This window comes from Pseudomonas sp. H9, from assembly GCF_004353925.1.
Lineage (GTDB): Bacteria > Pseudomonadota > Gammaproteobacteria > Pseudomonadales > Pseudomonadaceae > Aquipseudomonas.
The window spans coordinates 57,672-115,038 of sequence record NZ_SMOK01000016.1; the positions used below are offsets into that span (position 1 = coordinate 57,672).

General features: G+C 61.0%; 53 protein-coding genes (2 of these 53 only partly in view). 10 read left to right on the plus strand and 43 right to left on the minus strand.

Going from position 1 to position 57,367, the window contains the following annotated elements:
* From E1573_RS13650 to E1573_RS13695, 10 genes are all read right to left on the minus strand, one after another.
* A protein-coding gene (locus E1573_RS13650) for an acetaldehyde dehydrogenase (acetylating) (RefSeq protein WP_133214487.1) crosses the window boundary here: on the minus strand, positions 1 to 134 show its start. 805 nt of this gene lie to the left of the window's left edge; only the first 134 of its 939 coding nucleotides appear in the window; it begins with the start codon at positions 132 to 134; its stop codon lies off the left edge, out of view.
* An 11-nt stretch (positions 135 to 145) separates the two neighbouring features.
* Entirely contained in the window at positions 146 to 934 is a 789-nt protein-coding gene (gene dmpE / locus E1573_RS13655; RefSeq protein ID WP_177494580.1) for a 2-oxopent-4-enoate hydratase, read from the minus strand.
* A 26-nt stretch (positions 935 to 960) separates the two neighbouring features.
* Complete coding sequence (locus tag E1573_RS13660) at positions 961 to 1,416, minus strand: heme-binding protein (RefSeq protein ID WP_133214489.1); 456 nt, start codon at positions 1,414 to 1,416, stop codon at positions 961 to 963.
* Complete coding sequence (locus tag E1573_RS13665) at positions 1,413 to 3,827, minus strand: RND family transporter (protein ID WP_133214491.1); 2,415 nt, start codon at positions 3,825 to 3,827, stop codon at positions 1,413 to 1,415. Before E1573_RS13665 ends, E1573_RS13660 begins: the two co-directional genes overlap by 4 nt.
* 30 nt (positions 3,828 to 3,857) lie before the next feature.
* Positions 3,858 to 4,922: a YCF48-related protein gene (locus E1573_RS13670; RefSeq protein WP_133214493.1), complete on the minus strand. Its 1,065-nt coding sequence runs from the start codon at positions 4,920 to 4,922 to the stop codon at positions 3,858 to 3,860.
* Between the two features lie 57 nt (positions 4,923 to 4,979).
* The gene (locus tag E1573_RS13675; protein WP_133214495.1) at positions 4,980 to 6,347 is read right to left on the minus strand and encodes a DUF1329 domain-containing protein; all 1,368 of its coding nucleotides are present in this window, start codon (positions 6,345 to 6,347) and stop codon (positions 4,980 to 4,982) included.
* A 9-nt stretch (positions 6,348 to 6,356) separates the two neighbouring features.
* Entirely contained in the window at positions 6,357 to 8,033 is a 1,677-nt protein-coding gene (locus E1573_RS13680; protein ID WP_133214497.1) for a DUF1302 domain-containing protein, read from the minus strand.
* 111 nt (positions 8,034 to 8,144) lie between these two features.
* Positions 8,145 to 9,365, minus strand: a complete 1,221-nt coding sequence (locus E1573_RS13685; RefSeq protein ID WP_133214499.1) for an acyl-CoA dehydrogenase family protein — start codon at positions 9,363 to 9,365, stop codon at positions 8,145 to 8,147.
* A 57-nt stretch (positions 9,366 to 9,422) separates the two neighbouring features.
* Positions 9,423 to 9,941: a flavin reductase family protein gene (locus E1573_RS13690; protein ID WP_256659532.1), complete on the minus strand. Its 519-nt coding sequence runs from the start codon at positions 9,939 to 9,941 to the stop codon at positions 9,423 to 9,425.
* Between the two features lie 79 nt (positions 9,942 to 10,020).
* The gene (locus E1573_RS13695; RefSeq protein ID WP_133214503.1) at positions 10,021 to 10,911 is read right to left on the minus strand and encodes a VOC family protein; all 891 of its coding nucleotides are present in this window, start codon (positions 10,909 to 10,911) and stop codon (positions 10,021 to 10,023) included.
* Between the two features lie 416 nt (positions 10,912 to 11,327).
* Between E1573_RS13695 and E1573_RS13700 the strand changes: the two genes are divergently transcribed.
* Positions 11,328 to 13,172, plus strand: a complete 1,845-nt coding sequence (locus tag E1573_RS13700; RefSeq protein WP_133214505.1) for a sigma-54-dependent Fis family transcriptional regulator — start codon at positions 11,328 to 11,330, stop codon at positions 13,170 to 13,172.
* Between the two features lie 88 nt (positions 13,173 to 13,260).
* On the opposite strand, the gene E1573_RS13705 is transcribed toward E1573_RS13700, so the two are convergent.
* The 3 genes from E1573_RS13705 to E1573_RS13715 are packed head-to-tail and all read right to left on the minus strand — an operon-like array spanning position 13,261 to position 16,041.
* Positions 13,261 to 13,839, minus strand: a complete 579-nt coding sequence (locus E1573_RS13705) for a cysteine hydrolase family protein (RefSeq protein ID WP_256659533.1) — start codon at positions 13,837 to 13,839, stop codon at positions 13,261 to 13,263.
* Between the two features lie 19 nt (positions 13,840 to 13,858).
* Positions 13,859 to 14,590 (minus strand): SDR family NAD(P)-dependent oxidoreductase, encoded by a 732-nt coding sequence (locus tag E1573_RS13710; RefSeq protein ID WP_133214509.1) that lies wholly within the window; start codon positions 14,588 to 14,590, stop codon positions 13,859 to 13,861.
* Positions 14,587 to 16,041 carry an FAD-dependent oxidoreductase gene (locus E1573_RS13715; protein WP_133214511.1) on the minus strand — a complete coding sequence of 485 codons (1,455 nt, stop codon included), beginning with the start codon at positions 16,039 to 16,041 and terminating at the stop codon, positions 14,587 to 14,589. Before E1573_RS13715 ends, E1573_RS13710 begins: the two co-directional genes overlap by 4 nt.
* A 97-nt stretch (positions 16,042 to 16,138) precedes the next feature.
* Here E1573_RS13715 and E1573_RS13720 point away from each other — a divergent pair, with 97 nt between their 5' ends.
* Positions 16,139 to 17,080 carry a LysR family transcriptional regulator gene (locus tag E1573_RS13720; protein ID WP_133214513.1) on the plus strand — a complete coding sequence of 314 codons (942 nt, stop codon included), beginning with the start codon at positions 16,139 to 16,141 and terminating at the stop codon, positions 17,078 to 17,080.
* Between the two features lie 67 nt (positions 17,081 to 17,147).
* Here E1573_RS13720 and E1573_RS13725 read toward each other — a convergent pair whose 3' ends face one another.
* The 6 genes from E1573_RS13725 to E1573_RS13750 form a co-directional block, all read right to left on the minus strand.
* Positions 17,148 to 18,110 carry an electron transfer flavoprotein subunit alpha/FixB family protein gene (locus E1573_RS13725; RefSeq protein ID WP_133214515.1) on the minus strand — a complete coding sequence of 321 codons (963 nt, stop codon included), beginning with the start codon at positions 18,108 to 18,110 and terminating at the stop codon, positions 17,148 to 17,150.
* The gene (locus E1573_RS13730) at positions 18,107 to 18,895 is read right to left on the minus strand and encodes an electron transfer flavoprotein subunit beta (RefSeq protein ID WP_133214517.1); all 789 of its coding nucleotides are present in this window, start codon (positions 18,893 to 18,895) and stop codon (positions 18,107 to 18,109) included. Before E1573_RS13730 ends, E1573_RS13725 begins: the two co-directional genes overlap by 4 nt.
* Positions 18,892 to 20,277, minus strand: a complete 1,386-nt coding sequence (locus E1573_RS13735; protein WP_133214519.1) for an FAD-dependent oxidoreductase — start codon at positions 20,275 to 20,277, stop codon at positions 18,892 to 18,894. The genes E1573_RS13730 and E1573_RS13735 overlap by 4 nt, the downstream gene beginning before the upstream one ends.
* Positions 20,274 to 21,098, minus strand: coding sequence for an aspartate/glutamate racemase family protein (locus E1573_RS13740; RefSeq protein WP_133214521.1), 825 nt, complete (start codon positions 21,096 to 21,098; stop codon positions 20,274 to 20,276). Before E1573_RS13740 ends, E1573_RS13735 begins: the two co-directional genes overlap by 4 nt.
* Positions 21,099 to 21,294: 196 nt before the next feature.
* On the minus strand, positions 21,295 to 21,795 hold the full coding sequence (locus E1573_RS13745; protein ID WP_133214591.1) for a GNAT family N-acetyltransferase: 501 nt from the start codon (positions 21,793 to 21,795) through the stop codon (positions 21,295 to 21,297).
* 106 nt (positions 21,796 to 21,901) lie between these two features.
* Positions 21,902 to 22,975 carry an SDR family oxidoreductase gene (locus E1573_RS13750; RefSeq protein WP_133214523.1) on the minus strand — a complete coding sequence of 358 codons (1,074 nt, stop codon included), beginning with the start codon at positions 22,973 to 22,975 and terminating at the stop codon, positions 21,902 to 21,904.
* A gap of 100 nt (positions 22,976 to 23,075) precedes the next feature.
* On the opposite strand from E1573_RS13750, the gene E1573_RS13755 reads away from it, so the two are divergent.
* Complete coding sequence (locus E1573_RS13755) at positions 23,076 to 23,984, plus strand: LysR family transcriptional regulator (RefSeq protein ID WP_133214525.1); 909 nt, start codon at positions 23,076 to 23,078, stop codon at positions 23,982 to 23,984.
* A 76-nt stretch (positions 23,985 to 24,060) separates the two neighbouring features.
* On the opposite strand, the gene E1573_RS13760 is transcribed toward E1573_RS13755, so the two are convergent.
* From E1573_RS13760 to E1573_RS13805, 10 genes are all read right to left on the minus strand, one after another.
* Positions 24,061 to 25,422: an ATP-binding protein gene (locus E1573_RS13760; RefSeq protein WP_133214527.1), complete on the minus strand. Its 1,362-nt coding sequence runs from the start codon at positions 25,420 to 25,422 to the stop codon at positions 24,061 to 24,063.
* Positions 25,419 to 26,081, minus strand: coding sequence for a response regulator (locus E1573_RS13765; RefSeq protein WP_133214529.1), 663 nt, complete (start codon positions 26,079 to 26,081; stop codon positions 25,419 to 25,421). Before E1573_RS13765 ends, E1573_RS13760 begins: the two co-directional genes overlap by 4 nt.
* 11 nt (positions 26,082 to 26,092) lie before the next feature.
* Positions 26,093 to 26,737 (minus strand): tetratricopeptide repeat protein, encoded by a 645-nt coding sequence (locus E1573_RS13770; protein WP_133214531.1) that lies wholly within the window; start codon positions 26,735 to 26,737, stop codon positions 26,093 to 26,095.
* Positions 26,734 to 27,543, minus strand: a complete 810-nt coding sequence (locus tag E1573_RS13775; RefSeq protein ID WP_133214533.1) for an SDR family oxidoreductase — start codon at positions 27,541 to 27,543, stop codon at positions 26,734 to 26,736. Before E1573_RS13775 ends, E1573_RS13770 begins: the two co-directional genes overlap by 4 nt.
* Entirely contained in the window at positions 27,530 to 28,204 is a 675-nt protein-coding gene (locus E1573_RS13780) for a TenA family transcriptional regulator (protein ID WP_133214535.1), read from the minus strand. Before E1573_RS13780 ends, E1573_RS13775 begins: the two co-directional genes overlap by 14 nt.
* A complete protein-coding gene (locus E1573_RS13785) occupies positions 28,201 to 29,682 on the minus strand; it encodes an AMP-binding protein (RefSeq protein WP_133214537.1) in 1,482 nt (493 codons plus the stop codon). Before E1573_RS13785 ends, E1573_RS13780 begins: the two co-directional genes overlap by 4 nt.
* Positions 29,672 to 30,349: a thermostable hemolysin gene (locus tag E1573_RS13790; RefSeq protein ID WP_133214539.1), complete on the minus strand. Its 678-nt coding sequence runs from the start codon at positions 30,347 to 30,349 to the stop codon at positions 29,672 to 29,674. Before E1573_RS13790 ends, E1573_RS13785 begins: the two co-directional genes overlap by 11 nt.
* A 153-nt stretch (positions 30,350 to 30,502) precedes the next feature.
* A complete protein-coding gene (locus E1573_RS13795) occupies positions 30,503 to 33,307 on the minus strand; it encodes an FAD-binding and (Fe-S)-binding domain-containing protein (RefSeq protein ID WP_133214541.1) in 2,805 nt (934 codons plus the stop codon).
* A gap of 100 nt (positions 33,308 to 33,407) precedes the next feature.
* Entirely contained in the window at positions 33,408 to 34,724 is a 1,317-nt protein-coding gene (locus E1573_RS13800) for an MFS transporter (RefSeq protein WP_218568378.1), read from the minus strand.
* A gap of 437 nt (positions 34,725 to 35,161) precedes the next feature.
* Complete coding sequence (locus E1573_RS13805; RefSeq protein WP_165957327.1) at positions 35,162 to 35,935, minus strand: GntR family transcriptional regulator; 774 nt, start codon at positions 35,933 to 35,935, stop codon at positions 35,162 to 35,164.
* A 170-nt stretch (positions 35,936 to 36,105) separates the two neighbouring features.
* Here E1573_RS13805 and E1573_RS13810 point away from each other — a divergent pair, with 170 nt between their 5' ends.
* Both E1573_RS13810 and E1573_RS13815 read left to right on the plus strand, forming a co-directional pair.
* Positions 36,106 to 36,921, plus strand: coding sequence for a TSUP family transporter (locus E1573_RS13810; protein WP_133214545.1), 816 nt, complete (start codon positions 36,106 to 36,108; stop codon positions 36,919 to 36,921).
* Positions 36,922 to 36,953: 32 nt separating this feature from the next.
* On the plus strand, positions 36,954 to 38,198 hold the full coding sequence (locus E1573_RS13815) for an OprD family porin (protein WP_133214547.1): 1,245 nt from the start codon (positions 36,954 to 36,956) through the stop codon (positions 38,196 to 38,198).
* Between the two features lie 28 nt (positions 38,199 to 38,226).
* Here E1573_RS13815 and E1573_RS13820 read toward each other — a convergent pair whose 3' ends face one another.
* From E1573_RS13820 to E1573_RS13855, 8 genes are all read right to left on the minus strand, one after another.
* Positions 38,227 to 38,580 (minus strand): DUF202 domain-containing protein, encoded by a 354-nt coding sequence (locus E1573_RS13820; protein WP_133214549.1) that lies wholly within the window; start codon positions 38,578 to 38,580, stop codon positions 38,227 to 38,229.
* Positions 38,581 to 38,583: 3 nt separating this feature from the next.
* Complete coding sequence (locus E1573_RS13825; protein WP_133214551.1) at positions 38,584 to 38,997, minus strand: YidH family protein; 414 nt, start codon at positions 38,995 to 38,997, stop codon at positions 38,584 to 38,586.
* A gap of 87 nt (positions 38,998 to 39,084) precedes the next feature.
* Positions 39,085 to 40,743, minus strand: a complete 1,659-nt coding sequence (locus tag E1573_RS13830) for a GMC family oxidoreductase (RefSeq protein WP_133214553.1) — start codon at positions 40,741 to 40,743, stop codon at positions 39,085 to 39,087.
* Positions 40,744 to 40,764: 21 nt separating this feature from the next.
* Positions 40,765 to 42,225 carry a sulfatase-like hydrolase/transferase gene (locus E1573_RS13835; RefSeq protein WP_133214555.1) on the minus strand — a complete coding sequence of 487 codons (1,461 nt, stop codon included), beginning with the start codon at positions 42,223 to 42,225 and terminating at the stop codon, positions 40,765 to 40,767.
* Between the two features lie 47 nt (positions 42,226 to 42,272).
* On the minus strand, positions 42,273 to 43,223 hold the full coding sequence (locus tag E1573_RS13840; RefSeq protein ID WP_133214557.1) for a PDR/VanB family oxidoreductase: 951 nt from the start codon (positions 43,221 to 43,223) through the stop codon (positions 42,273 to 42,275).
* Positions 43,224 to 43,304: 81 nt separating this feature from the next.
* Entirely contained in the window at positions 43,305 to 44,708 is a 1,404-nt protein-coding gene (locus tag E1573_RS13845; RefSeq protein WP_133214559.1) for a Rieske 2Fe-2S domain-containing protein, read from the minus strand.
* 52 nt (positions 44,709 to 44,760) lie between these two features.
* Positions 44,761 to 46,200: an NAD-dependent succinate-semialdehyde dehydrogenase gene (locus E1573_RS13850; protein WP_133214561.1), complete on the minus strand. Its 1,440-nt coding sequence runs from the start codon at positions 46,198 to 46,200 to the stop codon at positions 44,761 to 44,763.
* A 374-nt stretch (positions 46,201 to 46,574) separates the two neighbouring features.
* Entirely contained in the window at positions 46,575 to 48,071 is a 1,497-nt protein-coding gene (locus E1573_RS13855; protein ID WP_133214563.1) for a PLP-dependent aminotransferase family protein, read from the minus strand.
* 94 nt (positions 48,072 to 48,165) lie between these two features.
* Between E1573_RS13855 and E1573_RS13860 the strand changes: the two genes are divergently transcribed.
* Positions 48,166 to 48,636 (plus strand): GNAT family N-acetyltransferase, encoded by a 471-nt coding sequence (locus E1573_RS13860; protein WP_133214565.1) that lies wholly within the window; start codon positions 48,166 to 48,168, stop codon positions 48,634 to 48,636.
* A 23-nt stretch (positions 48,637 to 48,659) separates the two neighbouring features.
* Here the strand turns inward: E1573_RS13860 and E1573_RS13865 are convergent, their stop codons facing one another.
* A complete protein-coding gene (locus E1573_RS13865; protein ID WP_133214567.1) occupies positions 48,660 to 49,118 on the minus strand; it encodes a helix-turn-helix domain-containing protein in 459 nt (152 codons plus the stop codon).
* Between the two features lie 99 nt (positions 49,119 to 49,217).
* Between E1573_RS13865 and E1573_RS13870 the strand changes: the two genes are divergently transcribed.
* From E1573_RS13870 to E1573_RS13880, 3 genes are read left to right on the plus strand one after another with little or no spacing between them, the layout of a single operon-like run.
* Positions 49,218 to 50,399, plus strand: a complete 1,182-nt coding sequence (locus E1573_RS13870) for an MFS transporter (protein ID WP_133214569.1) — start codon at positions 49,218 to 49,220, stop codon at positions 50,397 to 50,399.
* A 44-nt stretch (positions 50,400 to 50,443) separates the two neighbouring features.
* Positions 50,444 to 50,800, plus strand: coding sequence for a hypothetical protein (locus E1573_RS13875; protein ID WP_133214595.1), 357 nt, complete (start codon positions 50,444 to 50,446; stop codon positions 50,798 to 50,800).
* Complete coding sequence (locus E1573_RS13880; RefSeq protein WP_133214571.1) at positions 50,800 to 50,982, plus strand: DUF1289 domain-containing protein; 183 nt, start codon at positions 50,800 to 50,802, stop codon at positions 50,980 to 50,982. Before E1573_RS13875 ends, E1573_RS13880 begins: the two co-directional genes overlap by 1 nt.
* Before the next feature lie 85 nt (positions 50,983 to 51,067).
* Here E1573_RS13880 and E1573_RS13885 read toward each other — a convergent pair whose 3' ends face one another.
* Positions 51,068 to 52,105 carry an ABC transporter substrate-binding protein gene (locus E1573_RS13885; RefSeq protein WP_133214573.1) on the minus strand — a complete coding sequence of 346 codons (1,038 nt, stop codon included), beginning with the start codon at positions 52,103 to 52,105 and terminating at the stop codon, positions 51,068 to 51,070.
* A gap of 269 nt (positions 52,106 to 52,374) precedes the next feature.
* Between E1573_RS13885 and E1573_RS13890 the strand changes: the two genes are divergently transcribed.
* Positions 52,375 to 52,818 carry an NUDIX hydrolase gene (locus E1573_RS13890; RefSeq protein ID WP_133214575.1) on the plus strand — a complete coding sequence of 148 codons (444 nt, stop codon included), beginning with the start codon at positions 52,375 to 52,377 and terminating at the stop codon, positions 52,816 to 52,818.
* Between the two features lie 19 nt (positions 52,819 to 52,837).
* Here E1573_RS13890 and E1573_RS13895 read toward each other — a convergent pair whose 3' ends face one another.
* The 4 genes from E1573_RS13895 to E1573_RS13910 form a co-directional block, all read right to left on the minus strand.
* Positions 52,838 to 53,902, minus strand: a complete 1,065-nt coding sequence (locus E1573_RS13895; protein ID WP_133214577.1) for a lipocalin-like domain-containing protein — start codon at positions 53,900 to 53,902, stop codon at positions 52,838 to 52,840.
* Positions 53,892 to 56,354, minus strand: a complete 2,463-nt coding sequence (locus tag E1573_RS13900; protein WP_133214579.1) for an ABC transporter permease — start codon at positions 56,352 to 56,354, stop codon at positions 53,892 to 53,894. The genes E1573_RS13895 and E1573_RS13900 overlap by 11 nt, the downstream gene beginning before the upstream one ends.
* Positions 56,351 to 57,019, minus strand: a complete 669-nt coding sequence (locus tag E1573_RS13905) for an ABC transporter ATP-binding protein (RefSeq protein ID WP_133214581.1) — start codon at positions 57,017 to 57,019, stop codon at positions 56,351 to 56,353. Before E1573_RS13905 ends, E1573_RS13900 begins: the two co-directional genes overlap by 4 nt.
* 83 nt (positions 57,020 to 57,102) lie before the next feature.
* A protein-coding gene (locus E1573_RS13910) for a GNAT family N-acetyltransferase (protein ID WP_133214583.1) crosses the window boundary here: on the minus strand, positions 57,103 to 57,367 show its 3' portion. It continues 197 nt past the right edge of the window; only the last 265 of its 462 coding nucleotides appear in the window; its start codon lies off the right edge, out of view; its stop codon occupies positions 57,103 to 57,105.

A 57,367-nucleotide genomic window follows, 5' to 3' on the forward strand; every position in this document is an offset into this window, starting at 1 on the left:
AGGCCATCGGACGCAGGATCGATACCGACCATCGCGCCCATCTGCAGGTGCTTGGCGTTACGCATCACTTTGATCATCAGGTCGGTACCGATATTGCCGGAGCCGATAATGGCGACGTTGAGTTTTTTGCTCATGTAGATCGGCCTCACTCAAAACGCACGGCGCAGTTGCCGATACCGGCAATGCTCACGCGCAGGTTGTCTCCGGCCACCACCGGCACCATCGCCGACAGCGCCCCGGACAGAATCACTTCGCCGGCCTTGAGGCTCATGCCCAGGCGCCCCAGGGTGTTGGCCAGCCAGGCCACGGCGATGGCCGGCGAACCCATGGTCGCGGCACCGGCGCCGGTGCCGACGATGCGCCCGTTTTTCTCCAGCACCATGCCGGTGGTGAACAGGTCCAGATCCCGCAGGCTGACCAGCCGGTCGCCGAGCACGAACACACCGCACGAGGCGTTGTCGGCGACGGTGTCCTGAATCTTGATTTTCCAGTCACGAATACGCGAATCGACAATCTCGAAACAGGCCATCACCCCTTCGGTCGCCCGCAGCACATCGGCGACGGTGACGCCGGGCCCCTGCAAGTCGTGCTTGAGCACAAAGGCGATCTCGCCTTCGGCCTTGGGCTGGATCAGGCTGCTGATGGCGACGCTGCTGCCGTGATTGACCACCATCGCATCGGTCAATTGACCGAAGTCCGGTTGGCCTACGCCGAGCATGTCCATCACCGCCTGACTGGTGACACCGATCTTCTTGCCGATGATCCGCTCACCATTGGCCATACGGCGGCTGATCAGCTGCTGCTGAATCTGATAGGCCTGCTCCAGGGTCAGCTCCGGGTAGCGTTCGGTCAGCGGGGCAATGGCCTGCGCCTCGACCAGGGCGTTGAACAGTTGGTCACCCAGATGTTGGGTATCAATGTTTGAAGGGTTCATCTAAAGCTCCTGCCATCTGGCAACCACTAAAGGTGGCGGTTAGAGGTAACGGCGTTGTAGCCCGCCTGGGCACATTCACAATCTTGTTCTTCACTGGCACCGGAAACGCCGATGGCGCCGACCACGCGTTCGCCCTGACGCAACGGCAAGGCGCCGCCCATGGGCACCAGCCGTGGGCGTAACAACAAGCACTGGCGGACATGCTCGGGGGCATCGCGCAAGCGCTTGGCAAGATCGGCGGTGGGCAGCGCAAACGACACTGCGGTCAACGCCTTGTCTTGCGCCAGGTCGATGGTGTGCAACGGTGCGCCGGTGCTTCTACCGAAGGCCATCAAGTGCCCACCGGCATCGAGTACCGCGACGCTGACCCGCCAGCCATTGATGCTGGCGTGCTGTAATGCCACCTCCAGCGCCAGACGTGCGGCAGCCATGCTCAGAGGGTCGGCCAATTGACCGTCGACGCCCTGTACGTCTCGATTCATACGCATGCTTCCTTGAGTGAAGTGGCGGGCGCCGTCTGCGCCGGGCGCAGCAGGTAGCAGGCCAAGGCCGGCACCAGCACCAGCGCGACGAGCATGTTGCAGAGGAACATGAAGGTCAGCAGCACGCCCATGTCGGCCTGAAACTTGATCGGCGAGAACACCCAGGTGACCACGCCCAGTGAGAGGGTCAGGCCGGTGAACACCACGACCCGACCGGTAAACATCAGTGCCTGGCGATAGGCTGTGCTCAGGCTTTCACCACGGCGCAACCAGAACAGCGTCACACTGAGGATATAAAGGGCGTAGTCAACGCCGATCCCCACGCCCAAGGCCACCACCGGCAAGGTGGCAACCTTGAGCCCGATGTTCAGCCACACCATCAACGCTTCAGCCAATAGCGAGGTGAGGATCAGCGGTAGCACGGCACACACCACCGCGCGCCAGGAGCGAAAGGCGATGAAGCACAACAACGTCACCACCAGGTAAACCCCCAGCAGCATCTGTGTATTTGCGCGTTTGACCACGATGTTGGTGGCGCTTTCGATCCCGGCGTTGCCGGCGGCCATCAAAAAGGTCGCCTGCTCATCGTTGTATTTCTCGGCGAACGCCGACGTGGCGTTGATCACCGATTCCAGGGTGTCGGCCTTGTGGTCCTTGAGGTAGGCATAGATCGACAGCAGGCTGCAGGTACCGTTGAACAGCTCACGCGGCGAGCGCATGGCCGCAGCGTTGATCATCGACTGGTTGGGCGGCAGCTCATCCCATTTGAAGTTGCCTTCGTTCATGCCGACGTTGATCTTGCGCGACAGGCCGGCAATCGACTTGGTGGTTTCCACACCCGGCAGCTCACGCAGGCGCCACTCCAGCTCTTCGACTTTGCGCAAGGTCGCGTAGTCCACGCATTGGCCGGCCGGGGTCTGCACCATGATCACGAACACATCACTGCTCGCCTGGTAGTGTTCGATGATGAAGCGGTTGTCGAGGTTATAGCGCGAGTCGGCACGCAGCTCAGGCGCACCGGGGTCAAGGTCGCCGACTTTGAGGTCTTTGCTCACCCACAGCGCACCCAGCCCTACCAGCGCCGCCACGGCAATCGCCAGGCGTGCCGAACGTGGCGTGGTGAAGTGCTCGAACAGGCGTACGAGAGGCTGCGCTGGCTGGCCTGGGGCCTGCGTTTCGTGCTTGAGGCTGCGGGCCGCAGCCGCCGGCGAAACACCCGTGAACGACAACATGATCGGCAGCAGGGCGAGGTTGGTGAACACCAGAATGCCGACACCGAGGCTGGCGATCAGCGCCAGCTCCTGAATCACCGGCACATCGACGAGGGTCAGTACCGCAAAGCCGACTACATCGGCCAGCAAGGCCGTCATGCCGGCGGCAAATAGCCGGCGGAAGGTATAGCGCGCGGCGATCAGCTTGTGCGTGCCACGGCCGACATCCTGCATGATGCCGTTCATTTTCTGCGCGCCATGGCTCACGCCGATGGCGTACACCAGAAACGGCACCAGAATCGAGTACGGGTTGAGTTCATAGCCCAGCAGCGGCAACAGGCCAAGCAACCAGATCACCCCGACCAGTGTGCAGCACTGCACCACCAGGGTACTGCGCAGGCAACGGGTGAAACGGTAGAGGATGGCACCGGTGATCAGTACCGCCACGGCAAAAAACGCCAGCACCGCGTACAAACCGTCGATCAGATCGCCCATGACCTTGGCAAAGCCAATGATGTGGATGTCCACACCGCGCGTCTGGTAACTGGCACGCAAGGCTTCCAGGCTGTCGGACAACTGCTTGTAATCCAGCACCTCGCCGGTTTTCGGATCGACCTCCAACAGTGGCAGGTAGATGATGCTGGAGCGCAGGTCGGCTGCCACCAGTTGGCCGATTTCCCCCGAGCGTTCGACGTTGGCGCGCAAAGTGTCGAGGCTTTCCTCGCTGCCATCGAAGCCATCCGGCACCACCGGCCCGCCATCGAAACCGTCCTCGGTGACCCCTTGCCAACGGGTTGCCGGGGTCCACAGCGAGCGCATGAAGGCGCGGTCGACGCCGTTGACCAGGTACAGCTGATCATTGAGCTGGCGCAGGGTTTCCATGTACTGGGCGTTATAGATCGTGCCCGGCTCGCGCATCGCCACGGCCACGCGCACGGCGTTGCCGGCGCCCTTGAGGTCACCTGCATGCGCCAGGTAATTGAGGGTGAACGGATGATGGGCGGGGATCGTCTTCAGGTAGCTGGCATTAAGCCTGACCTGACTGGCGGCGACAGCCAGCAGCACGCTCATCAGCACGCAACAGGCAACTACCAGCACCCGGTGATTGAACAGCAGCCGTTCCAGGCTATTGCCTGAGTACTTGTCGAAGTCCGCCAGGGACGCGATGGCGGTGAAGCCGTCGGAATGACTGATAGCCATAGTCTGTAACCTTCCTCTATGCAGGCCGACTCAGCGCAACGCGCTCGGCGGAAAACGGGTTATGCCGTTGCTGCCCACGGCCAGACTGCCGCCATCGGGCAGGGCCAGCAGGTCGATCAACGGAAAACGTTCTTCTGGCGCAACGGCGCGGAAGCTGCGCCCGTCGTCACGACTGAGCCATCCCTGCCCCGACTCATCGGCCAGCAGCAACGAACCGTCGCGCAGCTCGGTGGCGGCAGTCAGGCTCTTGCTGGTGGGCAGTGCCACCGGCGTCCAGTTGGCGCCCTGATCGGTCGAGCGGAACACATGGCCCCGCAGGCCAGCCACGATCAGGCTGTGCTCGCGGGTAGCGAGCAGGGCAAAGAAGCTGCCTTCATAGGGGCTGGAGAAGCGGCTGAAGCCGTGCATGTCGCGGCCGATGCGCATGAGCGCGCCCTGCTCCCCCGCCAGATAAATCTGACTACCGAGCACTTGGGCGGCATTGAGGTGTTGCGCCTCACTGCCATCGAGCAGTTCCAGCGCCGGGCGCCACTGCTGACCGCCATCGTCAGTGATAAACGCCAGGCCATAGGCCCCCAAGGCCAGAACACGCCCTTCACCCAGGCATTTGACGGCGAGGAACGGCTTGTCGGCGCCCTCCTTGACCCAGCGCCGTGCGTCATCGACCTGATCCGGATCCTGACGCACCTGAAGGATGGCCTGCGCCGCTTGTGCACCCTGCAACTGCCGGGTCCAGCTCGCGCCGCCGTCGCGGGTGGCCAGAATCACGCCACGATGGCCCACCGCCCAGCCCTGCTGTTGATTGGCGAAACACAGGCCGGTCAGGCTGACGGTCACCGGCACGCTGGCGGGTAGCCAGCTTTGCCCTTGGTCGTCGGAATACAGAATGCTGCCCCGCGCCCCGGCAACCACCAGCCGATCACCGGCCACGGCCGCCGCGTTGAGTGACGAGCGCGTCGCGTGTCGCGATGCCTGCGCCTTTTGCTCAAGGGTATCGGACGCAGCCTTGGGCACGTTTGCCGCATGGCTGGTCGCCTGCCCGCAAAGCAGACCGGCGAGCAGCACGCCGAGCACTGCATAATTATTTTTATTCACTCGCTACCTCCGGTAAGCCCGGTGAGCTCTGCGCCAGCGCAGGGCTCACCACGGCCATCAACGTGCGCTCATCTTGGTCAGCGACTCAGGTGAGAAGAAGCTTTCACGGCGGCGCTCGGTAATGGCGAACTGTTCGTTGCCGGCGTCGCCCATGGCGCAGTTGTACATCCACGCCTTGGTCCGGTGATCGTGGAAGAAGCCGGTGCAGTAGTTCACCGTGGCCGGGATGTCCGGGGCCACGAACGGCGTGGTCAGCGCCGTGCGCCACAAGGTGCCTTCGGCGTCCCAGCCATCGATGATCGCGTTGCCCCAGTTGTCTTCGTCGTAATAGAACTTGCGCTTGGGCACCGCGTGGCGCTTGCCCGGTTTGAGGGTCGCTTCGACCTCCCACACCCGGTGCAACTCCCAGCGCATGTAGTCCGGATTGACGTGACGCTGGGCCATGACTTTTTCATCGGCATTGGCCAACAACTGGTTGTTGTTGTACGGAATGATCATTTCCTTCTTGCCGATCAGCTTCCAGTCATAGCGCTCCGGAGAGCCGGTGCCACCGTAGTTTTCATCGACGAAGTTGACCCCCGAGGCCACCGCGTTGGGGGTGTCGAAGTTGATACTCGGCGCCCGCCGGACACGGCGCTGACCCGACAGGTACTGCCACAGCAGGCGGCCCTGCACGTAGTCGGTGACGTTGTGCACCATCAGCGCCTCACCGGCACGAAACGCCGGGGCGTAGGTCAGCTGGATGGCCATCATGTAGTTCAGCCCGGCGGTCTGCGCCGACCCTTCCTTGTAGTAGTACGGGTACTGCGCATCGTCCTCAGCAGCGGTGGCCAGGATCCGCTTGCCGTCGGTGGTGGTGGTCCAGACCTTGTACTTGGCCTGGGTCGCCTCGCCGCGCCACAGCAGTTGATGGTTCCACTGCACTTCGATGCCCGACTTGGGCAGCGGAAACGGCACGCCGCCGTATGCACCTTTGACGATCAGGCCATCGCCTTCCAGGGTGGCGTTGGTGGCGTTCTTCAAGGTGTTGTCATACACCCACTGTGGCGCCGAGGCTGTGCGGCGGGTCGGGTACACATCGATGCGGAAGGTCTGCGGGTTGTCCTTGAGCAGCTGGATAACGCCATCGCTGAGTTTGCCCTGGTACTGGGCCATGTTGGCGGCGGTGATGGTGTACAGCGGCTTGTCCTGGGCAAACGGGTCAAAGGCGCGATGGCCCTGCTGATAGCCCGGTGGCAACGTCGAGTAGCCGCCGGTCCAGGCCGGAATGCTGCCGTCGGCATTGCCCGCGCGCTCTGCGCCCATCGGCGTCAGCGTGGTACCCAAGGCCTTGGCCTCATCGGCACTGACGGCCGCATGGGCAGACAGCGCAGACAACGACAGGGCAACGCAAGTCAACAACTGAGTGATCTTGTTCTTGTGCATGGCCGTTACTCAGAAGGTGTGAGACACGCTGAAGGAGATAAAGTCCCGATCAGCATTGGTTTGCTTGAAGGTTTTGATGCCGTTGATGTTGATCGGCGCCGAGGGCCCGTAGTAGCCGTTGTACGCCAGGGTGAAGGTCACTGATTTCAGGTAGTCCGCGGTCAGGCCGATGTTGTAATCACCGCCCTTGGCCTGGCTGAAACCACCGACCGCTGAAGAGCGACCGTCGATGCCGTAGCTCACCCCCATCGGTACGCTCAGGTCGACACCATCGAAGACCTGGAAATACGTTGGGGTAAAGGCAAGGCGAATGGCGGTGGCATCGCGGGTGCCGTTGGGGTCAAGGTTTTCCTGGTTTTTCTCGACACTGAGCCGGCGGTTCCAGGCCAACTCGCCCAGCAAGGCTGCGGTGTCCCAGAAGGTGCTGGTCGGCATGATGTAGATCATGCTGGTCTGGGCGTGCGCAGTACGGCCCACCGCGTACAGCGGGTTGCTGTCGTTGTCGCCGTTGCCGACCAGGTCGGTCATGGTCAGGCTGACCAAGGGCGCGTTGTCACGCACCGAGGTTTCGAAGGCGACGTTGACATCGCCAAAGCCACGGTTGGCGCTAAAGCCATAGGCGCGAATGTCTTCCGGGAACACCAGCATGTAATCGCCGACCTGATCAGGCCGGGCACCGGCGCCTACGCCCGGACGCACCTGGGTCTGGAAGTTCTTGTCGTGGTAGTTGATGGCATATAGGCCGAACTCGGTGTCCAGCGCCTCGGAGCGGTAGCGCAGTTGCACACCCCACTGGCCACTGTCGCGGGCTTCGATGTCTTTGCCGCGGTAGAACGAGGCCGCCGGCACACCATTGGGCAGGCGCGCCAAAACGATACGCTCACCGCCTTCATCGAGCAGGTCGGCCGGGCTGAAATAACTCCCCGCGCCAGGAATCCGGGTACGGTCCCACTCGAACTGGTAGTAGCCGCCCACCGAAATAGTTGGGGTGATCTGCAATTGGGTGGAGATCTGGTTGACCGGCAGGCCCAGCTCCTTGAATTGCGAGTTGGGCACGGTCAACGCGCGCACCGCGTCAATCGGCTGCTGGCCGGCGGCAATGGCGTTGCCACCGAAGAACAGGCTTTCGCCGTACACCAACGAGTGCTGCCCGACCCGCGTCACGCCCCACATGTCATCGCCAATGTCGTAGTTGGCATAGACAAAGGCATCGCGAAATTCGGCCTGACGGCCATGCAAGTCACGGGTGTCTTTGGTGAACTGGTCGTAACGCACGCTGTACGAGTTGATCGTCTGCGGCGAGTTGTTGTCGTTGCCCTGGTTGTACACATCGTCGTACCAGGCGGCGCCACTGACGCGGGCGCCTATCTTCTGGTAAGAGACGTCAAATTCGGAGAACAGGTCCAGACGATTGGAGATCAGCCCCTTGTCGAAGTTGCGGTCACCGTCATCCAGGTTGGCGTCAGCCACCAACTTGTCCTGGCGGTCCTTGACCCGCCAGGCGTTGGAATACTTAACGTTGGTATCAAAGCGCAGCTTCAGATCCGGATTGCCCGTTTCGACATCAAACGCCTGCACGCCAGACACTACCGTGCAGCCCAACAGGGCCACAAACAGACGCGACAGGCAAAAGCGTTGCTCAGTCTCGCGCACGCGGCCGAGAACTCGGGTGTGTTGTGTAGACATCAAAGACCTCTGCGACCGTTAGCCGCTTGTTATTGTTGTTAGTCACCACCGCGTGGCCGGTGGTCGGGTCTTGCCGGGAGCAGCGCACGGGTCTGCTCCCGTTCGAGCGACCTAGTCGTGGATCGACACCGGCGCCAGGCCGAACACCATCGGTGGCAGTTGCTGCCCCAACAGGTAGGCGCCGAGCATGCCCGCGGTATCGTCGGCGTTCTGTGTGATGTGGTTGGCGGCGGCGATCACATCGCGCAGGATGCGTTGCAGCGGGTTGTTCAGGTAAATGCCGCGCGCCGAGGTCGCCTTGAACAACAGCATCACCGCTTCTTCGCAATCACGGCCGACCCGAGCGATGTCGAGCATGTAATGCACGCGGTCAAAGGTCGGGACCAATTCGCCACGCTCGACGTATTCGGTACTCTCGGCGAGCATCTGCAGTAAGCGGGCACGGGCCGAACGCACGCGCACCACGGCATTGCCGAGACGGTCTTTGACATACGGGCTCAAGCTCGCGGCGCCACCGTCGGTGGTGTTGGTGCGCACGCTCATCTGCCGGATGTACTCGTCGATACCGCCCTGCGCCATGCCGACGATCAGCGCCGACACCGAACCGAAGAAGATCTGGTTGAACGGGTACAGGTAATGCGCCGGGCGCTCGCTGTGCTTGTACTCGATCAGGCTGTGGGCGCGGTGATATGGCACGAAGGCATGCTTGATTACCAGGCTCTTGCTGCCGGTGCCGGCCAGGCCGAACACATGCCAGTCGTCTTCGATGACCCAGGCACTGCTCGGCACCAGCATCGACATACGATCAATCACGTTGCCATTGGCGTCGCGTCGCAGCCCGCCGAGAAACGCCCACTTGCCGTGATCGCAACCGCTGGAAGTTTTCCAGGTACCGCTGATGTTGAAGCCGCCCTCGACTTCTTCGACCTTGCCGAATGGTGGGTAGGATGAGGCGGTGATGACCGTGTTGTCTTCCGACCAGGCATCCAGGCAGGCTTGCTCGGGCAACGAGCCGTATTCCCACTGGTGAATGCCGAGAATCATCATGTTCCAGGCACTGCTGCAGCAGCCACGGCCCAGCTCCATCAGCACTTTGTAGAACACCGCCGGGTTCATTTCCCAGCCGCCGTACTGTTTGGGCTGAAGGATCTTGAAGAAGCCGGCGTTGACGAAGGCACTGATAGTCTCGCTGGACACCTTGCGGTTCTTTTCTACCGACTCGGCCTTTTCCAACAGCATCGGCAGCAACGCACGGGCACGCTCCAGCAGTTGCGCTTCGCTTGGAATGGCCAGGCTGTCCTGCTCGTGGGTCTGGGTAACGAAATGGTTCATGGCTTGGTGCTCTCTTGATTATTGTTGTGTGTGCGCACGACAGTCGCCCGCAGGGCGTTACTTGAGTGCAGCGAAGCGGCTGTTGAAGTACACCAGCGGGCTTTGTTGCGCCTGCACGCCCTGAATACCCACCACTTCACCGATGAACATGTCGTGGGTGCTGGCCGGTATCACCTCGGCCAGGCGGCATTCGAAACTGACCAGCGCGTCTTCCAGCAGCGGCACACCGGTGACGCCCGCGGCCCAGTTGCTTTGGGCAAAACGCTGTTCACCGCTGACGCCCTCGACCATCCCGGCAAAGCGCTTGGCAATGAACTCCTGATCATGGGCCAGCACGTTGATGCTGAAGGCCCCGGCGCGCTTGATGACTTCATGGGCGAAGACATTGCGGTTCACACAGATCAACAGGCGTGGCGGATCGGCGGTGATCGAACACACCGCAGTCGCGGTCAGCCCGGCTTTTTCGCGGTCGTTGCCGCTGGCGATGACCACACAGGCGCCGGCCAGATGGCGCATGCCCTTACAGAAATCGGCGGTGGCCACCGGCGGTGCAAGCGGCATGGATGAGCTGCTCATGGAAATGGCGTTTAACATCGGGGAAACCTCACTGTGTCGCGGGCACGGGGTGCCCTTGTTGCCTGTGGCGGGCGAATACTCAGAGCACGATGTTGCGCTTGTGACCCCAGTCGCTCATCTTGTCGAAGGCTTTCACTTCCCAGTTCTGGTCGTCGATCACCAAGCCGCCCCAACCCATTTCGAAGTTGAAACCCGACGGGGTCTGGGCATAGAACGAGAAGGTTTTGTCGTTCGGGTGATGCCCCAGTTCAAGGATGATCGGCACCCCGGCCTTGATGCAGCGGTCGTAGGCCAGGCCGACGTCATCCATGTTCTGCACCTGGACCATGAAATGGTTGAGGACTTTCGGCGTCGGCGCCTGGGCGGTGGCAATGGAGTGGTGACGGCCAGTGGCGGTATGGAAGAACGTCGCGTCCACCACCATCCCGGGTTTGACTTCTTCGCGGATGTAATCGCTGATGCGCAGCTTCAATACATCCTTGTAGAAGTTCACGGTTTGCGGGCCGTTCTTGGCAAAGGGCAGGATATGGCCGATGCCCAGGTCGCCTGTGACAAAGCCACCTTTGAGCACCTTGGAACGGAACACGTCGTTCAGGCCCGCCTCACGGTGGCCGAAGAAAAACTCATGGCTGAAGCCGTTCGGGTCCTGGCAGCTGTAGGCCTTCTCGACTTTGCGCCGCGCCAGCAGCTCATCAGACAATTGCTCGACCGCAACACCCTTCTCGCGCAACTCGGCCACGTACTGCTCCAGGTCTTGCTCGGAACGAAACTGCCAGCCGGCCACCAGAATGTCGTCGATCGGGTTTTGTTCAAGGAAGAACCGCTGGGCGTACTCGTCCATGCGCAAGGTCATGCCTTGCGCATCACGCTGGGCAACCTGCATGCCGATAATTTCAGTGGCCAGCCACTGCCATTTATCGAGGTCGCTGACGCCGAAACCTGCGTAGGCTAACGCGTGAATTTCTGCCACTTGTTTGCACCTCATCTTGTTTTTGTTGTTCTGCGCTTTGGTCGATGACCTGTAGCGCAGCGTGTACAAGGACAAGAGCAAGGGCTGTGCCAGCCTTTGAAAAAGGTCACATTCGAATTTTTTATCGTTTAAATACAATAAGTTAAAAATTCAGCAGGATGACAAAAGGAAAAAACTGCGTGCCGCAACGCCTTGGCGGGATTTACGAATTTTCAGAATCCCTGAAATTCATTTAAGGATTTGGTGAAATCGCGCTTCAGCAATCATGACTTTGCGCCGTCACGTTTAGTGGGTACTTTGATGCCCCAGACGCCAGCCTCAACAAAGGCGGGAGATCGACAGATGGCACTGAACCCAGCGGTCCCTGGCACTCTGTTTGCTAATCAAGCAACACAACAATAAATCAGGCCTCTCCCATGACTATTGCCACAACTGACGATGAGCAACGTGCTCAGCAGACGCGAAATCGACATGGCATCAAAATCATCACCGACCTGCGTTTTCCCGACATGCAGGACCTGGTCGATCGCCTGTATTTCAACCCAAAGGAAGGTCTGATCTGGCTCGGCGACAAACGCATGATGCTGATGCACGTCGAAGCGTTCGGGGCCCTGCGCCAGGAACTGCTGGAAAGTAATGGCGTGGAGTTCACCCGCGGCCTGATGACCCGGGTTGGCTACCTGACCGGGCAACGCGATGCCGACCTGGCGATCCAGGCGCGTGGCGCCGGCAATGAGCTGGATGTCGCAGCGGCAGGCGGTCAATTGCATGCCTTGTCGGGCATCCTTGAAGTGTCGCCGGTGTGCATCGAATTCGATCCGGCCAAGGGTTTCAAGTACGGCGAGTTTACCTGGAAGCGCTCGGTAGAAAGCGATGTACACATTGCCGCCAACGGCGTCAGCCCCGACCCGATCTGCTGGATGGAAGTGGGCTACTGCTCAGGCTTCATGAGCCGCCTGCTGGGGCGGCGGATGCTGGCGCGCGAGCTTGAATGCCAGGGCTGCGGGCACAATGATTGCCGGATCATCGTCAAGCCGGTCGAAGACTGGCCAGACACCGAGCACGACCTCAAGTACTTCCAGCCACGGGTCACCGACCACGGCCGGACCCAGCCCCCCAAAGCCAGCAAGCCGGTGATCAGCGCCCGCGCCCCTTCGCCCTTTGGCCTGGAAGAAAGCCAGCCAGTGACAGCCGACCTCGATCGTCCGATCGGCAGCTCGGCCGCCTACCACATCTCCATGCACAAGATCTTGCGGGTGGCCGGAACCAATGCCACGGTACTGCTGTTGGGTGAGAGTGGCGTGGGTAAAACCATGTTCGCCCACGAGTTGCACACCAACAGCCTGCGCGCGCACATGCCATTTGTTGAAATCAACTGCGCGGCCATTCCGGAGCAACTGATCGAATCAGAACTGTTCGGCGTGCAGCGCGGCGCCTACTCAGGGGCCAGCGAGCCGCGTGCCGGGCGTTTTGAAGCGGCGCATGGCGGCACCATTTTCCTCGATGAAGTGGCCACCCTGAGCATGACCGCACAGGGCAAGCTGCTGCGCGTGTTGCAAAGTGGTGATCTGGAGCGCCTGGGTAGCAACAAGACTATCAAAGTCGATGTGCGAGTGATCGCCGCAACCAACGAAGACTTGGCCAAAGCGGTCAAAGCTGGGCACTTCCGTGCCGACCTGTTTTACCGCCTCAACGTTTTCCCGATCACCATCGCACCGCTGCGTGAGCGTAAAGATGACTTGCCCTTGTTGCTCGACGCCATCATGCGCAAGCTCAGCGCCCTGCATGGTCGTCAGATTGCGGGCATCACCCCGCGTGCCTTGCAGACCATTCTCGACTACCACTGGCCTGGTAACATTCGCGAATTCGAAAACGTCATCGAACGCGCGGTGATCCTTGCCGATGACGGCGACCTGCTCGACCTGCGCCACCTGTCTGGCCTTGATGCCCTGGGCGGGCAACTCGAGCGCATCGGCACCGTCAGTTGGGACGCAGGCCCGGCCATTGGCATTCGCATGCCCGACGCCAACCCGCCGAGCGTGGCCGCCGCGCAGCAGGAAAACGCCAGCCATGACCAACTACTGGCCGTGGCGCAGCGCACCTTGCAACGTGGGCCGGTGCGGTTAAGTGAGATTGAAGCGATCTACATCGAAGTGGCCATGCAATTGAGCGATAACAACATCTCGCGGGCTGCCACCCTATTGGGCTTGAGCCGCGCACAACTCGATTACCGGCTGAAGAAGGTCTCGCAGGACGAATGAATACCTCCGGCAGGAGCGGGCTTGCCCCGCGATGCGATGTGGCAGACATACCGCAATCGCGGGGCAAGCCCGCTCCTACCGACGGAGGTCAATCGAAAGCGTTGGCCGAGTTGATGCGGGTGCAGAACCGGGCGATGCTGGCCATGGAGTTGTCGTGCTCCTGCGCCGATGGCGAAGCACAGCAATCCTCCAGCACCACGACGTCAAAGTCACGGTCATGGGCATCACGCACTGTGGCTTGAACCACGGCCTGGGTGCTTACGCCGCTGCAATAAATGCGCTCGATACCTTCGCGGCGCAGCAACAGCTCAAGGCGTGTGGCATAGAACGGCGAAACCCGGTGTTTGACGATGTCCCACTCGTGCGCCAATGGCGCCAGGTCATCATGCACCGCGCCACCCCAGGCGTCTTTTTTCAGGATGCCGTTTTTGGCAATCGGGCCAAATACCTGAGAAGCCGGATTGGCTTCGCGGTGATCATCGGAAAACGCCACTCGAACGAAAGCGACCGCAATGCCTTTGCTACGCGCCTTGGCAATCGCTGCGGCGGTGCGGGCAATCACTTCGCGGCTGCGCACCTGTTCACCCAGCGGGCCTTTGCCGCTGGCACCGTCGGGGTGTACCAGGTCGTTTTGCATGTCCAGAACCAGGTAAATACTTTTCATCATGTTGTTCCTTATGCGCGATTCAGTCGCACCACAGTGCGCCGTTGACGTCGAGGATTTCCCCGCTGATAAAACCGGCCTTGTCCGACAGCATGAAACTGACGGCGGCCGCTACTTCCGAGGCGCGCCCCATCCGCCCCAAGGGGATCAGGGCGCGCAGGTTGTCTGGAAACGCATCGGTCATTTGCGTGGCAATCGGGCCCGGTGCCACCGCATTGACCCGCACCCCGGCGCGGGCCAGTTCCTTGGCCAGAAACAGGGTCAAGGTATGTACCGCCGACTTCGACATGCCATACACCACACTGCCAGCCCTGGCCTGCTCACTGACGTCCAGCCAAGGTCGGGCATTGCCACCGTTCTTGCCGACCACTGAACCGATGTTGACGATGCTGCCGCGCTTGCGCTCGGCCATCAGCTGGCCGATCAACTGACAGGGAATCAAGGTGCCGAGCACGTTTACACGCATGACCCGCTCGAACTCAGAGACCTTGAGGTCCAACGCGGAACCGGTAGACAGCACGCCCGCGACGTTGACCAGCGCGGTGATCGGCCCGAGGTGATCTTCGATGTCCTCGACCACGTCGCGCACGGCGCTGCGTGAGGCCACATCACAGGGGAAATAACGCATGTTTGCGCTCAGCTCCTGCGGCTCGGCCAGATCCAGCGCCGCCACCTGATACCCCTCAGCGAGCAGTTGCTTGCACACGGCGCGACCGATAGCGCCCCCTGCCCCGGTGACCACCACAACGTTCATTGCAGGCCCCGCTGACGAGCCACTGCTTCACCGGCCAAGCGGCCAAACACCAGGCCCTTGAGCACCGAGGTACCGCCGGCGTAGTTGCCAAAATACAGGCCGACGGTCTCGCCGCTGGCGTAGAGGTTTGCAATCGGATTGCCGTCGCAGTTGATCACTTGGGCGTGCTCATCCACCTTCAGGCCGCCAAAGGTGAAGACGTTGGCGGAGATGATCGGGTAGGCAAGATACGGCCCGGTATCCAGCGGCAATGCCCAGTTGCTTTTCGGCGGCAGCAAGCCTTCGGTGGCGACGCCATCCAGTTGCAGCGGCTGATAAGTACCTGGACGGCAAGCGGCGTTGTAGCCCGTCACGGTGGCTTGCAAGGCCGTCGCCGAGAGGCCGAGTTTTGCCGCCAGCTCGGCGAGTGTCGCGCCTTCAATCGCCGGCTGGTCGGTACGAATCGCCAGGCGGTAGTTGGGCACCTCCTTGACCTTCTGGTCGAGGATCACCCAGGCAATGCCCTCCTCCTGCTGGTAGATCTGTCGCGTCACCCGCTCGTACCAGGCATCTACGGTGCCCGGTGCTTCATCGGTAAAGCGCAGGCCTTGCTTGTTGACCAGAATGCCGTAGGGAAAAACAAACACCGAGGGCTCGGAGATCCCCGAACGCGGGTCTACCGGCTCGGCGTGGTAACTGCCGTATTCGCCGCTGGGGGCGGCGCCCACGTCCAGGGCCATCTGGATACCTTCGCCACGGTTGTAGTAAGCGCCTTTGCACACCGGACGCAAGAACACCGAGCGAGGCCCCAGGTAGCGGCTGAGCATTTCGCTGTTGCCTTCAAAGCCACCACTGGCCAGCACCACCGCGCCTCGAAACACCAGGTCGCCATGTTCGCGTGACAGCGCCCGAATACCGCTGACACGGGTAAAGCCCTCGGTCAGTAACTGACGACCGCTGGTTTCGTAGAAAAACTCCGCGCCCAGGCTCTCGGCCTTGCTCGCCAACGCCTCGACGATCGCTTCACCACCGCCGACCGGCAACAGGCGCGGTTGGGTGCTGGTGAGGAACTGAGTCGGCAGAAAGTCGAACTTCACCCCGTTATCCTTCAACCACTCGATGGTCCCGGGCACCTGCTCGGCGAAGGTGCTGATCACGCTGCTGTCGACCGAGCCCAAGGCGCGGGTCTGCGCCGACCACTGACTGCGCTCGGCCAGGGTCTCGGCGACAAAGTCAGGATCTTGGTAATACCCCGAATGCTCGGCCAGGAAAGTGTCGAAATCATCGGTCACTTCGCTGTGGCTTTTCATCCGCAGGTAGGCCTCGGTAAAACGGCTCTGGCCGCCACGCTCTTCGCGGGTCGCGCGCTCCAGCACGGCCACACGCAAGCCGCGCTGCGCACCTGCAACCGCCGCCGACAAACCCGCCACACCGCAGCCCAGCACAACTAAATCGAAGCTCAACTCAGCCATAGGTAGTTCCTCTGTTGTTGGCTGGTACTATAGGAACCGCTGTCGGCAGGTACGAGCGCGGCGCAGCTAATGGGCTTTTAGAAAAAGGTGAAAACCGATGGACCGACTGTGGGCAATGCAGGTGTTCGTGCGGGTGGTCGAATGCGGCAGTTTCAGCCGTGCCGCCGAGTCGCTGGACATCGCCAATGCCACCGTGACTGCCAGTGTGCGCAACCTTGAGAATCACCTGGGTGTAACCCTGCTGTCGCGTAATACACGTTCGCTGCGCCTGACCGATGAGGGCCAGGGCTACTTCGAACACTGCAACCTGGTGCTGCAACAGATAGCTGACATGGAAGCCCAGGTCCGGCAAAAACAAGGAGAGATCAGTGGGCAACTGCGCATTGAGTCACCGGCCGCCTTCGCCCGCGCGCTGATCTGCCCGGTACTACCGAGCTTTACGGCGCAATACCCTGGTTTGTCAGTGGCCTTGCGCCAGACCGACCACGCCGAAGACTTGATCGCCACCGGCACCGATGTTGCCATTCGCATCGATTCGGTCAACGACGCCGACCTGGTCGCCCGCCCGCTGTATCAAGCCCATTACGTGGCCTGTGCTACCCCTGCGTTGCTGCAGCGCATCGGCACGCCGGCGTTGCCGCACGACTTGAACCCGGTGCATTGCCTGGGCATCTTCGGTGCCGGGCGCTACACCGTGTCCGACTGGACGTTCGAACGCGACGGCGAACACCAACAGCTCACCCCGGCAGGCAGCTTGCACTTCAACAACTCAGACGCACTGATCCAGGCGGCGTTGGCCGACCAAGGTGTGATCTATGTGCTTGATGTGTTCGTCAACAGTTTGATCCGCAGTGGCCAACTGGTGGAGTTGTTCGGTGAATGGCGCACAAGCACGCGCAACTTCTACACCGTCACCCCCAAAGCGCGTTATGTCGCGCCGCGGACCCGCGCCTTCATCGCGTTCATGCTCGACACCCTGGATGCGCAGCGCCGCCCAGCTCACGGCCAGAGCATCGAAGTTCGCCAAGGGCGACGCTGACGGCGCTAGACAGCACAATGCCAGACCACCGACAGGGGCCTGGCATTGTTCATCAAGGACTGTGGCGTTAGGCGTTCAAGTGGGTCAACAGGGCCGGTAACATTGACTCCCAGGGCGCGACAATGCCGACCGTAGCAACCTTGAAGATGTCGGCTTCCGGGTCCGGGTTTATCGCCACGATGCTGCTGTCCGGACTGACTCCGGCCAAGTGCTGCAAGGTGCCGGAGATACCCACCGCCAGGTAGATGCGCGGGCTGACAAACTTGCCGGACACCCCCACCTGACGCAACACCGGCACCATCCCGGCATCGACGGCGGGCAAGCTGCCACCGAGCGTACCGCCCAGGCCCAGCGCCAGCGTCTCCAGCAACGCGAAGCCGTGTTCGTTGACCCCGCGCCCGCCGGACACCACCAGACGGGCCCCTTCCAGCGGCGGCAAGCGCTGGCCGCTTTCCTTCGCCACCACGGTCAGCCGCTTGCGCAAGGTGCTGTGCAGTTCGAGGCTAAACCGATGAGCCTGCCCGGCGCTGCTCAAGGCGACCCGACCGCCGCGCAGACAGGCAAACACCGGCCCGGCGCTGACCTGTAGATTGAGACGCATGCGCCCACCCCACGCCGCACGTTCGGCATGCACCGTGTCGTTCTCAACGCGCAGGGCCACACAACGCCCCAGTGCCTGACCGTCGAGTTGATCGGCCAGCAGCGCGGCCAGCTCTTCGCCTTGCGGCCCCGGCGGCAACAGCACCAGCGACAGCTCACCGCCGGTTTGCGGGATGCTGCGCAACGCCTCGCAAGCAGCCGCCAGCAGCACCTGCGCTTCATCCGTTTGCTCAAGACCCGGGTGCAGCGCCTGATAGACCGCTGAGGCCCCTGCCCGCGAAGCCACGTCGGCATCCGCGGCACTCGCCTGGCTGCCGAGCAATACGGCGGCGAAGCCTTGATTGGCGTTGACCTGTTGCGCCGCCGCCAAGGTCGCCTCCAGCGCCTGATCACCCCAGGCTTGCGGGATTACAACGACCAACTTGCTCATACCATGACTCCTTGCGCTTTCAACCAATCGACCAGTGCCTGGGCTTTATGCGCTTCGTCACCTTCCAGCAGTTGGCACTGCCCACCACGAGCACTCACCGGGGCAACGTGCAGATCGGTCAGCACCAAACCGAGGCGTTCAGCTGCCTCGGCAACCACGCGAGCGAAGCTCATGCGCTTGGCCTCCATGACATTTTTCAGCAGCGGGTGGCGCAGTTTGTTGCGTCGGTCGTTGGTGATGCTGGCGACCACCGGCTGATCAACCTGCAAGCCTTCTTCACAGGTGCCACGCTCACGCATCAGCCACAAACCTTGTTCCTGCCATTGTCCGTATTGCGCCATGGCAAACAGTGGCCGGCTCAGTCGGCAGGCCAGCAAAGGCGCGATACTGCCTTCATCCAGATCACCCAGTTCACGGCCCAACAGCACCAAGGCATGGTTGGGGTATTCCCGCATAATCACGTCGACCAGTTGTGCTGCCGTAAAGCGTGCATCCCATAGCCGCGCAGGTTGTAGCGCCAGGCAACGCACGCTGTTCGGACGAAACGCGGCAACCGTACGCAACAGGTTTTCGCTGTTAGGGCCGTCCAGCAGCAATACGTCTACCTGCGTGTCGGGTTGGGCGTCGCGTAGCTTCAGCGCCACTTCCAACGCTGCTTCGTCGAAGGGGCTGAGCACTCGCCGCGGCGTGCCCTGCTCGTGCACTTGCGCGTTGCCGTCCAAGCTGATCGGGTGCAGCGGGAAACGAATATCGGCCACGCCCGCCAGCAGTACCAGAATGTTCATGGCCGGCCCTCGCTCGCATCGCCCAGCCGTGTACCGGCCAAGCGCCCGAACACCGCAGCCTTGCCCAGCGCAGAGCCGGTCATATAGGCAGCGCCATGGAAGCCGCCGATCATCTCGCCAGCGGCGAGCAAACCGGCAATCGGCTCACCGAATACATCCAGCACGCGCAGCTGGTTATCCACGACCACTCCGCAGTAGGTGCCGAACACGGCGGCGGTCGAGGGATAGGCATAGAACGGTGGATGCTCGATGGTGCACAGGGCGCCATGCTGGTGGACCAGATGCTTGCGCCCAAATGTCGGCGCATGACCTTGGCCTACCGCGTCGTTATAGGCGTTGACCTCGGCCAGCAGCACCTCCTCGGGCACTTCGATCAGTCGTGCCAACTGCTCCAGGGTTTGCGCTTCGACAAACAGGCCCTCTTCAAGCCGACGGGTGAAGTCGAGAATACGCACCTGGTTATCGCCGCTGTGCATGATCGCCTGATCGAGGATCTGATAGCCCACACCGAAGGGTTGTTGCATGACCGCATCGCCCAGCAACTTGTACGACTGCGACTCATCGACGAAACGCCGACCGTCCTGATTCACCGCAATCGCCCCTTTGTACACCGCCAGGCAAGCATGGTGATTGTGCTCATCCAGCGGGTGCTTGCCGAAGGTGCCCTTGATATACGGCAGATCGCGTACATCGGCGCCCAGCGCCCAAGCCATGCGCAGGCCGTCGCCTTCGTTGCCCTCGCCGCCAATAAACACCGCGTTGTCGTACTGCGGCACAAAGCGGTGGATCAGCGCGCGGTCCTGAACGAAGCCGCCGCTGGCCAACAGCACGGCGCGGCGCGCGAAGACCTCGACCGCCTCGCCCTGGCGTTCAACCAGAGCACCACTGACCCGCCCAGCGTCCTTGCGCAACAAACGACGCGCGCGGCTGTGCAACCAGACATCGACCTTGCCGGTGGCCTGCGCAGCACGTTGCAACTGACGCACCATGTCAGCCGGGTCGACGTTATGTACCCGTGGCACCGATTGCCCGGACGCCGCTTCGATCACATCGGCGAACACTACGCCATTGGCCTTGAGCCACTGATAGGTGCTGAGCTGATGATCGCTGTAGAGCCTGACCAGTGCCTCGTCGCACTCGCCTTTGCCGACGTCGAGCAGGTCTTCACAGAGCAACTCAGGCGAGTCGTCGATACCATGCGCCAACTGCAGATCGGTGCCGGCAAACGCCAGGCAGCCACCGCTCATGGCCGAAGAACCACCGGTTTGTCCGGTCTTTTCCAACACCACCACTTTAAACCCGGCTTGAGCCGCCGCCAGAGCGGCAGAGAAACCGGCCAGGCCGCCACCAATCACCAACAGATCACATTCAACGCATTTCATGCCTGAGCTCCCGTCTGCAGAAACGCATCCAGGCCATAGAATGCGAACAGCTCACGCACCCGCTGCGGTGACGCCTGCGCGGAGAAATAGCCGCGTTTGCAGGTGCGCGTACCGTTGGCACGACGTAGATCGACCATGGCCTCGGCCTGCTTGACCCAAGCCCCCAGCGAGTCGAGTACCGGTACGCCGTCGACCTGGTTGATGCCGTGGGTGGCCAGCAAGACATTCAGCGGTGCTTCACCGGGAATGATCACCTCGGCGCCTTGGGCAATCAGCTCACGGGCGGCCAGGGTGAAGCGTTCGATCAGCGCCGTTGGGTCATCGAACGCTGCCAGCACATCGGCAAAACGAAAGCCGACGTGACGAACACCGCTCAAGCGCGACGCCAGGCCATGACGTGCGGCGTTTTCCGTGACCAGCTCGGCCAGCTCATCAATGAACACCAACACGCCGAAGGTACGACCGAGCATGCAGGCCGTGAGCATGGCCGACTCGCCATAGCCCACCACCGGGATGTCTAACAGGCTGCGGGTTTCTTTGAGCGCTGGCTCCGGTAGCGTGCTGATGGCGTAGGCATCAAAGCCCTGCTCCTGAGCATTGATGCCCGCGGCGATGAACTGCAGGCCATGCAGGTATTGCAGGGCCGCGTACTTGATGTCGTCACCGGGGTAATGACTGCGGTACGTGCCTTCACGCATGCCATGCAGATGGATCTCGGTGCCCGGGCGGGCGACCTTGCGAAAGTGGCTACGCAATGCCTCGTCGTAAGCCCCCAGATCGCTCAGAACAGTAAAACTTTGATGCCAGATACGCATGCTCATCAGTAGCCCTCATGCAAACGCCATTCGATGAGGGATTATCAGCAGAGCGTCCTGAGCCTGAGTAGGCAGGCGCGGTGAACGGGCTTTTCAGCAAAACTGCACAGTGGGAGCAGGTTTACTGTAGGAGCGGGCTTGCCCCGCGATGCGATGTGGCTGGCAAACCGCAATCGCGGGGCAAGCCCGCTCCTACCCTCGGTCAGGCGTTGAAGGCCTCATGGTAGTGAACGGTGCCTGCAGGAATGTCACCGCCAAAAGACAGTGCCTGGAAATATTCCTGGGGCACTCCAGGCAACACCAGACCGCTTTGCGCCTGGAAACCGAAGCGCCCGTAATAGCCAGGCTCCCCCAGTACCACACAACCCTCCGCGCCCTGGCCTTGCAACTGAGCCAGCGCAGCGTTCATCAAGGCTGAACCAATGCCCTGGCCTTGGTGGTCGGGCCACACCGAGATAGGGCCAAGCCCGTACCAACCGCTTGCACCGCTCGACACCGTAACCGGGGAAATCGCGACGTGGCCAACGATTTCCCCCTGCTCCACAGCCACCAGCGAAACCGTCAACTGCCCGGCGCGGCGCAGGGCGTCGACAATGTGGTGCTCGGTGTGACTGGAGTGTTCTTCATGTTCAAACGCGGCGGCTGTCAGTGCGGCAATGCGCTTGATATCTTCAGGTTGTTCGTTGCGGATAGTCAGATTCATCATGGGCATTCCACCGTCGACAGCGGTAGGAGCGGGCTTGCCCCGCGATTGCGGTTTGTCAGGCAAATCGCAATCGCGGGGCAAGCCCGCTCCTACAGTCAGTTATCTAGACAGTATCCGGGATGACCTTCTCTTGCTTCAACCTGTCGAACAGCTGGGTAAACGCATCGAGGGTGCTGCAATAGCCGGTAAAACCTGCCTTGCGGCTTTTGCTCATGTCGGTGAATGCCTCCATGGGCCGCCCCAGGTCAGCATCGGTATGCCACCAGGACACCAATTTATTGATGTCTGATTCGCACAGGTCATAGCGGCTGGCGATCGCTTTCCAGGCTTCGTCTGCATCTTGCATGCGCCCTTCCAACGGATTGATTTGCGTCGCGTAGCCTTGCCACTGAACGCCAAAGTACGCCGCCAGCCGAGGCCACAGCCAGCTCCAGCGGAATACATCGCCGTTGACCGCATTGAAATCTTCATTCGCTGCCGCCGGGCTTTCTGCTGCCCAGGCGAGTTGCTCGGCCAACAGGCTGGCACTGGTCACATCCGACACACCGTTCCATTGCGCTGCAGAGCCCGGAAAAATAAACGGCCAGCCGTTCTCACGGCACAAGGTGGCGTACACCGCCAGTGTCTGCCCCATGTTCATCGCGTTACCCACGGCGTAGCCGACGATGCTATGGGGACGATGGACGCTCCAGCGATACGCATATTTTTCTGCGCCGGCAAACAGCTCGTCTTCTTGTGCGTAATAGAAGTTATCGACCGGTTGGCGCCCTTGTTCTTCGCGGAACGGTGTAACCGGCACCACGCCTTTACCGTAGGCTTCAAACGGGCCGAGGTAGTGTTTCAGGCCAGTAACCAGAGCAACGTGTTTGCCTTGCAGGCGGTTGCCCAATGCCTCGATCACATGCCTGACCATGGCGCTGTTGACCCGTATGTTGGCTTGCTCATTCTCCTGGCGCGCCCAGACGCTGAAGAACAGCGCATCTGGTTGGACCGCTTGCAGCGCCTCTCTGACGGCGGCGGCATCCATCAGGTCGGCCGTCAGGCCGGTGCAACCTTCCGGTACGGCTGCGCGGCCCCGCGACAAGCCGGACACCGCCCACCCCTCATGCATCAGTTGCTCTGCCAGCGCCCGGCCAATCACCCCGCTGATACCCACGATTAACGCTTTTTTCTGCATGTTGGTTTCTCCAGATCGGTTTGATGCCCAACTTAATGGAGAATAAAGTTCCCATCTCTGGCATAAATTCACATGATTCGCGAACTGGATTCATCAATCGATGCATGACCAACGGCTCAAAGACATCATCCCTTTCGTCACCAGCGTTGAACGGGGCAGTTTCACCGCTGCAGCCGAACACCTGCATGTGACCGGCTCGGCGGTGAGTAAAAGCGTCAGCCGACTGGAAGCACGCCTGGGGTCACCGTTGCTTGAGCGCACCACCCGGCGCTTGGCGCTGACCGATGCCGGGCAGGCTTATTACCAGACTTGCCTGCGTATTCTCGAAGAGCTGGCTGAGGCGGAATCCGTGCTGGCCGCGCATCGGACCATCCCTTCCGGGCGCCTACGGCTAGCGGTGCCCAGCACCTATGGCCGTTTGTGTGTCATGCCGCGCCTGATACCCTTTTGCCAACAGCACCCGGAAGTAGAGTTGAGCCTGAGCTTCTCCGACCGCTTCGTTGACCTGTTTGAAGAGGGCATCGATGTCGCGGTGCGAATCGGCGGCAGCGATGACCTACCCGCGTCACTGGGCTGTCGCCACCTTGGCCGTGAAGTCATGGCGTTCTGCGCCTCCCCGGCCTACCTGGCCGAAGCGGGTAAACCAGAGCATGTGGATGAGCTTCTGCAGCACCGTGCAATCCTCTATGAGCGCGTTGATGGCAGCACCAAGCCTTGGCAATTCACCACTGACGATGGTCATGCAAGCTGGCGAACGGTGCCCTACCGCATGGCGTTGGGTGACGTCGATGCGCAGGTGCAGGCGGTTTGTGCCGGATTGGGCGTGGCACAAATGCCCACCTGGCTGATCCACGAACAACTCAAGCGTGGTGAACTGGAAATCATTCTTCCGCAGCTACAGCCCGCAGGCCTGGGGCTGACATTGGTGTGGCCAAGGCGCAAACAGCTGCTGCCCAAGGTCGATGCACTGTTGGCGGTGCTCAGTGAATTGAACATCGCAGCACCTTGAACCTGTAGGAGCGGGCTTGCCCCGCGATGCGATATGTCAGACACACCGCATCGCGGGGCAAGCCCGCTCCCACCGCTTAGAAGCGGTAGATCTCCACAGTCGCCTTCAACCCTTTGGAGTTTTCCAATCTGACACACCCACCCAAGCGCTCGGCAATGGCCTGAACGATGGACAGCCCGAGCCCTGCCCCCTGCACATTGCCACGGCTGTAGAAACGCTCCAGCAGATGTTCACGTTCAGCCTCGTCAATGCCTGGCCCTTCGTCTTCAACCGACAACGCATAGTGATCCGCCTGCCGCGCCAGGCGCACGGTGATCAGCCCGTGAGGAGGTGAAAAATTGGCAGCGTTGGTCACCAGGTTGTTCAAAGCGATTTCAATGAGCCCGGGATCTACCCTGACCGGGCTGATGTCGCCACTGAAGTCGAACGCCAGTTCGAGGTCTTTGCTCAACAGCCACGGTGTGAGTTCAACCAGACAACTGCGGACGGTAGCCACCAGGTCAATGCAGGGCGGCATCTGCAGCGCTGATTGCGGTTCGATCCGCGCCATGGTCAGCAACTGATTGACCAAACGACTGGCCCTGTCCACGCCAGCAATCAGAAACGCCAGCGATTCACGGCGCTGTTCTTCGGTGCTCGACTCCATCAAGTTCTGTGCGTGTACTCTTAACACCGCCAAGGGCGTACGCAGTTCATGGGCTGCGTCGGCGATGAAGCGCCGTTCCCGTGCGAGCACATCCTGAATCTGCGCCAGCATGCGGTTGAGCGCCGCCTGCATGGGTTCAAGTTCACTGGGTAACGGTGTCAGTTGCAGTGGCGCCAATGAGCCGCTGTGCCGGGCACGTAAGGTTGCAGCCATGTTGGCCAGGGGTTTCAGCCCCCAGCCAATGGCAAGCCAGACCATCGCTGCGAGGATCAGGCTACCGATCACATTCGGCCACAACGTGTGGCGCACAATGCGACCGACCAGATCGGCCCGAACGTCATCGCGCTCGCCGACCCAGATGCGCAAACCATTGTGTTTATCCTCCAGCACGAAGGCGCGCCAGTGACGCTTGTTCAGGTCGACCACATCGCTGAAACCCGCCTTGTCTGGCAGCGCAGCGAAGGACGGTGCGCTGGCGGTATGAACCAGCACTTCGCCCTGAGGGTTCCAGACCTGGAAAGCGATCTTGCGTTCATAAGGGTGACCATCGACCCGTGGCACCGCTTCACTGAGCGCGCTGTTGAACGCCCGGTACAGATCGGCTTGTTGCTGCGCGGCGATCGGCATGCGCATCACGCCTTGCAACAGGCGCGCACTTTGCGCCAGTTGTGCGTCGTAGACTTCGGCGATTTCGTGGTTGCTGTCGTGCAGATTGAGCACGCTGATCAGCGCCAGACCTGCCAGCATCAGGCCGATGATCAGTGTCAGTGTCCGGCGCCTGATCGAGGTCATCGGCGCTCCTCGATCAGATAGCCCACTCCACGAATGGTGCGGATCAAGTCGGTGGAGAGCTTCTTGCGCAGGTGATGAATGTGTACTTCCAAGGTGTTGCTTTCCGCCGCTTCGTTCCAACCGTAGAGCAGTTGCATCAAGTGATCACGGGTTCTGACGCGCCCCGGCGGAGAAAGCAGTTCGTGCAGCAACTGGTACTCCTTGGGCGTCAACACAACCGCCTCGCCCCGGTAGCTGACTTGCTGGGCCGTGGGGTTGAGGCTGATGCCCGAGTGCTCGATAAGTGCCTGTGCACGGCCGGCACTGCGGCGCAGCAAGGCGCGCAAGCGTGCCTTGAGTTCGGCCAGGTCGAACGGCTTGATCAGGTAATCGTCGGCGCCGGCATCAAGCCCGGCGATACGATCTTCGGTAGCATCGCGTGCGGTAAGGATCAGCACCGGCAAATCAGCGCCGGTGCTGCGTAGGCGGCGCAGAACGTCGAGCCCGTCCAGGCGCGGCAAGCCGAGGTCGAGTACCGCCAGATCGAATGTTTCGCTCAACAGCGCGTGCAAGGCGCTGCTGCCATCCTTGAGCCAGTCGACGGTGTAGCCTTCGCGCACCAGCGCCTGGTGTATGCCCTCCCCCAGCGCCACGTCATCTTCGATCAGTAGTAATCGCACGCAGACTCCGGTCAGTCAGATTTTTTGTTTACATCCACCAGCAACGCCGCAATGTCTTTACGCCTGCCGGCGTCTGCGCTTTCCCGGCCTGGTCGAGGGGTGGCCTGCAAGGCTTTGTTCAACGCTGCCTTGGCTTCAGCGTAGCGTTTCTGGCGATAGAGGTGATCGCCCCAAAAGTACAAACTGTCGATACCTTCAGGGTTGAGCTGCAGCGCTTGTTTAAGTAATTGCTCGGCTTTGTCGCTGTCACCAAAACCGATCGGCCAGCCTGGCACCCGGTCATAGAGTGCTCCCAGGCTGGTATAGGCCGAGCCTTGCAGGGCTCCAGGGTCAAGGCTCAGGGCTTTTTCCAGATCAGCCTTGGCGGCTTTGGCTTTGCCCAAAGCGCCGAGGCCGCCTTCGGCACCGGCCCAACTGCTGGTGACGATGCCTTTCCAGATCCACGCCTCGGCGAGCGCCGGGCGCTCCTGGCTGAATGCCGTGGCTTGTGCTGCCAGTTGCTCGAACGCGCCAGCGCGCTGTTTTTCCGGCGTTTGGTATTGAATATGCGCCCAGCTTTGCTGGATGCCGTTCAAACGTTGCTGATCCGTACTGTCGAGGGCCAAAGCGCTTTGGCTCAACGCACCGAGCAACAGCAGCATAGGGATCTTGTTCATGGCTTTGAGTGCTCTTTGTCGGGGTTCTGACTGAGGTGGCGAACCAACGGCAGCTGCTTGCGCAAGCCGCGGTCTACCACATGCGGAAGCAAACTGTTGAGGCGTACGAAGAAGCGCTCCGGCCACCCCAGGTACAGATCACGCCGGTCACCGGCAATCGCTTGAATAACCGCCGAGGCCACAGCGTGCGGATCATCGACAGTGGCTTTAAGGGCGTTGTTGAGCGCCTGGGCGGCGACGCTGTTCATCGACGTGCGGGTCGCGCGCGGCGCCACGTACAGCACCCCGACGCGGGTGTCCGCCAGTTCACGGCGCAGCGCTTCAGAGAAACCACGCAAGGCAAATTTACTGGCGCAGTAACTGGCATAGCCGGGGTAGCCAATCGAGCCATAGGTCGAACCGACGTTGACCACCATGGCGTTGTCAGCCTCTTTGAGCAGTGGCAACAACACTTTGGTCAAGCAGATCGGCGCACTGATGTTGAGCGCCAGCAACGCCTCAATGTCGCTGTCATCCAGTTGTTCAAGCAGAGCGAAGTGGTTGACCCCGGCGGCGTTGATCAACAAATTGATGCCGCCGATGGCCTGGGCAGCAGCCAGTACTTTGCGCCGATCACCGGGAATGGTCAGGTCGGCAGCAACCCAGTTCAACTGCTGCGGATACTGCGCCATCAACGGCTGCAGCTCGTGCTGATGACGAGATACCGCCAACACCCGCGCCCCGGCTGCACACAGTGCGCCAGCGATTGCCTGGCCGATGCCGCCGCTGGCACCGGTGAGCACCACACGGGCTTCATGCAGCTGCATCTTGAGCCTCCGTACCACGTGGCAGGCCGCGGAACATGTCGGCGTACAGCCGGTACACCACGTTCGAGGCGTGAATCACTGCCGACTGATCGGCCGGGTCCTGCAACTGGTTCATCAGTTGCCGGTAGGTGTGCATGTGCTCGATATCCAGCGACCCATGAGAACTTAAATAACTGAAGGCGCTTTCGGGCAATTGCAGCTGCGCACGAATGCTGCCGGCAGCATGAGTAGCCAACGCAATGCTGGTGCCTTCCAGCACGTTGACCATGCCGAACAAGCCCACCGGATTACCGCGGGCGATCAGGTCATAGAGAAAGCTGACCATCAGCTCGATAGGCAGCGAAGGCTGGCCATTGATAACTGCGTCACGGTCGCCGCCACACACGACGATGTCATCCAGCACCCACTGCTCATGACCGTACTCTTCATCGATGTAGTCGCACACCGCTTTGCGCAACCACTCAAGGCGTGTCGGCAGGCGTGCGCCGCAGGCCATCATCAGCGGCACGGTGTGGCGCACGTGGTAATAGGCCTGGGTCAGAAACGCCCGGTAACTGGCAAGGCTGACCTTGCCTTGCAGCGCGTCAAGGATGATCGGCAGGTTGAACAGCGCATGGCGTTGCTGATGGGTAGCTTCTTGCAGGGTGTCGAAGAAACTCATGGTGCAGACTCCTCGGAAACGGCAGATTCAGTCAGTAGCCTGTGGTATTGGGCGACAATGGCTTCGCGCCGCGGGCGGCCATTCGCGGTCAACAGGCCGTTAGCTGACGTGAAGGGTTGGCTCAGCCGGGTCCAGCGTTGCACCCGGGCGTAATCAGGCAGCGTCTGGTTGGCCTGGGCAACGGCAGTGGCCAGTTGCTCGTTACTGCACTCAGGGTGGTGAGGCCACAGCAAGGCATGGTTGTAGGGCATGGCTTCGCCATAGACGAACGCCTGGGCGATTGGCTGGCGTTGGGTGAGTTCGGCTTCGATCCATTCCGGATTGACGTTGCGGCCATAACTAGTCACGAACTGATGCTTCTTCCGCCCGTTCAGGTAGAGAAAGCCATCCTGGTCAATCTCGCCCAAGTCGCCAGTGGGCCACCACTCCCCCACGTACGCAGGCTCCCCCAGATATCCGAGCAACTGCGCGCCTTTGACCAGCACCTCGCCATCGGCGGCCAGGCGCACTTGCACATGAGGCAACGGCCGACCGACACTGCCAGGGCGCTGTGTACCCGGGCGATTGAGACAGACCACGGAGGCACACTCCGATAAGCCATAGCCCTCGTACACCGGCAGGCCAATGCGTTCGGCGCGGTGCAGCAACCCCCGCGATACCCGTGCACCACCGACCGCAGCGAAGCGCACGGACTGCGGATTGAAAGCGTTGTGCTCGCCGGCGCTGACCAACATCAGCAACAGCTGCGGCACAAGAATCAGGCTGTGTGGAGCACGCTGGGCAAGGCAACCCAGCAGACGCGACGCCTCTACCCCACTGGCGCCCAGGATGCCCAGGGCTTTCTGACTCGGGACACTGAGGGTGGCACCGGCATACAGCGCCGCATAGCAACCGAGGTTTTCCAGCAATATCGCCAACGGCAGCAGCGCCAGATGATGCTGCGGCCTGGCTGGTTTGCTGGCCTGGTCAAGTTCGCGAGCCACCCGCAGCAGGCTGTCGGCACTCAGGCATACGCCTTTCGGCGTTCCAGTGGTGCCAGAGGTGAAGGTCAGTTTCGCGGTTCCCACCGGCATGCGCTGCGGTTCGCTGTAGCTTCGACACCAATACTCACCGCGTTTCTCGAAACCGGCGTCGTGCAGCTCGTCGTCCAGTTCAGGATCGGCAATTACCCGCTGCGCCTGGCTTTGATGCAGACAATGAGCGCGCTGAGCCGGGTTGAAAAACGGCGGCAAGGTGACACAGGCCAGCCCTTCGAACAGCGCTGCCAAGTCCCAGAGCACCGCTTCGATACCGTTATCCAGCGCCAGCGCAATCACCTGCACCCGCTCTTCGCGCAGGCGCAGTTGGCGCTGCCGCACGTGCCCATACAAAGCCGCATAGTCGAGCGTCAGGGTGTCGCCCCATAACGCAAGGTCGTGGGGCTTCTCTTCAGCATGGCGGCGTAACGTCTGTTGAAAACGCTGCAGTTCAGGCGACATGGCAGGATGCCTCGAACGACAGCGGGAAACCCAACCGGCCCAGCAGGCCTGTAGTGCGCAGGTGAATGAACCCGGCGCGGATATTGCCCACATGCACCCAGGGCTTGCTTTGGTAGTAGCTGCCCCAGTGCTTGTGCTCCTCACCCAGGCGCGCCGGATCGGCAGCGCACAAGGTCACCGGTTTGAGGCCCAGGCGATGAAAGCTGTTGACCAGACCGATGTTGCCGGTGAATGCCACCCATTCCAGGCCGCCCATGGCCAACACATAGGTCATGGCGATGATGCTCAAGCGCGCACTGCCGGTGTCATTGGCGGCAAGATTGCCAACTTCGACAATACCAACACGGTCCACCGATTGTTCGGCAGCGGCGCTGATCAGCGGTTCGATAGGTTCATCCAGGTAACGTTCCAGAAACAACGGCTCAAGATGAGCACGGCGCACGCCCACTACCGCACACAGCCCACCCGCACTGTCGTGCACCCCGAACAGCTCCGGCATAAACGCATGGATATCGGCACCATGGGCCTTGTGAAAGCGTTGCTGGATGAAGGCTTCAAACAGCGGCCGCTGAGGGTCGTAAGGCAAAGCGTTAGACAAGGTCATCGGCGCGGCAGTTGCCTGCCCGAAGCGCAGCGGCAGTGGAATGTTCCAGTTGGATGCGGGCATGGCCCAGTCCCCCTCTATGAAGTAGAGGGGAGTATCCAGGGCATTTCTTAACGCAATCTGAAGGTGAACCTCAGGTAGGAGCGGGCTTGCCCCGCGATAGCGGTTTGTCAGATACACCGCTATCGCGGGGCAAGCCCGCGCCTACCGAAGGGGTTACTTGCGCCGGCTGACGCGGTCCACCAGGTACACCAGCCCGTGATAGTCGATGCCGCTGTGTTGAGACAGGCCGATCTCACAGGTGCGGCTGGTTGAAATACCCACCTCGCAGGTTTGCACGGCATCCTTGAGGCTGCGCAGCGCGTGGCGGTTCAGTTCAGGGGTGGTAAAGCCCTTGTCACCGGCAAAACCGCAGCAATGAATACCCTCGGGTATGACCACCTCGTTGGCGCAACGCCGGGCAATGTCGATCAGCGCCTGCGCCTCGCCCAGGTGCTGAGTGCTGCAAGTGACATGCACGGCAATCGGCGCCTCCTGCGGCTCGAACTCCAGGCGATCGAGCAATCGGCTACGGATGAAACGCACCGGGTCATGGATATCGAGGCGTTGGTCCGCCAGGTCCTTTACCAAGCGCAGCGTGCAGGGGCTGGTGTCGCAGTAGATCGGGTCAAGCCCGCCACGGCTGGCTTTGAGTAAGGCGTCGAGGACCTCCTGGCGTTTTTGATCGGCCTGCTGCGCATAGCCTTTGGAGGCGAAGGGCTGGCCACAACACAGTGCGTCGAGATTGTCCGGGAGCACCACCTGGTAGCCGCCCTTCTCCAACAAACTACAGGTCTTGTCGAACAGGCTTTGCTGTTCCTGCGCCTTGGCCGCCGGTCCCATGACCCGCGACACGCAGGCCGCCAGATACACCACCCGAGGCCGCTCATCTGCGTAGGCAGGTGCGGGCAACTGCAAGCGCTGCGCCGGCTGCGGCATCGTCGGGGTCCATTGCGGCAGTTTGCCCCCGCTGATTCTGCTCAAGGTTGCCGTGGTTCTGGCCAACAGCGGCGCGCCCAGCAGCCGGTGCGCCGTATGGGCTGCATGCAAGGTGAATCGCAGGCCCTGCGCCGCCGCGGCAAAATGCGCTGCCAGCCAGTTGGCCGCTGCGGGGCTAGCGGCCTGTGTACCACGCAGTTTGCGCACCAGATCACCGGTATTGATGCCCACCGGGCAACGCTGGGCGCACAGGCCGGTGGCCGCGCACGTGTCGAGGCCGTGGCGCTGGTAAGCGCGTTCCAGCTCGGTGGTATCGATGCCCGCACGTTTGCGCGCCTGAATGTCACGCCAGATGACGATGCGTTGACGCGGGGTCAGGGTCAGGCCATTGGCCGGGCAAACCGGCTCGCAGAAGCCACACTCGATGCACGTATCGACGATGTCATCGGCGGCGGGCATTGGCTTGAAGTTTTTCAGGTGAATCTGCGGATCTTCAGACAACACCACATCCGGGTTGAGGATGCCGTGCGGATCAAGCAAGCGCTTGATCGTCCACATCAACTGGTACGCCTCCGAGCCCCACTCCAACTCGACAAATGGCGCCATGTTGCGCCCGGTACCGTGCTCGGCTTTGAGCGCACCGCCGTATTCCACGGCCACCAGTTGGCTCACGTCACTCATGAAGGCCTCGTAGCGAGCGACCTGGGCCGGGTCATCGAAGCCCTGGGTGAAGACGAAATGCAGGTTCCCTTCCAGGGCATGGCCGAAAATGATCGCTTCGTCGTACCCATGCTTGTCAAACAACTGCAGCAGGCGATTGACGCCTTCGGCCAGTTGCTCGACGGGAAAGGTTACGTCTTCAATGATCACCGTGGTGCCGGTTTTGCGCACAGCACCAACGGCCGGGAAGGTGTCCTTGCGGATCCGCCATAGCTGGTTGTAAACCTGCGGGTCATCACTGAAATCGACCTGCTTCTCCACGGGAAACGGCGCAAGGGCGGCCATGACCTGGCGCAGTTGCTCTTGCAGCAGTGCCGCCGTTGCTGCCCGCGACTCGATCAGCAAGGCGCAGGCACCGGCGGACAGCCCGCGCACCCACTCGGGCATTCCGGCCATGTTTTCCACCGAGCGCAGGCTGCGCCGATCCAGCAACTCGACCGCCGCGACTGGCTGCTGCTTGAGCACCGGGACAGCCTTGCAGCAGGTCCCGACGTCGGGAAAGACGATCAGCGCACTGGCTTTGTGCGGGTGGTCCGGCACGGTGTCATAGGTCACCGCACTGATAAACCCCAGGGTACCTTCGGAGCCCACCATCAAATGGTTGAGGATTTCCAGCGGATCGTCGAAATCGATCAGTGCGTTGAGCGAAAAGCCAGTGGTGTTTTTCAACCGGTACTTGTGGCGGATCTTGCTGGCCAGGGCAGCATTGGCGCGGGTCTGGCGGCCGAGTTCGGCCAGCTGATCAAGCAACGCACCGTGGCTTGCACGAAAGGCGGCAACGCTGGCGGGGCTCTCGCTGTCCAGCACGGTGCCGTCAGCAAGCACCAGGCGCAGGCCCGCAAGGGTGTGATAGGTGTTCTGGGCAGTGCCGCAGCACATGCCACTGGAATTGTTGGCGACGATACCGCCAATCTTGGCCGCATTGATCGACGCCGGATCAGGCCCGATCTTGCGTTTGAACGGGGCCAGCGCGGCATTGGCCTGAGCACCGATCACACCGGGTTGCAGGCGAATTTGCTGGCCATTGCTACGGATGTCACGGCGGTTCCAATGATCGCCCAGCACAATCAATACCGAATCGGAAATCGCCTGGCCGGATAGGCTGGTGCCAGCGGCGCGGAAAGTCACCGGTACGCGCTCGGTCGTCGCCAGTTGCAGCAGCGCGACCACTTCCTGCTCAGATTCGACCCGCACCACCAGCTTGGGAATCAGCCGGTAAAAGCTGGCATCGGTGCCGAACGCGAGCGTTGAGAGCGGGTCATCGAAACGCCGGTCACGGGGAATCAGGCGCTCGACAGCGGTGCGGAATGTCGCGGGTAACATGGGGTGTCTCCATCCATCACCACGGCGACCAGGCGAGTGCGCACTGGTCGTCGCAGCGAGTCAAACGGGAGCGGTGCCGGGTGCACCGCTGAGGCATTGGCTACTTGGCCATGACGCTGTGAGAGCGGGCCGCCGAAACGGGCTGGCGCGCCTCGATCAGGCGGGCAAAGCGGCGCTTGCTCGCTTCGGGGTTGATGAGCAACAAACCAATGACACTGGTGACGATGCACAGCACACCCGCAACCACGAAGCCCTTGTCATAGCCCAGCGCAGGCGTTGCAGCGGCCTGAATGAACGCCCCCATCAAGGCAGGCGCGAGCAGGCCGCCAGTGGTGGCCAGGGCACTGTTGATGGACATCATCGAAGACCGCTGCGCGGCTGGCATGATCTCGGCAACGATGGCCGAGCTCAGTACAAAGGTGATCTGTGGCAGGTTGCAGCCGATGGCCAACAGAATGACTTTGAGCAAAGGATTGTGCACAGCGAACACAGCGAACAGGATCAACCCACCGCCGATCAGCACCAGCAACGAGGTCAGCCAACCACGGGCAAACTTCGAAGCCAGCCCGCTCCTCAACAGGCGCTGGGAGACCCAGGAGCCACCGAGCACGATTGGAATGTTGAAGGCCGTGAACACCATGAACATCCAGCCGGCATCCGTCGGGTCGTAGTGCATCACTTTGCCCATGTACGACGGCACCCAGGTGAACATCACCGAGAAGATCCAGTAGCTGGTCCAGTACATGAGCATGTTGGCCAGGAAGGTTCGGTCGGTGATCAGCAGCCAATACGGCAGTCTCGGCGCATTGGCATCGTCCTGCACGCTGCCCTGCTCATTGACCTGGCCTTCGGCACCGAAGTAAGCCCACAGCGCCATCCACACCAGGCTAGCCACCCCCAGCACCATGAACGCCGCGTGCCAGTTCCACTTCACCACCACAAAAGTCAGCAGCGGACCGGAGATCAGCAGCCCGGCCGTGACGCCCTGAAAGATCACCGCCGACGGCAGGTTGCGCTTGTCATTGGGGAACCACTTGTAACAGGAATGCAGCGCCAGCGGATACGCCGGCCCCTCCCCCATCCCCAGGAGGATGCGCGAGAAGTACAGCAGTGGAACGGAAGCCACAAAAGCCAGAGGAAACTGCGCCACACCCCAGATGCCAGCACACAGCATCAACAGTTTTTTTGAAGACACCCGCTCGGCAACGAAGCCAAAACCGATGGCCGACAACGAAAACAGCAGAAAGAAGCTACTGGCAATCATGCCGAACTCACCGGGAGAAAGCCCCAGATCGGCCATCAGGGGCGCAGCGACGATGCCGAGAATCGCCTTGTCCATGAAGTTGATCACCATGAACACGGCAAGCAGGATCGTGATGACCCAGGCATGCGTTTTGGTACTTTTAAAGCGAGCCATATCCCACCTCAGAATTGATGTTGAAACCATCGGGCCGTCGTGATGCGAACCGAAGTGGAATTAACTGATGCAATCTGCAACGACGTGGTTGGACACGATCCGTTTTCGCGGGCGGGCGCCTTCGACAGGGGTGGGAATAATGCTCAAGTTAGCAGGAAACGATGTTTGCACAGACATGGCGTTCTCCAGGCTGACTGACGGTACGGTGACCGCAGTCGATTTTGTTGTTGTTTTTCTTAACGCCAAATAACTATATAGCACTATAGTTACGAAGGTATAGCTTTTTCGAACCGTTCATCAGAAGACAGCCCGTGCCATGTGCCGGTCGACAATCAAGGATGGGGATGTGCAGAAGCGCCCGCAGGCCGTGCTTATGCAGGCAAGCGTGCATTCACGCGGGGCCAGAGGGTGGCCCCGCTACAAAGAGCCTGAGGGGATCAAGGCTCCAGATTGGCATCCAGACGCAAGCGGTATTCATTCGGTGGAATGAACGCCTCCTGGAAATACAGCGGCCGACCGTTGCTGCCTATGGCAAGAAATTCGAGCACCGCACCGACCGTGCCCTTTTCCAGCGCCAACTGCTCGCACACTTCATCCGGGAAGCGCTCGCAACGCAGCTTCTGGTCCAGGCTGGAGATGCTGATCTGGTACTGGTTGAACAGCAGCGCCTTGAAGTTCGCCCCGGCAAAATTCAGCAGCTCGGTCTCGGCGAAAGCCGGGAAACGATCACTGTCGATATAGAAGTGGCTGAAACACTGAAACAGTTCCTGCACGGCGAACACACGGTCAACCTTGACCACGGTACGCACGTTGGCGCCCAGCTTGTCGGCCCACTCGCTGCCGTCCAACCCGGTCTCCTGCCCCACCACTTCGGCATAGATCGGCAGAACGTTGCTGTCGCTGTCTTCGAAACGCAGGTGCATCGGCGACAGCATCGGCATCGCATGCTCGGCTACGAACGTGCCATGCCCGTGACGGCGGACGATAACTTTGGCCTGAACCAACTCGCGTAACGCCTTTTGCACCGTACCCAGGCTGAACGGGGTAATCGCCGCCAGCGTGGACTCGTTGGGCAACTGCGAACCGGGCCCCCAGTAACCATCATGAATCGCCGCCAACAACGCTTCGCGTAATTGCGCGTATTTGGGCAAGCCGAGCACTTCCTGTGGCTGATAACGATCGTAGAAATCGATCGCCTTTACTTCCGACATTTTTTGTTCTCCTTCAGACACTCCGCCGACAAGGCCAAAGCGTCGTTGACTAAAGCTATATAGCTTCATACTATAGCGCGTAATGCCCAAAAATGCTCCGCCCCGACTCCGCTTCCAGCCGCCCCCTACGGACGGCTAAAACCATCGCCGCGACTCAGGCAGGATGATCCATGGAACCACACTCGCTCGTCATCATTCTTCTCGCCGTGGCCGTTGGCAGCTACCTGCAAGCGTTAACCGGATTCGCCTTGGGCATTATCGTACTGGCGATCGCCGTACTCACCCACGCCGCGTCCATCAGTATCGTTGCCACCACGATCACCATCGTTGCCGTGCCCGGCATCGCCATCGCGCTGGCGCGTCATTGGCGGCATATTGACCGGGCATCGTTCATCCAGACCCTCGTTGGCTTGATTCCCGGCACGCTGCTGGGCCTGGCACTGCTCGCCAAAATGAGCAAAGAGCATACCGCGCTGCTGCAACTGTCGCTGGGCGGCCTGATCGTGGCAGGTGGTATTGCCCTGTTCATCAAACCCCAACCCCTGGCTTCCCGTTCCGGTCCCATCAGCTTTGCCCTCATGGGCCTGCTCGGCGGCTTGATGGGCGGCATGTTCAGCATACCGGGGCCGCCGCTGATCTATCACTACTATCGTCAGCCGGTGTCCCTTCAGACCATCCGTACCAGCTTGCTGGCGCTGTCGGGCGCCATGGCTTTGATCCGTTTGCTCATGCAGGGCCTGCAAGGCGAGCTGAACCAGGACGTCCTGTCGCTGGGCACCTTGTCGATACCGGTCGCCATATTGGCCAGTTGGCTGTATGTGCGCTTTCCACCCCGACTCTCCGACCTGAACCTGCGGCGCGGTGCCTTCGCGCTGTTTGTCGCCATGGGCGGATTCATCTCGCTCACGGCACTGGTGCCGGATGCCCTGCCCCCCGCAAACGCTTCTGCCGTTGTGTCACCCCATCACTCAACACCTGCACCTTGAATGTGCAGCCCCCCGCCCTAGAGATAAAAACAATGAAAATTCTACGGTTCAGCGCATTACCATCCCCGTTGCTTGGCCTGTCCAGCCTCGCCTTGTGCTGCAATGCCTCGGCGGCGTTCATCGCTGACAGTACCGCCAACCTGGACATTCGCAACTTCTACATGAACCGCGACTACCGACAGCCCGGTAGCCCGGAAACGCAGGATGAATGGACGCAGGGATTTGTCATGCATGCCGAGTCCGGCTTCACCGACACCCCGGTTGGCCTGGGGCTCGATGCCCATGCCGCGCTGGGGCTCAAACTGGATTCGGCCCGTGGTCGCAGCGGCGACAACGGTATCCTGCCGCAAAGCAGTGACGGTACACCCGCGAACGAGTTCAGCGAACTGAGTTTTACTGCAAAACTCAAGGTGTCCAAGAGTGTCTTGCGCCTGGGAACGCTCTACCCGACTCTGCCGGTGCTCAATTACAACTTCGGGCGACTGCTGCCTTCCAGTTACAGCGGCGGCATGCTGACCTCCAACGACATCGACAATCTGACCCTCAATGCCGGGCGCATCACCCAGGCCAACCTGCGTAACTCCAGCAGCTATGACCGCATCACGTATTACCGTGGTGGTGTTGAAAGTGATCATTTCGACTTTGCTGGCGGCAGCTTCAACGTCAGCCCACAGCTGAGCACCAGCTACTACTATGGCGAACTCAAAGACATCTACCGCCAGCACTTTCTCGGCCTCACCCACACCGCAGCGCTAAGCAAAAGCGCGAGCCTGCGCACCGACCTTCGCTACTTTCGCAGCAACGATGAAGGCATGGCAAAAATGGGCCGCTTTGCCAACAACACCTACAGCGCGATGCTCAGCCTGACCCTGGGTGGCCACAAGTTCAGCGGCGCCTACCAGCAAGTCGCCGGGGCTGGGGAGTTTCCCTTCATTGGCAATGATCCCTACGTCGCCAACCTGTCGTTCTACAACACCTTCACCCGCGAAGACGAGAAGTCCTGGCAGGCACGCTACGACTACAACTTCGCGGCACAGGGGCTACCGGGCCTGGCATTCATGGCCCGTTATGTCGACGGCGACCACGCCCGCGTCCAGCAAGGCGAACACGGTACCGAGCGCGAACGCAACATGGAGCTGACCTATACGCTGCAGAGCGGCCCGCTGAAGAACCTCTACCTACAGCTGCGCAATATCAATGTCCGTTCCGGCAGCGGGCTGACCCGCGATGTCGACGAAAACCGGGTACTGGTCGGCTACAAGATGATCGTCTGGTAAACACCTGCGGCGCGGGGTCATCCCGCGCCTACAAACGCTCGAGCACGGCCCAAAGCGAAACGGCGGCCAGGCACACCACCATGCCCCCCATCAGCATCACCGAAACCACATCGGCCCGATGGCGTTCCATGCGAATGGCCTGTGCACTGCGCCGGTAGCGACGTCGCTGTGTCAGGCCCAGGTACAACGCGGTCAGCAGGCTCAATAGTGCCAGCAGTGTCCCCAGTAAACCCTCGGCTTGAATCCAGCGCAGGAATGTACAGGCCACCACCACCCACAACAGCAGAGTGCGGCTCCAGGCCAGGGTGGTGCGTTCCGGCTGCAGCCCGGCGTCATCGTGCAACGCCTGAAGCGACAGCCCATCGGCTCGATGTCGGCCCATGCTTCAAAGCACCTGCGCCAACAACAGCACAGCGATCAACACCAACGTCACCAGTACCCCACCCATCGACAGCAGCGGTACCAGCAGCGGTAATGGCAACGGTGCTTTGTGCCGCATTGCCCGTTCAACGTTGAGCCAACGCAGGCACGCCGAAGCGCTGATCAGCATCGACAGCAGCAACAGCGAAACCGAAAGCGTCGTACGCACGGGTGGGGTGAACACATTCAGGGTAAATGCCTCGATAGCAATGCCGCCGGCCAGCAGTGCCAACGCGGTGCGGATCCAGGCCAGAAAGGTTCGCTCGTTGGCCAGGGTAAAACGTGGGTCGGGCTCACTGCCGCCGCGCAACAGCCGTGAAGCATGCCGACCGCGAGGGTTGCACTCAGTGCGGTTCAGGTCGTATTGTTGTGCCGTCATGAGAGTGTCTGCCTGCTCAATCCCAAAAGCAAAAATGCCCTCAACGGCAAGCTGCCGTGAGGGCGGTTTACTGCCGCCATGGGCGGGCTAAGCCTGCTGCCTGGCTTTTTCGACTGTCGCGGTGACGGCCGTGCGAGCGAACAAACGGACCTCATCCTCCTTGATCATGTCGGCCGCTTTTTCGGCAATCATCATCGCCGGGGCATTGGTGTTGCCGGAGATCAGCGTCGGCATGATCGACGCATCGACCACGCGCAGCCCTTCAAGGCCATGCACCCGCAGGCGCTCATCGACCACCGCCTCCGGACCGCGGCCCATTTTGCAAGTGCCCACCGGATGGAAAATCGACGAGCCGTTGCGACGCACGAAATTGAGCATGTCTTCATCCGTTTGCACCGACACACCGGGGTTGTACTCATCGGCGATGTAACCGGCCATGGCCTGGCTCGCGGCAAGCTGACGCGCCATCTTGAAACCACGCACCATGGTTTGCCGATCGTCCTCGGTGGCCAGGTAGTTGGGCTCGATCCACGGTGCATCCTTGGGATTGTTCGAACGAATACGCAGCTCGCCGCGACTGCTCGGGCGCAACTGACACACCGACATGGTGAAGCCCGGCCATGTGTGCGGCTTGCCCGCGGTCATGTCAGCGCTGAGGGTGCCAAAGTGAAACTGGATGTCGGGGGTCTGCTCCTGCGGTCGGCTCTTGGCGAACATGCAGCCTTGCTGAATGCCCACCGCCAGCGGCCCCTTGCGAAACAATGCCCACTTCATGCCGATCCAGGCCTGGCCCCACAGGGTACGCAATTGATCGTTGGTGGTGATTGGCCGGGTGCACTTGAACATGATGCGGATCTGCAAATGGTCCTGCAGGTTGCGGCCAACGCCGGGCAGCTCATGCACGACGTCAATGCCATGTTGCTCAAGTAGCTCACGCGGGCCGATCCCCGAAAGCTGCAGCAATTGCGGCGATTGCAAGGCGCCGGCGCACAGCAGAACTTCCTTGCGCGCCCTGGCGCTCACCGGTTGCCCTGCCCGCTCGTAAGCGACGCCCACCGCTCGCTTGCCCTTGAACAACACCTTGCTGGCCTGAGCGCTGGTTTCAATGGTCAGGTTCTTGCGATTGCGTGCAGGCTTGAGGTACGCCTTGGCCGCCGAACAGCGCCAGCCGTTGCGGGTGGTGAGCTGGAAATAGCCGACGCCTTCCTGCTGCGCACCATTGAAGTCATCATTGCGCGGTACCCCGATCTGGTTGGCACCGCGAATAAAGGCCTCGACCAATTCATTGCGTTCACGCAGATCCGATACATACAGCGGGCCGCTGCCGCCGTGGTACTCGCTTTCACCGCGCTCGTTGCATTCCATTTTCTTGAAATACGGCAGCACATTGCGCCAGCCCCAACCCTTGTTGCCCTGCGTCTCCCAGTGGTCATAGTCTTGCGCCTGGCCACGGATGTAGACCAGGCCGTTGATCGAACTGCAACCGCCCAAGGTTTTACCCCGTGGCCAGTAGATCGGACGGTTGTCCAGCGCTGGCACCGGCTCGGTGTGGAACGACCAGTTGTAGGTTGGGTTGAACATGGTCTTGCCATAGCCAATGGGCAAGTGAATCCAGAAGTGGCGGTCGTTCGGGCCCGCTTCAAGCAGTAGGACGGTGTTTTTTCCACCTTCACTCAGTCGGTTGGCCAAGGCGCATCCGGCCGACCCTGCGCCCACCACGATGTAGTCGTATTCAGGTGCGTTCATTGGTGACTCCCTCGCCGTGCCTCAGTTGAAATCCACCGCCACACCCGGCGGTGGCGAGTAACCCAGGTCGCCTCGGGCCACTACTGCTTCGCGGCCACCGTTGAGGGCGAGCAGCTCGGCCTGGCGCTTTCGGGCGCGGGCATCCACCTCTACGGGCAGGCAGACGGTTTCCAGCTTCGCGCGGTACTCGGCGACCAGCGTCTCGTTACCCGGAACTTCAGCGAGGTTGAGCAGCTCTTCCGGGTCTTCGAGCAGGTCGAACAGTTGCGGCGGGTAGTCGACGTAATGCACGTACTTGTAGCGCTCGTCACGGATCATGAAGGCGCCGGTCGCCGAACCCATGCCGTGGTACTCGGCAAACGCCAGTCGGTCGGCATCGGGTTGATTGGCCAGGCTGAACAACGACTCACCCGACAGCGATTTCTCAGCTTCGGTGGGTGCAATGCCGACCGCTTCGAGAATGGTTGGGTAAACGTCGATGTGGGTAATCGGGGTGGTCTTCTCAGCACCGACCGGAATGCCTTCACCGGCAATAATCAGCGGCACGCCGACGGCTTCCTCGAACATCGTCGACTTGCCCCAGAGGCCGCGGCTGCCCAAGTTGTCGCCGTGGTCGCTGGTGTAGATGATCCGGGTGTCATCGCTCAGGCCACAGCTTTGAAGGGTGCTCATCACCTTGCCGATGTTCTCGTCCAGGAAGCTGACCAGGCCGTAGTAGCCTGCCAGGGCGCGACGCACCTTGTCTTCGCTGTCGAAGAAGTCGTCGTAGGCAAAGCTTGACGCGTAATCCTTGAGGAAAGGATGGTTCGGGCGTTCAGCCTTGTCGTACAGCTTTGGCCACGGCAGGTTGTCATCCAGGTAGTAGCGATAGAAGTGCTCAGGCGGCGCGGTCAGCGGGAAATGCGGCGCGACGAACGAGACAAACAGTACCCAGGGCTGGTCCTGATATTTTGGCGCTTCTTCGCGCAACCAAGTCTGCGCCAACGCTGCGATATTACGGTCGTACATGGTGTAAGACGACTCGCCTGGGCCAGCCTGCCCGGCCATTTTCCAGGCACCGCCGCGACGTGGCAGGTCTTCGCGCACCAGGCCCATCAGGTCGCCTTTGCCCTCAATGACATGCATCGGCACGATTTCCTGGCTGAAGCCGTTGTCGTCATCGATTGAGCGAAAGTGCAGCTTGCCGATCGAGACGCAATGTTGCCCGGCGTCACGCACCCGATGGTGCCAGCTGGTCACCGAACCATCGTAGGGGTCGGCGTTGTCCCAGAAGCCCATCTGGTGGATGTAGCGCCCGGTGGCAAACGTCGCCCGTGCCGGAATGCACACCGGCGAGTTGCAGTAGGCCGAGGTGAACCGGGTGCCCGTGGCGGCAAGCGCGTCGAGGTTCGGCGTTTTGACGAAATCATTGCCGTAGCAGCCAAGGGCTTTAGGGTTATGTTCATCGGACATGAACACGATGAGGTTTTTGGCTTTATTCATTTCAGTCTCCAAAGCTATTGAGCCATAGCTTTCTTGCAGGGGATTTTTTACAGATCCAGCACCAGCAGCGAACTCTTGGAACGCGAGCAGCAGATCAGCAGGTGCTCCTGCTTCTCGTCGTCGCTGAGGATGAAATCGCGGTGATCGACTTCACCGTCGATGAAGCGGGTCTTGCAGGTGCCGCAGATACCGGCCTCGCATGAGGTTTCGCACGGCAGGCCGGCGTCGCGCAGGGCCTGGGCAATGCTTTTGCTGCTGGGGACATTCAGGGTCTGGCCGCTGCGCGACAGCGTGATCTGGAATTCACCGTCACTGTCGGTGCCAGTGCTTTGTGGCGCGACAGGTGCGGCAAAGTGTTCGAAATGCACGGTGCCTTGCGGCCAATGCTCGGTTGCTGCCTTGACGCCGGCCATCAGCCCGGCCGGGCCACAGCAGTACACATGCGTGCCGGGCTGGTGATGCATCAGCAGTTCACGGATGTCCAGGCGGCGGGCTGGATCGCCACCGTCGTAGTGGATGACCACGCGCTTGTCGAGCAGCGGCGCCAAGCGCTCTTTGAACGCCGTGCGTTCAGGGTTCTCGCCACAGTAATACAGTATGTATTCGGCGCCGCTCGCTTCAAACTGCTCAAGCATCGCCATCATCGGCGTGACGCCGATGCCGCCGCCGATCAATAGGTGGCGCTGGGCCTTGTCGGCGACCGGGAAATGGTTGCGTGGCTCGGAAATCTGCAGCAGATCGCCAGCCTTGACGTTGGTGTGCAAGCTACGCGAGCCGCCTCGGCCGTCGGCAACGTTCAATACGCCGATCACATAGCGATCCCGCTCATGTGGGCTGTTGCACAGCGAATACTGGCGAATGAAGCCGCCGGGCAGGTGCACATCCAGATGCGCACCGGCAGTGAATGGGGGCAAGGGTTTGCCTGCCGGATCGACGAACTCGAAGGTATTGATACCGGTCGCCTGGTTCTCGATGCACCGTACTTTGACTGTTTGCATGCTGCGCCTCGATCTTTGTTGTTGTCTGGGCGATGAGTCGTCAGAGCGTCGGGCCTGACCTGGCCAAGCCCGACAAACCGATCAACGCTTCTGGAAGAGTTGTTGATCGTCGAGCTCATCAAGACGCTGGCGCACATAGGCGTCGCGCTCACGGGCCGGGAAACGGTCGGCATCCTTCATCACACCGATGACCTTGCGGTTGATTTCCAGCAGCAACTCACGGTCGGCACGGGCCGGATCACGGGGGATTTTCAACACCGAGTCCTGGGAGTACATGGCCAACGGGTCATCGCTGTTGAGATCGGCACGCCCCACCGGTTTGCCTTCGGCCAACTTGCGCGCGGCATCGCGGAGCAACTTGCGGCACAGGTAGACACCAATGTCGGAACGCCCCGGGTGCTCCATGCCATGAATCGCGATCGGGCGCTGGCTGACCAATGCTTCCCAGTCGCCCGGTGCTCGCTGGCCTTCTTCATAAGTACGGCTGCCGGTCTGGCCTTCGAGGAAGTCGATCTTGTCGACGCCGCAATCTTCCTTGCAGCCCAGATGGCGTGGGTCGACTTCATCGTTGAAATGCCGCCAGCCGAAGAGAATGGTGTTGGTGTCATCGACCGGCACATGCCAACGGCTCATGGCCACTGTGGAATGGCGCTCTTCGGCCGCCGACGGCACCAGCGAGCCAATCTGGCACAGGTGCGGGAAGGTCATTTCGGTGATGCGCACCCAGACCTTGTCTTCGGCCACCCGGCGCCCGGCGACGAAGGCAACACCATTACCTTCACGCGTCGGCTCCCAGTGCATGACCGGCATGTCGCCGAAACCTTCCAGCGACACCCCGGCGGCGGTCGCGGCGTCGACACCTTCGACGGTCATGTTGTTATGCAGCACGGCGGTGTGCATGTGGTCCATGATGTTTTCGAACACCTGCAACCAGTTGCACGGGTAAACGTTGGAGAACGCCACCAACTCGGTGCCGGCCGGCTGGGTGAAGGATTCATACTCAGGGAACTTCGGTTTCTGATCCGGCGGCCCCATATAGGCAAACACCAAGCCATGGCGTTCGAATGCCGGGTACGCGGGCTGGCAAACGCTGTCTTTGAGTTTGCTGTCTTCCGGCTCGCAAGGGGTTTCCATCAGCGTGCCGTCCACGCCCCACTTCCAGCCGTGATAGCAGCAACGAATGCCGTGGTCCTGGATGATGCCGAACTCCAGCGAAGCACCGCGGTGAGCACAGTGGCGATGCAGCACACCGACCTCACCGCTGCGGTCCCGGAACGCCACCAGGTCTTCTCCGAGAATGCGGATCGCCTTGGGCAGTTCGCCCAGCTCTTGCGACAGGCACACCGGGTGCCAGAAGCGGCGCATGTACTCGCCCATTTCGGAGCCTGGGCCAACACGGGTCAGCTCGGCATCTTCGGTCGGAATGATGTTGTAGTGGTAGCCACCGTAAGGAATGTTCTGCGCTTTACCATCTGCACGGCTCATGGATAGATCCTCATCGTTACTATTGTTGTTAGGGGAAACATCACTTCATGGACTAAACAGCACTTGCCTGGCTGACAAAGCGCGTTTGCAAATACGCATCCAACCCTTCAGGGCCACCTTCATGGCCGATGCCGCTTTGCTTGGTGCCGCTGATCGGCGCATCGGCCAACGCGGGGGTAAAGCTGTTGATGCCAATCCAGCCGGCATCGAAGGCTTCGCTGACCTCGGCAGCACGTTTGATTGACTGGGTAAAGGCATACGCTGCCAGACCGAAATCCACGCCATTGGCGCGCTGCATGACCTCGTCGAAATCGTTGAAAGGCATGATCGGAGCGACGGGGCAGAACGGCTCCTCGTGCAGGATGCGCGACAGCGGATCGAGATCGGTCAGCACCGTGGGCTGGAAGAAGTAGCCGAGATCGAACAATCGGTTACCGCCGGCGGCGACCGTGGCACCGCGCGATTTTGCGTCGGCTACCAATTCCATCGTCGACTCAAGGCGGCGCGCGTTGGCCAGGGGGCCCATGCTGATACCGGCTTCCAGGCCGTTGCCGACCTTTACAGCATTGGCGAACTCGACAAAGTGGCGGGTGAAAGCTTCATACACCCGCTCATGGACAAAGAAGCGGCTTGCCGACACGCAGACCTGACCTGCGTTACGGAACTTGAAACCGGCACAGGCACGCGCCACCGCCTGCACATCGACATCGTCGAAGACCACCACCGGCGAGTGTCCGCCCAGTTCCATGGTGACGGGCTTGAGCTGCTTGGCTGCCAGGGTACTGAGCAGACGCCCGACAGGGACCGAGCCGGTGAACGACACCTTGCGGGTAATCGGCGATGCAATGAGCCGATCGGACACCTGACTCGGCTCGCCGAACAGCATGTTGATTACACCCTTGGGCAGACCGGCATCAACGAACGCGCGGATCACGCCGACACACACACCCGGCGTTTCTTCGGCGGGTTTGACGATCACCGAACACCCGGCGGCCAAGGCGGCAGCCACCTTGCGCGCTACCAACACAGCCGGGAAGTTCCAGGGGGCGAATGCTGCGACCGGACCAATCGGGCGCTTGACCGTCGTCTGCACCAGCTCTGGCTGACGCGGCGGCAGCAGGCGGCCATAGGCGCGTTTGCCCTCCTCGGCACACCAGCGGATGGTTTCGACCACGCGATCGATTTCACCGCGGGCGTCGGCCAGAGGTTTGCCGTTTTCCAGAGTGAGTATGCGGGCCAGCTGTTCGCGGCGAACCTGAATCAAGTCGGCTGCGCGCTCCATCACTACCTGGCGATCCCAGGCGGAGGTTGTGCGCCAGACCTGGAATCCTTCCTGCGCAGATGCCAGTGCGTCGGCGATGTCCTGCTCACTCGCCAGCGGAAGTTCGGCCAGTACGTCTTCGGTAGCGGGGTTGACCACCGGAATCGTTTGACGGCCCTCGCCCGCGCGCCATTGACCATCGATATACAAACCTAGCTCTACGTCATACATGGATCTTGCTCCTGCTGGTTGTCGGGGCGGTGAAGCGAGGGCGGGTTGCGCCTGGATGATTTTTTAAATCCTGCATAACTATATAGCTATATCTGAAAAACTGTCAAACCCTTCGCGCCGAGGTTTTTGCAAAGGCAGCAGGCAGCCGATGGCCGCTCCAGGGGAGATACAGGTTGAGAGAGGATGTGGGGGTATCGCGGGGCAAGCCCGCTCCCACCAGGGTTTCAAAGTCTCTGTGGGAGCGGGCTTGCCCCGCGAAGCAAACACTGCGGTGGATGGCACGGGCATCGCCCGTGTTCGCGGCGCTTCGACGCCTCGATGAATCCGCTCCCACACAGAGTGTGTAAGACAGTTGCACCCACTATCGGGAGGGGTTATTGGGCCAGGGCTTTGGCCAAGCGGCGCACTGCTGATTCGATTTCATGCGCTGTTAACGAGGAGTAGCCGAGCAACCAGCCTTCCTGCTTCGCTTCCCCTGCGTACAGGCGGCTCAGCCCGGACAGCTGAATGCCCACGCTGGCGGCTTGTTTGAGTGTGTCGGCTTCTGACCAACCGGCATGCAGCAAGCAGGGAATCTGCAACCCGCCCGGTGGATGCAGGGCGGTGACAATGCCGTTCAGGTGCGTGCCAATGGCATCGAGCAGTACCGCTCGACGTTCTGCATAGAGTTTGCGCATCGCTCTGACATGGGCGTTGTAATGGCCGTCATCCATGAACCGCGCCAAAGTCAGTTGCAGGGTCTGAGGGGTGTGGCCGTCCATCACACTGCGGGCATAGGTGAACGGTTTGACCAACTCAGGGGGTAAAACCATGTAGCCCATGCGCAAGCCTGGATAGAGGGTTTTGCTGAACGTGCCGACATACAGGGTTCGATGGTAGGTATCCAGGCCCTGCACGCAGGCCGTAGGTTGCCCTTCATAGTGAAACTCGCTGTCGTAGTCATCTTCGATGATCCACTTGCGCTTCTGCGCAGCCCAGGCGATCAACGCGAGCCTGCGTTCCAGCGACAGGGTGACGCCGGTGGGGTATTGATGAGAGGGTGTCACGTACACGCATTGAGCACCGCTGCGGTCGGCCAGCAGCACATCGGTGCGCAGCCCTGCCCCATCGACATCAATTGGCAAGACCCTGGCTTCTGCAGCCTGGAACGCTTTCCTTGCGCCGAAATAGCCCGGATTTTCCATGAGGATCGGTTTGTCGGCATCTACCAGCAACTGCGCACAAAGAAACAGCGCCTGGCGAGTGCTGCTCAAAATCAGAATCTGCTCAGGTGAACATTTCGCGCCGCGCTCAAGGTTCAGGTAGGTGGCAATCGACTTGCGCAGTGGCTCAGCGCCTTGCGAGTCACCGTGCAGCAAAATGTGCGCACGGTAGTCTTTCACCACTTGGCGCTGTAAACGCTCCCACACCGCAACCGGAAAGTTGCGGGTTTCCGGTAACCCGGTGGCAAATGCCTTGACCACTTGCTGGTCGCTGACACCACCGCTGTCGAAGATCATCCGCCCGCGCTGGCTCAGGCCTTCGCCGGGCACGAGTTGCAGGTGCTCAGGAGCTTGCACTTTGAGCCGTCGCTTGGCTGCGCCGCGCAACTCCGGGCCCAGACGCTCACAGACAAAACTGCCTGACCCTCCCCGACGCACGATGTAACCATCGCGATGCAGTTGCACATAGGCATTTTCGACAGTGTCGCGAGCAACCCCGAGCGACGTCGCCAGCCCACGTGTTGCCGGAAGCTTTGCCCCCGGCTGCAAGACACCTTCAAGTATCAGCGCGCGCAGTGCCCGTTGGATACGCTGGTGCAAATCCAGTTGCTGAAACTCGCTGTCGTTGATGCGGATCTTTAGCGTGTCCAGCTCAAATGCAGTTGCCATGCGGTCTGCTCTAGGTGCGGCAAGTGGATGGCTCAACCATACCATTGTCACGGTACAAATCAGTCACCGTTTCCACCGTCACTAAGGATTGACCATGACCGCCGTACAACAGGAGTTATCGATTCGCCCGGTAGTAAAAAAAGACTTCGACCAGTGGTACCCGTACTGGGCTGAGTATCAAGCGTTCTACAACGTGGATTTAAGCGCAGAGACGACCAGCACAACCTGGCGCCGCTTCTTCGACGCCAACGAACCGGTGCACTGCGCAGTCGCCTGCGACGGCGAAAACATCTACGGATTCGTCCACTACGTTTTTCACCGCTCAACCTGGGGCTGCAATGATTTCTGCTACCTGGAAGATCTGTACGTCTGCCCCAGCGTGCGGGGCCAGATGATCGGTAAAAAACTGATCGAGTATGTGCAAGGTCAGGCCCGGGAAAACACCTGTGACCGGCTTTACTGGCACACCCAGCAGAGCAATCACACCGCCCAACGACTTTACGACTGGATTGCCGAAAAGCCTGGCGTGATCGAGTACAGAATGCCGCTGGATGCAACGGCGTAAAGGGGCTGGGTTTGGCCGTGGACTCAAGCTTCCTCGGCCAGACACCTCACGCGGTGGCAGTCAGACGCCTCAACGGGCTGACCACTCGCGGAGCGAACCACCATCGGCATGAGCGGTTGCCCAGAGGCGTTGTCTAGCAACACCGAGCGTGTCTCATGCGGTTTGAACAGATGACGCTCCCCCCACTGGCGCATGCTAACCATGATCGGAAACACTTCGCGCCCTTTCTGTGTCAGCACATATTCCTTGTAAGCGCTGCCGTCCGACGCCGGGCGGATGTCGAATATCCCGACCTCCACCAATGCTTTCAACCGCGTTGTCAAAATGTTCTTGGCAACGCCCAGGTGCTTCTGAAAATCGCTAAAGCGGCGAACGTCGTCAAAGGCGTCGCGGATGATCATCAGCGACCAACGATCACCAATGACCTCTAGCGTTCTGGCCACCGGGCATTCAGTGCTGTGGGAAAGCTCGTCTTCGTTCATGGATTCACCCCCCGAAAACTGGTTGCAATTTAAAACCAGATTGCGCAAGAATCCAATCCAGTTGCTAATTGAAACCAGTTTACCGACAGGAAAGGCGTTATGACAGCTGAGATCAGATTGCCGCTTGGCCTTTCCCCAATGCTCACGCTGCTTTTTTCTGTCACCTGCGCGCTGGCGGTAGCCAACGTGTACTTTGCCCAGCCCTTGCTTGACTCGATGGCCGAGAGCCTGAATGTCGCCCCCGCGATGATCGGCATCGTGGTTAGCGCGACGCAGGTCGGTTACGCCGTAGGATTACTGCTGATTGTCCCGCTAGGCGATTTGCTCAACCGCAAACAGCTGATGCTGAGCCAGGTTGTGCTGTCGGCCATTGCCCTCGCCGCCGTCGGTGCAGCACAAGCCTGGCTGGCGTTGCTCGGCGCCATGACCGTTGTTGGCTTGATGGCTGTGGTCGTTCAAGTGCTGGTGGCTTATACCGCTGTGCTGGCAACACCCTCACAGCGAGGCCAAGCCGTCGGGACCGTCACCAGCGGCATTGTCCTGGGGATCCTTCTGGCTCGTTTCACTTCAGGCTTGATCGCCGACCTGGCGGGTTGGCGCGCGGTGTATTTTCTGTCTTCGGGGCTGATGCTCAGCCTTGCAGCAGTGCTGTGGTACAAGGTGCCTGATAGCCCACCAGCACAGCCCCGCACCTCATATTTCAGCCTCATTCGCTCGCTGTTCACCTTGCTGATGAGCGAACCCGTGTTGCAGGCCCGCGGCCTGCTGGCGTTACTCATCTTCGCGGCATTCTCCGTGTTATGGACGGCGATGGTCCTACCCTTGAGCGCCCCGCCGCTGTCCCTCTCGCACACCGCCATCGGCCTGTTCGGCCTGGCGGGTGTCGCCGGGGCCCTGGCGGCTAGACGCGCCGGGCGCTGGGCCGACCAAGGCCTGGGGCAGAAAGTCACCGGCTTGGCATTGGGCCTGTTGACACTGTCATGGTTGCCCATCAGCTTCGCGCAGACCTCGCTGCTGGCCCTTGCCTGCGGTGTGATCCTGCTCGACTTCGCCGTGCAAGCCGTGCATGTGACCAACCAGAGCTTGATTTTCGCCACGCGCCCTGACGCCCAAAGCCGTATGGTCGGTGCTTACATGTGCTTTTACTCAATCGGTAGTGCGCTCGGCGCAGTGGCGGCGACTCAGGTTTATGCACGCTGGGGATGGGATGCGGTCAGCCTGTTGGGGGCGTCGATCAGTGCTGCGGCGATGCTTTGCCACCGACATGGGCGAAAGGTTTGAGGTATACAATGGCGCGTTCTCCAAAATCTCCACAGGAACTCGCAATGCCCCCAGGCAAACGTGAACTGGCGCGCATCGAACGCCGGTTGATTGCAACACTCACCGACGCCTGCGAAACCGCAAAAGGCGAAATCAAAGGTTTTACCTGGCTCACCCACACGGCTGACCTGCAAGCGTTGGCTGAAACCCTGAAGATCATCTGGGTGTTTGAGACTTTGGCCGACAAACAACTCGCTCTGGCGAAGGCAAAGACACGCATCTTTGAACTCACCGCCATCGCGCTGCAAGAGGCCGACATTCACCTGATCCCTTCAGACCACACTGTCCGCTTCGACTCCGAGGAAGAATGCCAGCGTACGCATGGTGGTGATTGGCAGAAACGCCTAAGTGTATTGCGCTGATGGCTAAAGAAATCGAAAACCCCTGCATCTCGGTTTGCCAACTGAGTGGCGACTTGTGCGTGAGTTGCGGGCGTAGCAAGGAAGAGATCAAAAAGTGGAAACGCATGAAGCGGCCGGAAAAAATGGCCGCTGTGCAAAAAGCGAGTGCGCGCTTGAAAGCACTGAAAAAATCACGCGGCTAGTACGCTGTAGGAGCGGGCTTGCCCCGCGATAGCGGAGTGTCAGACACACCGCAATCGCGGGGCAAGCCCGTTCCTACAGCCGCGCTTAGCGCGATGCCCAGGCGTTGAAGCGTTGCTCCAGATGCTCACCGTGATCAGCCCAGAACAAGGCATCTACCGCTACCTGTTGGGCAAGGTTTTCCGGTGCAGTCGGTAGCTCGGCGATGCGCGCCTTGTCGAGCAGGTCCATCGCCTGCAGGTTGGCAGCACCATAGTCGATGTGCTCGGCGAAGCTTTTCTGCTGCTGCGGCTCCAGCGAGAAGGCAATGAATTCGCGGGTTTTCTCCTGGCGTGAGGCGCCACGTGGAATGGCCCACGAGTCGAACTCGTACAGCCCACCCGACCAGACGATTTTCAGGTCATAGGTTTTGCGCTGCTCTGCAGAAAGACGCCCGTTGTACACCGAGCTCATCACCACATCGCCGGCCGCGAGGTATTGGGGTGGTTGCGCACCGGCCTCCCACCATTGGATGTGCGGCTTGATCTGGTCGAGCTTGGCGAAGGCGCGGTCCTGGCCGGCTTCAGTGGCCAACAGCGTGTACACGTCGCTCAGTGGGACACCATCAGCGATCAAGGCAAACTCCAACGTCGACTTGGCCAGTTTGCGCAAGCCGCGCTTGCCGGGGAAGCGCTCGACATCCCAGAAGTCTTTCCAACTGGTAGGTGCCTCTTTCAACTTACTGGCGTTGTAGGCCAGTACCGTTGAATACACGAGGAAGCCAATGCCGCACGGCTGGATGGCGCCGGGGACGAAGTCTTCATTCTTGAGGCCAATCTGTGCAGGGTCGAGGGTTTCGAACATGCCCTCGTCACAACCGCGGGCAAGCTCGGCGGACTCCACCTCCACGGCGTCCCAGGAGACGCTACGGGTGTCGACCATGGCTTTGACCTTGGCCATTTCGCCGTTGTATTCCCCGGAAATGATTTTGCTGCCGCTGGCTTGCTGCCAGGGTTTGTAGAAGGCCTTGACCTGGGCCTCTTTGTTGGCGCCACCGAACGATACGATGGTGAGGTCGGCCGCAAGGCCGTGACTGGCAGCTGCTAACCCCGTTACCAGCGCTGCGAATTTCAGAGTCTTGATCATTATTGTTATCTCCTACTGTCCAAGGGTGATGGCAAATCACTCAAGACACCGGGATTAACCAAGCCTTCCCAGGCGTGAGACATCCGGGTCTCGCTCCATTCGAGGCGTAAGGTGGCATGGAAGGAACGGTAGTAAGACCTTGCTTTTCTAACGCTCAGATCAGTAGCCGCTAAACTTTGGCGCGCAAGTGACCGACCTGTTGCTATTTGCCTATTGATAGCCGCCCGCGTATCGTCGCGCGCCCTTCACTCTGAAATGGAATTTGAAGCATGTCAGCGCCCCGCATCCGCGCCCTCGCCCTGTGCGTTTTTCATCATCAAGGAAAGATTCTGGTCAACCAGTTCCATGATGCCGACGCCAACAAGACCCTGTTTCGCCCTATCGGCGGTGGCATCGAATTCGGGGAGCGCAGCGTGGATGCCATTGCCAGGGAAGTGCAGGAAGAGCTGAACCAGCCGATCACTGCGGTTCAACTGCTTGGCACCCTGGAAAGTATCTTCACTTACGCTGGCAAACCCGGGCATGAGTTTGTGCAAGTGTTCGATGCACAATTCAGCGATCCGAGCCTCTACGAACAACCTTGGCTGATTGGTCATGAATCCGATGGTGCGCCGTTCAAGGCCACCTGGCGTGACAGCTCAAGCTTCAGCGCTGACTCGCCGCTGGTGCCTGAAGGGCTGTACGACCTGCTCAAGGCCGCCAAATTGCTGTAGGGTCGCCGCACCGCCGCTCCTACCACCCGGTCATTTCCAGATACCCCCTGCCCCCTTCGCTGCCGCTGATGCGCACCGGGCCTTCCCAATACGGGAAGCGGGTGTGCATCCAGGCCTTGGGCTGCACGGCATCGACCTGCACATCCAGGCCATGCAGGGGGACCTGCACACGCCAGCGAGTCGGTAGTTTTTTGCCGTTGTCTTGAATGGTCCAGGCCAGCGGCTGAAGCTGAATCTGCTCACCTTGCAGTGTTTGGGCTTGCCCCGCAGCATTGATCCAGGTGCCTGCGTGGTACGGCGTGCCCTGGGTTTCTCGTACGCGAAACAGCATCACTTTCGCACCGCTGTCCAGGTGCAGGGAGAACCAGTCCCAGCCCGACTGTCCAGCTGCCAACGGCTGGCTGCTCCATTCGCGATCAAGCCAGGCATTACCGGTGACGGCAACGCGCTGGCCATCGCGTTCGACCTCGCCGCTGACCTGGTAGAACGGCTGACTGTAGTAGTACGACGCCTGGCCCTGACCGGACTTTTCGCTGTAGCCCTGATCGCCGTGCAACACCAATGGCCCGGTGCTGTGCAGATTCAGGCGATAAGCAAAATCACTGCCGCGGGCGCTCATCTGCAACTGCTCGATCCCGTCTTGCCCTTGCAGCGACCAGCCGTTGATCCAGGCACGAAACGGCTGGGCTTCAACCCCTGCCTGGCCCACGCCACCACGTGCGGCGGTCTCGGTAGACTGGTGACCGCCGGGCCCGGTCAGCGCGGCATGGCCCAGCCATAAATTGGGGCTGTCCCAACTGCTGGTTTCCGGGCCATTGCTCAGTGCCGAGCGGAACAACGTCCACTGTGCGCCCCAGGCCCGCCCCTGGGCGTCCTGCAGGTTGGCGGTGATGTACCACCACTCGATTCGAAAGCCCGTGTGTGGCCCATGGTCGCGTGGAAAAACCAGGGTGTGGCCGCGCGTCACTTGCGCGAAGTCACTGGCCTGCTGTCCGAGCCCGGCAAATCCGTCGGCAGCCGTCTCAGGTTGATCACAGCCGCTCAGCAACATCAGGGTGAGCAAACAGCAGGCTTCAGGTTTCATCGGCAAATGACCTCAGCAGCTCACTGGGCTGACGTCGTGCCAGTTGCCACAACGGCCAGGCACTAGCCAGCAGGCTGGTCAACAGCCCAAGCAAGGCCAGCTGCAGCAACTGTTCGGGAAACACATGCAGCGGCAAGCGCCAACCAAACGCCTGCACGTTGACCACGGCCACCAGGCACCAGGCGAGCAACACGCCCAACGGAACCGCCAGTAATACAGTCAGGCTGCTCAACATCAGGGTTTGACCCAGCGTTAGCCAAACCAGCTTTCGGCGCCGGACGCCCAACGCCCAGAGCGGTGCCAGTTGCCCCAGGCGATGCTGGCTCAGGCTCAGCAAGCTGATGAACAGGGCGACACCGGCCACCCCGAGGGTCAGGCTGTTGAGCGCCGACGTTGCGGCAAAGGTGCGGCTGAAAACATCGGTCGACCAGCGCTTCAACGTGCTTTGCTCGACGACGCGGCTGTCGTCCAGCGCAAAGCGTGATTGCAACTCAGCCTTGAGCAACGGCACACGCTCGGCCGCCAGGTTCACACTGATCGCGTTCAGGGTGGGTGCGGGCCGATGCTGGCGCAACCAATCGGCGTTGACCAGCACATGCCCCTTGGGGTTGCCATAGTCCGCATAGATGCCCACCACCGTCATGGCCTGCGCGGGCTCAAGCGGCAACTGCAGACGATCACCCACGTTCACCGCCAGGCGCCGGGCCAGTTGCTCGCTGAGCATCAACGCCTGGCCACTGGCCAGTTGTGCCCAGGCCTGCGAGCTGTGTTCGAGCAGCGGCCAGCGGCTGCGATAAGCCGGGTGATCGACAATGCCTTGAACCTGTACCGGCCAGCCTTGCACGCGCAGCTCCAGGCGCCAACTGGGCAGCGCCGCGCTGACACCGGGTTGCTCGCGCAGCCAGTCGTTGATCTGCATTGCCTGCGCACCCTCGCGCGGAGTGACATAAAGGTCGGCCGCCAGGCGCTGGTTGAGCCAGCCATTGAATGTCTGTCGAAAGCCCTCGGTCATGCTGCCGACGCCGACGCTGGCGGCCAGGGCCAGCAACAAGGCCATCAGCGCCAGGCTCAAGGCGGGCAATTGCTGGCGACAGTCGGCGACGAACCATTGCGCCAAGGGCCGCTGACAAAGAGCCGATGCACCGGCCAACGCGAGGTCAAGTACACTTGGCAACAGCAGCGCGGCGGCCAGCAACAGTGCGGCAAGCAAACCGAATGCCGTGGGCAGGCTGCTACCCAATCGCCAACAGCCCAACGCCACCAGCAGCAACAACCCCGCCAACATCGCCTGGCGCCGCAACCAAGGCCCCTGGGCCATACGCCAGGCCTGAGGTTGTCCCAGCGCCAACAGCGGCAGGCGAGCAGCGCGCAACACACTACTGACGCCTGCGATCAACGCGCCGAGCACACTCACCATCAGCCCGATCCCCCACCAACTGCCCGGCAGGCTCAACTGTCCGGCCACCTGTGCGCCATACAGGCCACGCAAGCTGGCGGCAAAATCGGGCAGCAGTAACGCTGCCAACACATAACCACTGGCCACCCCAAGCAATCCGCCCAGCACTGCAAACGCCCCCAGCTCCAGGGCCAGGCCACTCAGCAGCGTACCCAAACTGACACCACAGGCACGCAGCGTACGAATCAGCCCACGGCGTTGTTCCAGCGCCAGGCCGATCGCCGCATGCGCAATGAACAACCCGACCACGAACGCCAGCAAGCCCAGCGCCGAAAGGTTGAGGTGAAAACTCTCGGTCAGGCGCTGCAGGCTGCCGTCGTCGCTGGATGGCTGAGGCTCAAGGCGCGCGGCAACCGCTGCAGGCAACGGCAACCGGTCGTCTGCCAACAACAGCCGCGACAACTGCCCCGGCGCGTTCAGCAACCGTTGCGCATGGCCGATATCCACGATAATCACACCCGGCGCCAACTGCGGCTTGAGCACAAACGGCGGCAACGCCTGCCCTTCACTGCTGACGGCATGATCGGCGGTGGTCATCCCCAATTGCTGCAAGGTGTCCGGGCCGATCCAGGCCTGCCCCGGCGCGCCGATGAACGCCCACACATCGAAGTCATCCGCCTGCGTACCGGCAATCTGCGTGGCGGGCGCCAGGCTCAGCGGTTCGATGCCGATCAGGCGAACCGTCAGCGGTGGCTTGGCGGCAATCCGCAAGCGCCCCTCCACTACCGGCGACACTGTCCAGCCAAGCTCGCGCAGATGCAGGTACAGCGACTGATCGAAACGCTCAGCGTCACGCGCGACCAGTTGCGTCTGGGCAGGGCCGGACAACACCGCGCTGGCCCGTGCGTAGTCGCTACGTGCCTGGCTATTGAGGGCCTGCACGCCAGTCCACAGCGCAGTGGCCAACCACAAACCGGTGAGTATGCTGCACCACTGCAGGCGATGACGGCGCCAGTAACTGAGCAGCGCCTGCAGGGTCGTCCATAGCGGACTCATCCGCCCGGCTCGCTGTGCACGCGACCGGCCTGCAGCACGCAGCACCGCTGCAGACGCACGGCCAGGCGCTGGCTGTGGGTAGCCAGCAAGACACTGCTACCCGCTTGCGCCACCAGTTGCAGCATCAGCGCCAGCACTTCATCGCTGCTGGCTTCATCAAGGCTGCCGGTCGGTTCATCGGCCAGCAGTAATGCTGGGCGCGGGGCTAATGCCCGGCCGATGGCAACGCGCTGTTGCTGACCACCCGACAGTTGTTCCGGGTAACGCTGCAACAATGGCGTCAGCCCCAACTGCCGGGTCAGATAATCCAGCCACTGCGTATCAAGACGCCCGGCCAGCCTGGCCTGAAAAGCCAGATTGGCCGCCACATCCAGGCTGCTGATCAGGTTGTACTGCTGGAACACCAGGCCAATGCCTTCCCGCCGCCAGCGCGCCAGCGCAGCCTCCGAACGTCCGTCGAGGGGCTGGCCATCGATGAGGATGCTGCCGCTGTCTGCGCTGTCGAGCCCCGCCAACAGGTGCAACAAGGTGCTTTTGCCGCTGCCTGACTCGCCCATCAGCGCCAGGCTACTACCGCGCTCCAGGCGTAAGTCGACGCCCTGCAGCACCGGCAACCGGCCCTGGGCGGTAGAGAACGACTTGTGCAATTGCTCGACGACCAGCATGGGCAGCTATCTCGATGCATCAACTCCTAGCAAGCGTAGCGTTCCCACACGGCGCACAGACCCAGTGAAGGTTCAGTGAAGGTTTAGTGTGGAAGCGTTTTGCGCATGAACACCCGCGCGTAACCATTTTCCGTAGCCCGGTGGGTTTCCACATAACCGAGCTTTTTATAGATGGCGATGTTCTCAGTCATCAATTCATGGGTATAGAGCTCGATCGCTGCACAACCCTGGCGCTGGGCGTAGTCCTCACAGAACATCATCAAGCGCTTGCCAATGCCCTGCCCTTTGTAACCGGGTGCAACAGCAATGTTGTTCAACAGCAGCACGCGGTGTTGCGCTTGCACCACC

Coding starts and splice junctions, on each gene's coding strand:
- E1573_RS13700 (WP_133214505.1), top strand. CDS start 11,328: ATGACTATTGCCACAACTGACGATGAGCAACGTGCTCAGCAGACGCGA.
- E1573_RS13705 (WP_256659533.1), bottom strand. CDS start 13,839: ATGATGAAAAGTATTTACCTGGTTCTGGACATGCAAAACGACCTGGTA.
- E1573_RS13850 (WP_133214561.1), bottom strand. CDS start 46,200: ATGTATGACGTAGAGCTAGGTTTGTATATCGATGGTCAATGGCGCGCG.
- E1573_RS13740 (WP_133214521.1), bottom strand. CDS start 21,098: ATGAGCATGCGTATCTGGCATCAAAGTTTTACTGTTCTGAGCGATCTG.
- E1573_RS13900 (WP_133214579.1), bottom strand. CDS start 56,354: ATGAGTCCGCTATGGACGACCCTGCAGGCGCTGCTCAGTTACTGGCGC.
- E1573_RS13875 (WP_133214595.1), top strand. CDS start 50,444: ATGCCCCCAGGCAAACGTGAACTGGCGCGCATCGAACGCCGGTTGATT.
- E1573_RS13905 (WP_133214581.1), bottom strand. CDS start 57,019: ATGCTGGTCGTCGAGCAATTGCACAAGTCGTTCTCTACCGCCCAGGGC.
- E1573_RS13785 (WP_133214537.1), bottom strand. CDS start 29,682: ATGTCGCCTGAACTGCAGCGTTTTCAACAGACGTTACGCCGCCATGCT.
- E1573_RS13860 (WP_133214565.1), top strand. CDS start 48,166: ATGACCGCCGTACAACAGGAGTTATCGATTCGCCCGGTAGTAAAAAAA.
- E1573_RS13825 (WP_133214551.1), bottom strand. CDS start 38,997: ATGACGGCACAACAATACGACCTGAACCGCACTGAGTGCAACCCTCGC.
- E1573_RS13755 (WP_133214525.1), top strand. CDS start 23,076: ATGCATGACCAACGGCTCAAAGACATCATCCCTTTCGTCACCAGCGTT.
- E1573_RS13830 (WP_133214553.1), bottom strand. CDS start 40,743: ATGAACGCACCTGAATACGACTACATCGTGGTGGGCGCAGGGTCGGCC.
- E1573_RS13810 (WP_133214545.1), top strand. CDS start 36,106: ATGGAACCACACTCGCTCGTCATCATTCTTCTCGCCGTGGCCGTTGGC.
- E1573_RS13835 (WP_133214555.1), bottom strand. CDS start 42,225: ATGAATAAAGCCAAAAACCTCATCGTGTTCATGTCCGATGAACATAAC.
- E1573_RS13815 (WP_133214547.1), top strand. CDS start 36,954: ATGAAAATTCTACGGTTCAGCGCATTACCATCCCCGTTGCTTGGCCTG.
- E1573_RS13770 (WP_133214531.1), bottom strand. CDS start 26,737: ATGAACAAGATCCCTATGCTGCTGTTGCTCGGTGCGTTGAGCCAAAGC.
- E1573_RS13665 (WP_133214491.1), bottom strand. CDS start 3,827: ATGGCTATCAGTCATTCCGACGGCTTCACCGCCATCGCGTCCCTGGCG.
- E1573_RS13800 (WP_218568378.1), bottom strand. CDS start 34,724: ATGGCTCGCTTTAAAAGTACCAAAACGCATGCCTGGGTCATCACGATC.
- E1573_RS13865 (WP_133214567.1), bottom strand. CDS start 49,118: ATGAACGAAGACGAGCTTTCCCACAGCACTGAATGCCCGGTGGCCAGA.
- E1573_RS13870 (WP_133214569.1), top strand. CDS start 49,218: ATGACAGCTGAGATCAGATTGCCGCTTGGCCTTTCCCCAATGCTCACG.
- E1573_RS13725 (WP_133214515.1), bottom strand. CDS start 18,110: ATGAGCAAGTTGGTCGTTGTAATCCCGCAAGCCTGGGGTGATCAGGCG.
- E1573_RS13780 (WP_133214535.1), bottom strand. CDS start 28,204: ATGAGTTTCTTCGACACCCTGCAAGAAGCTACCCATCAGCAACGCCAT.
- E1573_RS13805 (WP_165957327.1), bottom strand. CDS start 35,935: ATGTCGGAAGTAAAGGCGATCGATTTCTACGATCGTTATCAGCCACAG.
- E1573_RS13895 (WP_133214577.1), bottom strand. CDS start 53,902: ATGAAACCTGAAGCCTGCTGTTTGCTCACCCTGATGTTGCTGAGCGGC.
- E1573_RS13795 (WP_133214541.1), bottom strand. CDS start 33,307: ATGTTACCCGCGACATTCCGCACCGCTGTCGAGCGCCTGATTCCCCGT.
- E1573_RS13790 (WP_133214539.1), bottom strand. CDS start 30,349: ATGCCCGCATCCAACTGGAACATTCCACTGCCGCTGCGCTTCGGGCAG.
- E1573_RS13885 (WP_133214573.1), bottom strand. CDS start 52,105: ATGATCAAGACTCTGAAATTCGCAGCGCTGGTAACGGGGTTAGCAGCT.
- E1573_RS13735 (WP_133214519.1), bottom strand. CDS start 20,277: ATGAAATGCGTTGAATGTGATCTGTTGGTGATTGGTGGCGGCCTGGCC.
- E1573_RS13820 (WP_133214549.1), bottom strand. CDS start 38,580: ATGGGCCGACATCGAGCCGATGGGCTGTCGCTTCAGGCGTTGCACGAT.
- dmpE (WP_177494580.1), bottom strand. CDS start 934: ATGAACCCTTCAAACATTGATACCCAACATCTGGGTGACCAACTGTTC.
- E1573_RS13660 (WP_133214489.1), bottom strand. CDS start 1,416: ATGAATCGAGACGTACAGGGCGTCGACGGTCAATTGGCCGACCCTCTG.
- E1573_RS13710 (WP_133214509.1), bottom strand. CDS start 14,590: ATGAACGTTGTGGTGGTCACCGGGGCAGGGGGCGCTATCGGTCGCGCC.
- E1573_RS13675 (WP_133214495.1), bottom strand. CDS start 6,347: ATGCACAAGAACAAGATCACTCAGTTGTTGACTTGCGTTGCCCTGTCG.
- E1573_RS13750 (WP_133214523.1), bottom strand. CDS start 22,975: ATGCAGAAAAAAGCGTTAATCGTGGGTATCAGCGGGGTGATTGGCCGG.
- E1573_RS13745 (WP_133214591.1), bottom strand. CDS start 21,795: ATGAATCTGACTATCCGCAACGAACAACCTGAAGATATCAAGCGCATT.
- E1573_RS13680 (WP_133214497.1), bottom strand. CDS start 8,033: ATGTCTACACAACACACCCGAGTTCTCGGCCGCGTGCGCGAGACTGAG.
- E1573_RS13730 (WP_133214517.1), bottom strand. CDS start 18,895: ATGAACATTCTGGTACTGCTGGCGGGCGTGGCCGATATTCGTTTCCCG.
- E1573_RS13715 (WP_133214511.1), bottom strand. CDS start 16,041: ATGGCTGAGTTGAGCTTCGATTTAGTTGTGCTGGGCTGCGGTGTGGCG.
- E1573_RS13690 (WP_256659532.1), bottom strand. CDS start 9,941: ATGAGCAGCTCATCCATGCCGCTTGCACCGCCGGTGGCCACCGCCGAT.
- E1573_RS13855 (WP_133214563.1), bottom strand. CDS start 48,071: ATGGCAACTGCATTTGAGCTGGACACGCTAAAGATCCGCATCAACGAC.
- E1573_RS13760 (WP_133214527.1), bottom strand. CDS start 25,422: ATGACCTCGATCAGGCGCCGGACACTGACACTGATCATCGGCCTGATG.
- E1573_RS13845 (WP_133214559.1), bottom strand. CDS start 44,708: ATGAGCCGTGCAGATGGTAAAGCGCAGAACATTCCTTACGGTGGCTAC.
- E1573_RS13840 (WP_133214557.1), bottom strand. CDS start 43,223: ATGCAAACAGTCAAAGTACGGTGCATCGAGAACCAGGCGACCGGTATC.
- E1573_RS13890 (WP_133214575.1), top strand. CDS start 52,375: ATGTCAGCGCCCCGCATCCGCGCCCTCGCCCTGTGCGTTTTTCATCAT.
- E1573_RS13880 (WP_133214571.1), top strand. CDS start 50,800: ATGGCTAAAGAAATCGAAAACCCCTGCATCTCGGTTTGCCAACTGAGT.
- E1573_RS13720 (WP_133214513.1), top strand. CDS start 16,139: ATGGACCGACTGTGGGCAATGCAGGTGTTCGTGCGGGTGGTCGAATGC.
- E1573_RS13685 (WP_133214499.1), bottom strand. CDS start 9,365: ATGAACCATTTCGTTACCCAGACCCACGAGCAGGACAGCCTGGCCATT.
- E1573_RS13775 (WP_133214533.1), bottom strand. CDS start 27,543: ATGCAGCTGCATGAAGCCCGTGTGGTGCTCACCGGTGCCAGCGGCGGC.